Source organism: Rhodoferax ferrireducens (assembly GCF_003347515.1).
Taxonomy (GTDB): domain Bacteria; phylum Pseudomonadota; class Gammaproteobacteria; order Burkholderiales; family Burkholderiaceae_C; genus Rhodoferax.
Window position 1 is genome coordinate 1 of the sequence record NZ_QEII01000255.1, and the last position, 40888, is coordinate 40888.

The 40888-nt window shown below is 59.2% G+C and carries 43 protein-coding genes and 4 pseudogenes; 33 read left to right on the forward strand and 14 right to left on the reverse strand.

Annotated features, from left to right (window positions below):
* Positions 1-285: 285 nt before the first annotated feature.
* Both C5P05_RS08405 and C5P05_RS08410 read left to right on the forward strand, forming a co-directional pair.
* Entirely contained in the window at positions 286-2322 is a 2037-nt protein-coding gene (locus tag C5P05_RS08405; RefSeq protein ID WP_114969400.1) for a ParB/RepB/Spo0J family partition protein, read from the forward strand.
* Between the two features lie 763 nt (positions 2323-3085).
* A complete protein-coding gene (locus C5P05_RS08410; RefSeq protein ID WP_114969401.1) occupies positions 3086-3394 on the forward strand; it encodes a DUF736 domain-containing protein in 309 nt (102 codons plus the stop codon).
* A 46-nt stretch (positions 3395-3440) separates the two neighbouring features.
* Here the strand turns inward: C5P05_RS08410 and C5P05_RS08415 are convergent, their stop codons facing one another.
* Entirely contained in the window at positions 3441-3737 is a 297-nt protein-coding gene (locus C5P05_RS08415) for a helix-turn-helix domain-containing protein (protein ID WP_114969402.1), read from the reverse strand.
* 426 nt (positions 3738-4163) lie between these two features.
* On the opposite strand from C5P05_RS08415, the gene C5P05_RS08420 reads away from it, so the two are divergent.
* The 10 genes from C5P05_RS08420 (at position 4164) to C5P05_RS08470 (ending at position 13314) form a co-directional block, all read left to right on the forward strand.
* The gene (locus C5P05_RS08420) at positions 4164-4514 is read left to right on the forward strand and encodes a DUF2958 domain-containing protein (protein WP_114969403.1); all 351 of its coding nucleotides are present in this window, start codon (positions 4164-4166) and stop codon (positions 4512-4514) included.
* A 357-nt stretch (positions 4515-4871) separates the two neighbouring features.
* A complete protein-coding gene (locus C5P05_RS08425) occupies positions 4872-5669 on the forward strand; it encodes a DUF2285 domain-containing protein (protein WP_114969404.1) in 798 nt (265 codons plus the stop codon).
* A gap of 84 nt (positions 5670-5753) precedes the next feature.
* A complete protein-coding gene (locus C5P05_RS08430; RefSeq protein ID WP_114969438.1) occupies positions 5754-6056 on the forward strand; it encodes a helix-turn-helix transcriptional regulator in 303 nt (100 codons plus the stop codon).
* Positions 6057-6091: 35 nt separating this feature from the next.
* Complete coding sequence (locus C5P05_RS08435; RefSeq protein WP_114969437.1) at positions 6092-6943, forward strand: replication initiator protein A; 852 nt, start codon at positions 6092-6094, stop codon at positions 6941-6943.
* Positions 6944-7217: 274 nt separating this feature from the next.
* The gene (parA, locus tag C5P05_RS08445) at positions 7218-7856 is read left to right on the forward strand and encodes a ParA family partition ATPase (protein ID WP_114969405.1); all 639 of its coding nucleotides are present in this window, start codon (positions 7218-7220) and stop codon (positions 7854-7856) included.
* Positions 7853-8095, forward strand: a complete 243-nt coding sequence (locus tag C5P05_RS08450) for a chromosome partitioning protein ParB (RefSeq protein WP_114969406.1) — start codon at positions 7853-7855, stop codon at positions 8093-8095. The genes parA and C5P05_RS08450 overlap by 4 nt, the downstream gene beginning before the upstream one ends.
* Positions 8092-8634, forward strand: coding sequence for a DUF2840 domain-containing protein (locus C5P05_RS08455; RefSeq protein ID WP_114969407.1), 543 nt, complete (start codon positions 8092-8094; stop codon positions 8632-8634). Before C5P05_RS08450 ends, C5P05_RS08455 begins: the two co-directional genes overlap by 4 nt.
* 84 nt (positions 8635-8718) lie before the next feature.
* Positions 8719-10251, forward strand: a complete 1533-nt coding sequence (locus tag C5P05_RS08460) for a transposase (protein WP_114969408.1) — start codon at positions 8719-8721, stop codon at positions 10249-10251.
* A gap of 14 nt (positions 10252-10265) precedes the next feature.
* Positions 10266-10826, forward strand: coding sequence for a S26 family signal peptidase (locus C5P05_RS08465; RefSeq protein ID WP_114969409.1), 561 nt, complete (start codon positions 10266-10268; stop codon positions 10824-10826).
* 514 nt (positions 10827-11340) lie between these two features.
* Entirely contained in the window at positions 11341-13314 is a 1974-nt protein-coding gene (locus tag C5P05_RS08470) for a DUF3363 domain-containing protein (protein ID WP_114969410.1), read from the forward strand.
* Between the two features lie 218 nt (positions 13315-13532).
* Here C5P05_RS08470 and C5P05_RS08475 read toward each other — a convergent pair whose 3' ends face one another.
* On the reverse strand, positions 13533-14519 hold the full coding sequence (locus C5P05_RS08475) for an AraC family transcriptional regulator (RefSeq protein WP_232834399.1): 987 nt from the start codon (positions 14517-14519) through the stop codon (positions 13533-13535).
* 50 nt (positions 14520-14569) lie between these two features.
* On the opposite strand from C5P05_RS08475, the gene C5P05_RS08480 reads away from it, so the two are divergent.
* The 3 genes from C5P05_RS08480 (at position 14570) to C5P05_RS08490 (ending at position 16941) form a co-directional block, all read left to right on the forward strand.
* The gene (locus C5P05_RS08480) at positions 14570-15358 is read left to right on the forward strand and encodes an alpha/beta fold hydrolase (protein ID WP_114969412.1); all 789 of its coding nucleotides are present in this window, start codon (positions 14570-14572) and stop codon (positions 15356-15358) included.
* Positions 15359-15583: 225 nt separating this feature from the next.
* Entirely contained in the window at positions 15584-16120 is a 537-nt protein-coding gene (locus C5P05_RS08485; RefSeq protein WP_114969413.1) for a carboxymuconolactone decarboxylase family protein, read from the forward strand.
* A 362-nt stretch (positions 16121-16482) separates the two neighbouring features.
* The gene (locus C5P05_RS08490; RefSeq protein WP_198674673.1) at positions 16483-16941 is read left to right on the forward strand and encodes an alpha/beta fold hydrolase; all 459 of its coding nucleotides are present in this window, start codon (positions 16483-16485) and stop codon (positions 16939-16941) included.
* A 263-nt stretch (positions 16942-17204) separates the two neighbouring features.
* Here C5P05_RS08490 and C5P05_RS08495 read toward each other — a convergent pair whose 3' ends face one another.
* The 4 genes from C5P05_RS08495 to C5P05_RS08510 form a co-directional block, all read right to left on the reverse strand.
* The gene (locus C5P05_RS08495; RefSeq protein ID WP_232834400.1) at positions 17205-17693 is read right to left on the reverse strand and encodes a RidA family protein; all 489 of its coding nucleotides are present in this window, start codon (positions 17691-17693) and stop codon (positions 17205-17207) included.
* Entirely contained in the window at positions 17690-18598 is a 909-nt protein-coding gene (locus tag C5P05_RS08500; protein ID WP_232834401.1) for a PhzF family phenazine biosynthesis protein, read from the reverse strand. The genes C5P05_RS08495 and C5P05_RS08500 overlap by 4 nt, the downstream gene beginning before the upstream one ends.
* On the reverse strand, positions 18591-19571 hold the full coding sequence (locus C5P05_RS08505; protein WP_114969416.1) for a Bug family tripartite tricarboxylate transporter substrate binding protein: 981 nt from the start codon (positions 19569-19571) through the stop codon (positions 18591-18593). The genes C5P05_RS08500 and C5P05_RS08505 overlap by 8 nt, the downstream gene beginning before the upstream one ends.
* Before the next feature lie 116 nt (positions 19572-19687).
* Entirely contained in the window at positions 19688-20458 is a 771-nt protein-coding gene (locus C5P05_RS08510; RefSeq protein WP_114969417.1) for a helix-turn-helix domain-containing protein, read from the reverse strand.
* Between the two features lie 173 nt (positions 20459-20631).
* Here C5P05_RS08510 and C5P05_RS08515 point away from each other — a divergent pair, with 173 nt between their 5' ends.
* Entirely contained in the window at positions 20632-20973 is a 342-nt protein-coding gene (locus C5P05_RS08515) for a helix-turn-helix domain-containing protein (protein ID WP_157979262.1), read from the forward strand.
* On the forward strand, positions 20970-21923 hold the full coding sequence (locus C5P05_RS08520; protein ID WP_114969419.1) for an ISNCY family transposase: 954 nt from the start codon (positions 20970-20972) through the stop codon (positions 21921-21923). The genes C5P05_RS08515 and C5P05_RS08520 overlap by 4 nt, the downstream gene beginning before the upstream one ends.
* 349 nt (positions 21924-22272) lie before the next feature.
* Here C5P05_RS08520 and C5P05_RS08525 read toward each other — a convergent pair whose 3' ends face one another.
* Positions 22273-22788 carry a LysR substrate-binding domain-containing protein gene (locus tag C5P05_RS08525; protein WP_332871342.1) on the reverse strand — a complete coding sequence of 172 codons (516 nt, stop codon included), beginning with the start codon at positions 22786-22788 and terminating at the stop codon, positions 22273-22275.
* A gap of 135 nt (positions 22789-22923) precedes the next feature.
* Complete coding sequence (locus C5P05_RS08530) at positions 22924-23640, reverse strand: IS6 family transposase (RefSeq protein ID WP_114969421.1); 717 nt, start codon at positions 23638-23640, stop codon at positions 22924-22926.
* Here C5P05_RS08530 and C5P05_RS08535 point away from each other — a divergent pair.
* The gene (locus C5P05_RS08535; protein WP_114969422.1) at positions 23639-23935 is read left to right on the forward strand and encodes a hypothetical protein; all 297 of its coding nucleotides are present in this window, start codon (positions 23639-23641) and stop codon (positions 23933-23935) included. The genes C5P05_RS08530 and C5P05_RS08535 overlap by 2 nt on opposite strands.
* A gap of 99 nt (positions 23936-24034) precedes the next feature.
* A pseudogene (locus C5P05_RS08540) lies at positions 24035-24235 on the forward strand (transposase domain-containing protein); the annotation flags it as partial.
* A 636-nt stretch (positions 24236-24871) separates the two neighbouring features.
* Here C5P05_RS08540 and C5P05_RS08545 read toward each other — a convergent pair.
* Both C5P05_RS08545 and C5P05_RS33620 read right to left on the reverse strand, forming a co-directional pair.
* On the reverse strand, positions 24872-25951 hold the full coding sequence (locus tag C5P05_RS08545; RefSeq protein WP_157979265.1) for a porin: 1080 nt from the start codon (positions 25949-25951) through the stop codon (positions 24872-24874).
* Positions 25952-26124: 173 nt separating this feature from the next.
* A complete protein-coding gene (locus tag C5P05_RS33620) occupies positions 26125-26400 on the reverse strand; it encodes a hypothetical protein (RefSeq protein ID WP_157979266.1) in 276 nt (91 codons plus the stop codon).
* Between the two features lie 71 nt (positions 26401-26471).
* On the opposite strand from C5P05_RS33620, the gene C5P05_RS35260 reads away from it, so the two are divergent.
* On the forward strand, positions 26472-26609 hold the full coding sequence (locus C5P05_RS35260) for a hypothetical protein (RefSeq protein WP_420130730.1): 138 nt from the start codon (positions 26472-26474) through the stop codon (positions 26607-26609).
* Positions 26610-26967: 358 nt separating this feature from the next.
* Here C5P05_RS35260 and C5P05_RS08560 read toward each other — a convergent pair.
* Positions 26968-27770: pseudogene (locus C5P05_RS08560) on the reverse strand (Mu transposase domain-containing protein); the annotation flags it as partial.
* A 34-nt stretch (positions 27771-27804) separates the two neighbouring features.
* On the opposite strand from C5P05_RS08560, the pseudogene C5P05_RS08565 reads away from it, so the two are divergent.
* A pseudogene (locus C5P05_RS08565) lies at positions 27805-28020 on the forward strand (IS21 family transposase); the annotation flags it as partial.
* A gap of 114 nt (positions 28021-28134) precedes the next feature.
* Here the strand turns inward: C5P05_RS08565 and C5P05_RS08575 are convergent.
* The gene (locus tag C5P05_RS08575) at positions 28135-28650 is read right to left on the reverse strand and encodes a hypothetical protein (protein WP_232834402.1); all 516 of its coding nucleotides are present in this window, start codon (positions 28648-28650) and stop codon (positions 28135-28137) included.
* A 211-nt stretch (positions 28651-28861) separates the two neighbouring features.
* Here C5P05_RS08575 and C5P05_RS08580 point away from each other — a divergent pair, with 211 nt between their 5' ends.
* The 8 genes from C5P05_RS08580 to C5P05_RS08605 all read left to right on the forward strand — a co-directional run bounded on the left by C5P05_RS08580 (position 28862) and on the right by C5P05_RS08605 (position 35420).
* Positions 28862-29302, forward strand: a complete 441-nt coding sequence (locus C5P05_RS08580; RefSeq protein ID WP_157979267.1) for a hypothetical protein — start codon at positions 28862-28864, stop codon at positions 29300-29302.
* 494 nt (positions 29303-29796) lie between these two features.
* Positions 29797-30276, forward strand: coding sequence for a tautomerase family protein (locus C5P05_RS08585; protein WP_114969426.1), 480 nt, complete (start codon positions 29797-29799; stop codon positions 30274-30276).
* Between the two features lie 286 nt (positions 30277-30562).
* On the forward strand, positions 30563-31969 hold the full coding sequence (locus C5P05_RS08590; RefSeq protein ID WP_114969427.1) for an NAD-dependent succinate-semialdehyde dehydrogenase: 1407 nt from the start codon (positions 30563-30565) through the stop codon (positions 31967-31969).
* A 69-nt stretch (positions 31970-32038) separates the two neighbouring features.
* Complete coding sequence (locus C5P05_RS33625; RefSeq protein WP_157979268.1) at positions 32039-32233, forward strand: hypothetical protein; 195 nt, start codon at positions 32039-32041, stop codon at positions 32231-32233.
* Between the two features lie 2 nt (positions 32234-32235).
* Entirely contained in the window at positions 32236-33219 is a 984-nt protein-coding gene (locus tag C5P05_RS08595; RefSeq protein WP_157979269.1) for a Bug family tripartite tricarboxylate transporter substrate binding protein, read from the forward strand.
* 87 nt (positions 33220-33306) lie between these two features.
* The gene (locus C5P05_RS08600; protein WP_114969429.1) at positions 33307-33756 is read left to right on the forward strand and encodes a MarR family winged helix-turn-helix transcriptional regulator; all 450 of its coding nucleotides are present in this window, start codon (positions 33307-33309) and stop codon (positions 33754-33756) included.
* A 163-nt stretch (positions 33757-33919) separates the two neighbouring features.
* Positions 33920-34087, forward strand: coding sequence for a hypothetical protein (locus C5P05_RS33630; protein WP_157979270.1), 168 nt, complete (start codon positions 33920-33922; stop codon positions 34085-34087).
* Positions 34088-34235: 148 nt separating this feature from the next.
* Positions 34236-35420 carry a thiolase family protein gene (locus tag C5P05_RS08605; RefSeq protein ID WP_114969430.1) on the forward strand — a complete coding sequence of 395 codons (1185 nt, stop codon included), beginning with the start codon at positions 34236-34238 and terminating at the stop codon, positions 35418-35420.
* Between the two features lie 59 nt (positions 35421-35479).
* Here C5P05_RS08605 and C5P05_RS08610 read toward each other — a convergent pair whose 3' ends face one another.
* Both C5P05_RS08610 and C5P05_RS34395 read right to left on the reverse strand, forming a co-directional pair.
* Positions 35480-36016, reverse strand: coding sequence for a hypothetical protein (locus C5P05_RS08610; RefSeq protein ID WP_232834403.1), 537 nt, complete (start codon positions 36014-36016; stop codon positions 35480-35482).
* Positions 35982-36693: pseudogene (locus C5P05_RS34395) on the reverse strand (IS3 family transposase); the annotation flags it as partial. The gene C5P05_RS08610 and the pseudogene C5P05_RS34395, both read right to left, overlap by 35 nt.
* A gap of 329 nt (positions 36694-37022) precedes the next feature.
* Between C5P05_RS34395 and C5P05_RS08625 the strand changes: the two are divergent.
* From C5P05_RS08625 to C5P05_RS08640, 4 genes are all read left to right on the forward strand, one after another.
* A complete protein-coding gene (locus tag C5P05_RS08625) occupies positions 37023-37598 on the forward strand; it encodes a TetR/AcrR family transcriptional regulator (protein ID WP_198674674.1) in 576 nt (191 codons plus the stop codon).
* Between the two features lie 508 nt (positions 37599-38106).
* A complete protein-coding gene (locus C5P05_RS08630; RefSeq protein ID WP_114969435.1) occupies positions 38107-38748 on the forward strand; it encodes a DUF302 domain-containing protein in 642 nt (213 codons plus the stop codon).
* Positions 38749-39227: 479 nt separating this feature from the next.
* The gene (locus C5P05_RS08635) at positions 39228-39728 is read left to right on the forward strand and encodes a DUF302 domain-containing protein (protein WP_114969436.1); all 501 of its coding nucleotides are present in this window, start codon (positions 39228-39230) and stop codon (positions 39726-39728) included.
* Positions 39729-39758: 30 nt separating this feature from the next.
* Entirely contained in the window at positions 39759-40373 is a 615-nt protein-coding gene (locus C5P05_RS08640) for a DUF302 domain-containing protein (protein ID WP_114969439.1), read from the forward strand.
* Positions 40374-40888: the final 515 nt, after the last annotated feature.

A 40888-nucleotide genomic window follows, 5' to 3' on the forward strand; every position in this document is an offset into this window, starting at 1 on the left:
TGTGGGCCGCACCAACCCTGCGCTTCTTCCTTGACAGCCAGTCCCTCGCTGGCCCGGTTTTTCGCGGGCGATGAACTCAGGAAAGACGGCGGCAAACAGGGACCGGCCCAGGTCTCTGCGCCGAACCAACCAAAGCCACAACGGGCTCCGAATCTTGGAATCCGGTCAGCTTTGAAACGACAAGGAGAGCGTGCATGCAGATACCGACACCGTGAATCGACACCGAGTTTTGTTCTTCCATTTTTTTGTTTTCTTTCGTCCCGACACGGGACAGGAGCTATCACCATGAACACCGTTACCCATCAAGAAGTCCAAGCCCTTGAAGCCGCTGCACCCTCGCAAAACATGCTGCTGGTGCCGCTGTCGCAGCTTCGCCCATCCAAGCGCAATGTGCGAAAAACCTTGGGCGCTTCCATCCCCGAGCTGGCCGCCAGCATCGAACGCGTGGGCCTGCTGCAAAACCTGACCGTGACACTTGCCAGCGATGGCGAGCATTACGAAGTGGTGGCCGGTGGCCGCCGCCTTGCGGCATTGAAACTGCTGGCGAAGAAACGGCGCATTGCCAAGGATTACCCGGTGCCTTGCCTGCTGGTGGCCGATGCCTCGGCGCGTACCGCCAGCCTGACCGAGAACGTGCAGCGCGAAGCCATGCACCCCGCCGACCAGTTCGAGGCGTTCGCCGACTTGATTGCGGAAGGCCGCCCCATCGAGGACGTTGCCGCAGACTTTGGCGTGACCCCGTTGGTGGTGCAGCGCCGCTTGAAGCTGGCGAATGTCTCGCCACGCTTGATGGCCGACTATCGGGCCGATGCCGTGAACCTTGACCAGTTGATGGCATTGGCGATCACCGACGACCACGCCGCACAGGAAGCCGCGTTCTACGATGCGCCGAACTGGCAGCGTAACCCGACCGCCTTGCGCGAACGACTGACTGAGCGGGAAATTGATGCCCACCGTCATCCGCTGGTGCGCTTTGTCGGGCTGGAAGCCTACGAGGCCGCAGGCGGTGGCATTCGCCGTGACCTGTTCGCGGATGCTGACCAAGGTATCTATCTGACCGATGCGGCATTGATAGACCGACTGGCACAGGACAAGTTGGCAGGCATTGCCGACGAAGTGCGCCGCGAGGGCTGGGCGTGGGTGGAGGCCGTGCCCGCCGCCACCTATGCCGACCTGCAAGCCTTCCAGCGCGCCCCGAAGGAACGGCGCAAGCCCAATGCCCGCGAGGCCAAGCGCATCGCCAAGCTGCAAGCGAAGGTGCTCGAAATCGGCGGAGCCTTGGATGCCGTTGAGTCCGAGGACGAAGAGAAGGCCGAGGCCTTGCAGGAAGAAGGCGAACGCCTGGGTGAGCAACTGGAAGCACTGGAAGCCGAATTGCTGGCCTATGGCTCAACCGTTCGCGCTGCTGCCGGTGTTGTCGTCACGCTCGACCGCCAAGGCGAACCCGTCATCCATCGCGGATTGCTGCGCGAGGCCGAAGCCAAGGCGCTGCGCACGCTGGCGAGGGTGCAAGGCGGCATCGACCCGGAAGACACCGAGGACGAGGACAGCCCAGCGCCGAAGAAGGCCGGAATCTCCGAGAAACTGGCACGCCGTTTGAGCGCCCACCGCACGGCGGCACTGCAAATCGAACTGGCGCGGAATCCGCAGGCATCCCTTGCCGCGCTGGTGCATTGCATGGTGCAGCGGGTCTTGCAGAACGCCCATGCGGTAGCGCTGCCCATCGGCATCAGCGTCCGCCTACAGGACAAGTTGGAAGGCTACGCCCCGGACTGGCCGCAATCGCCTGCCGCTTTCGCCTTGCTGGAACTACAGCAGGCATGGGGTGAGAAGTTGCCGCAGGACGATGCCGAATTGTTCGCGGTGCTGCTGGCACTGCCGCAGGATGAACTGGTGCGGTTGCTGGCGGTATGCATGGCTTCGACCGTCGATGTCGTTTCTTCGCGGGAACACGATGCACCGGGCAAGGTGTTGGCTCAGGCAGTCGGGTTGAACATGGCGGCATGGTGGAAGCCGACTGCCGAGGGGTATTTCTCCCACGTCTCCAAGGCGGTGATTCTGGAAGCTGTGCAGCAGTTCGCGCCGGAACACGTTGCCCGGTTGGCGAAACTCAAGAAGGCCGATATTGCCAGCGAGGCCGAACGGCTGGCAGTGGGGACGGGCTGGATGCCCGCCATATTCCAGAGCGAGGACATTGCCAGCGCGGCGCAGGACGACGCGCAGCAGGAAAGTTCGCAGGACACGACGAACGACACGCCAAAGGAAGCCCAGCAGGATGCTGCCATCGAGGTGGAGGAAGTGGCCGAGGCGCTGGCCGCGTGAGGTAGCAATGACAAATGGCCCCGGCACAGAAATGCGCCGGGGTATCTTTTTTTAAAAATCGGGCGCGGCAAGTTTGCCGCGCCCGGTCTAACAGCCGACGAGCCACCCCAAAAACCAAAACCGCGCCCCGCCTTCGTGGCGGGGCGTCGAAACCGAAGGCACTCCGGCCCGTGCCGGGCCTGCGCGTGCGATGCACTTGCCCAAGCAGAGCCCCCGCCACGGTAGGCGGATGCTGGGGTGCGCTGCACCTTGCTGCGGCAGGTTGTACAAATGCGTGCCGCCCACGATGCTGACGGTTGGCCGCCAGTTACATCACGAAGGACGGTTCACCGACGCGCCACACAGCCTTGCCATGAAGACTCCACGCCACGCTTCAATCCGTTGCCGTCAGGTACAGGGAGCGTTACCGCCAGTCGTTCCGGACCAGACCTTGTCAGCATCAAGGCCCATGCCGGCGCTGCCTTCCTGCGGGGATGCCGAGTTGGCCATCGCTCCATTCGGGCCAGTTCGCCCCCTGCGTCCTTGGCTTGTCGTGAATCCTGGCAAGGGCACGGCTTGCGCCTCGGGCTTCATGGCTGCAACCGTCCGGCCCAAACAATTTCCCCGGCGCTGTGCGCCTTCCTCGCGCAGCAAATTCTTTGGGCCTCCCGGTCCTCCACGCTGTTGCGGCCGCTGCGCGGTGCAGCCCGCCCGACCCTCACCCTTGGATCACCGACAAGGACGCGATGGACGCGATCTTGCAACCCCGAAAGGAAACTTCATCATGGCTAACATCGGCACCTTCACCGCAGACAAAGACGGCTTCACCGGCACGCTTCGCACCCTGACGCTCAACGTCAAGGTCAAATTCATCCCGAACGACAAGACCAGCGAGAACGCTCCCGACTACCGCATCCAGGCCAACAACGGGCTGGAAGTCGGCGCGGCGTGGAAGAAAGTCAGCCAGGCTGAGAGGCCTTACGTGTCTTGCAGTTTGGATGATCCTTCGTTTCCGGCCACGGTCTACGCCCGCCTGATCGAAGGCGAGGACGGCACGCACAACCTCATCTGGTCGCGCAGCAAGGGCGACTGACGCCGCCCCAGCGCCCCACCCACCGTGGCGGGGCGTTCCCTGACGGTCAGTGCTCCGGCTCGGAAGCCGTCAGGCGGCTTTCCGTCGCCGTCATCAAGTCAGCCGAGCTGCAACCCAGCGCCCGTGCGATCTTAAGAATGATCGCCAGCGTGGGCATGTGTTCGCCGCGCTCAATCTTGCCCATGTGCGAGCGTTCGATGCCCGCCAGGTGGGCCAGCGTCTCCTGGGCGACCCCTTGTTCCGTTCTCAGCGCGCGCACTGCCGCGCCGAAGGCTTGTGCCGGTTCGGCCTCGAAAGTGGTGGCGCCGACCGGGCGGCCACGCTGGATTGATCGCTTCTGCATGCACAGAAGCGTCGATTAACAGCACAATTAAAACCACGTTATCTTTAACTCATTGGCTATTTCGGCCTACCATATTGGGTAACGGTATCTCGCTCGTCATCGTGCTTTTACGCATCTGCGTAAAGCCGGATTCGTGTTTCTTTGCTTCCGTGGATTCGTTGACTTCCATCTGTACGCTTTTACGATCTTCCGTAAATCCTTAATGGCACATCTGAGGCTTTCCGTGCATCCAGCAATACGGCATTGTGGGCATCCTGGCCGCTCTCGGGTTCACTCCACAGCGGACAAGTACGCGAGTCTGGCGCACGCCGCTTGCCGTCAACCCCGGCCCGCACCGGACCGTGTTGGGGTATGACGGCTGCGCTCTACGCGCACGCCCCAGTCGCCTCGCTCCGCCGTGGAGTGAACCCTTCAAAGGAAGCGACCATGACCCAAGCTCTCATCACCGACGAACAACGCGCCCAACTGCTTGCCAATGGACAAGCCACTGCCGAAGGCCAGGACATTGACCCGCCGCCCGTCGTCAAGCTGTTCACCCCGGACGCGCACGCGACCTGGCTGCTCACCGAACTCGATCCCGAGGACGGCGATACGGCCTTTGGCCTGTGTGATGTCGGAATCGGCATGCCCGAGCTGGGCACCGTGCGGATATCCGAGCTGGCATCCATCGTCGGGCCGTTGAAGCTGCCGGTTGCGCGCGATCTGTATTTCGTCGCGCAGCGCACGCTGTCAGACTATGTGCGGCTCGCCCGCATCAACGGTTCGATCATCGACTGATGCGAACCGCATGGCCCGCTGCGGCGGGCCATCCAGGTGCTGCCGCCTACGGCGTACTGAGTCTATTTCGGTCTCAGTTAAGACCCTGATCGCATCAATCCAGACTATGCACCGTAGCGGTGCAAATGCGACCCAAACAGTCACGATGCGTGGCTGGCCTTGCGGCACTGTGTTCGGATACTGCGCACCATTTCCGGTTGCGCGGCCGTCGCATTCGGACACCACCTACAACGCTTCAGAGCCCGTCAGTCTTGACATAGCCAGTTTACAGAAACTCACACATTTTTTGACGACTCCCTAGTTTTTAATTCTGGTGCCCGTGGCGACTGTTCCTGCTATTCGACAGGAGGTTGCGCCATGGCAGAGCTGAGTTCCGATCATTGGCATCCGAGCGCCGCGTATCTCTACGTCCTGCACCTGGACGGCCTGGCCTTGGCCTGGGAATACCTGCGGCGTGACCCGGACTACCAGCATGACTGGTTGCATCGGCACCGCCACCCCGAGGTGGCGCAGCACTGGGGTCTGCGCCAGTTGGAAGACCCCGGCCAGGATGCGCGGGACGCGCACCCGGCCTGGTTCCCCGACCACGAGTCCGTGGTGCAGCTCTATCCCGATGCCGATCCGCCGCCCGATGCAGTGGCGTTCGATTTCTGGCGCATTCCCGGCCACAAACAACTGATCCATGACGGTAGACGTTTGGTGCTGGTCGCCCGGCAGCCAGGTTGCTGTCTGCGTTTGACACTCTCGCCAGCGCTGGAGGACGGCATGGCCTACGTCTACGCCATCCGCGCCTGCCAAACGTCTTGCGCCAGCTATCGCTCGCTGGCGGGCGAACTGGACAAGCTGCAGGCGGCCAGCGACACCATGCCTGCGGGGGTGGTCAAGCCGCGTCCATCCTCCTCGTCACTGCTGGAGCTGCACACCCTACAGGCGCTCGACGGCACCTTGGCAGGTGCGTCCTTGCGCACGGTGGCCGACGTGCTGTTCGGCTCCGATGCGGTGGCCGAGGGCTGGCACGCCGACGGCGATCTGCGCGCCCGTGTGCGCCGCCTGGTGCAACGCGGCAAAAAGCTGATGTTGGGCGGCTATCGCCGCCTCGCACAGCTTCCACCGCTTGGGCAGGGACGTTCTGTATCAGACGCAGAACGTCCCTGAGCAGAACGCCGTGCTTTCTTGAGACTGGCCTCCATCCGGTCGCGCTGTTGTGGCCGGTGACCCTGAACGATGGAGGTTCACACCATGAGACCAGTCCCCTTGCGGCCCGCTGCCGCACCCGCTGCCACGCAGCAACCCTTGCCGCCAGCCCGCTACCTGACCAACGACGAGGCTGCCGAGTTCCTGCGGCTGTCGCCGCGCACGCTGGAGAAGCAGCGCGTCATCGGCGGTGGGCCGCGCTTTCGCAAGTTTGGCCGACGTGTCATGTACGCGGTGGCCGACCTCGAAAGCTGGGCCGACGCCCGCAGCTTCGAGGCCACCTCCGACCCCGAATACGCCGAGCGCCATTCCGGCGATAGCCGGGATGGTCAGCATGGCCGCCGCTGAGGTCAGGCAAGCCAGGCGTGCCGATGGCCTTCGCCATGTCCAGCCCATCGCTGCCGCCAGCGCAGACTATGCAGCAGCACGAACAGCTCGACCTGTTTCGCGCGCTGCCGGGCGATATTGCACCACGCGACGCTCAGGACTTGATGGCCTATCCGTTCTTCTCACTGGCCAAGTCGCGGCGTATTGCGCCGATCGATTTTCGCTCCGGTGGCGTGACGGTGCGCGTGGAGGGAACACAAGAGCACGGCATCGCCACGATCTGGGATGCCGACATCCTGATCTGGGCTGCCAGCCAGATCGTGGAAGCGCGGGATGCGGGCATCCGCAGCTCCCGCCGGATGCAGGCCACCCCCTACGAGATCCTGCGCTTCATTGGGCGCGGCACGTCGCTGCACGACTACCAGCGCCTGAAGGCGGCGCTGGACCGCTTGCAATCCACCAGTGTGGCGACCTCGATCCGGGAAACGACAGGCCGACGCCTGCACCGCTTCTCGTGGATCAACGAGTGGAAGGAGCGGGCCGACAGCAAGGGGGTTCCGCTGGGCCTCGAATTGATTCTGCCGGACTGGTTCTATGCGGGCGTGCTGGACGAAGCCCTAGTGCTGACCATCGACCCGGCGTATTTCAAGCTCACGGGCGGGATCGAGCGTTGGCTGTACCGGCTGGTGCGCAAACACGGTGGCAAACAGCCCGGTGGCTGGCAGTTCGACTTCCCGCATCTGCACCGCAAATCGGGCAGCTCCGCACGCATCTCGGACTTCGCCTTCGACCTGCGTTCCTTGGTGGCACGGCAGTCTTTGCCCGGCTACACCCTGAGCATCGAGAGATTGCCGGGCGAGCCAGAAATCCTGGCTTTTCGGCCCGTGCCGCAAACGGCACGGGGATAACTCCGGGAATGCCTGTGGATGGGCTCGTGCTATCAGGCGCAAGGTGGCTCGTGCTATCGGGAGTACGTCCCTCGTGCTATCAGGAGTACGAATCGGCCGCAAAGCCAATAACGGCGCGGGTTCCGGCCTCCCTTAACTTCCCTAACTTAAAACCTCTAACTTTTAGTAAGAGCGCGCCGGTTCGGTGGACAAGTGCTGAAACCAGCGTTGACGGCGGCTTTGACCACGGCTTTGAACCCCGCTTTCCAAGCCGTTCGCCAGCAGGAGCAAGGCCATGATCATCGCCTTGCTTAACCAGAAAGGCGGGGTCGGCAAAACCACGCTCGCCACCCACATCGCCGGTGAACTGGCGATGCAGGGCAAGCAAGTCATCCTGCTGGATGCCGATCCGCAAGGGTCATCCCTGGATTGGACACAACGGCGCAGCCAGCAAGGACTGTCCCGGTTGTTCAGCGCGGTCGGCTTGGCAAGGGAAACCCTGCACCAGGAAGCGCCAGAACTGGCCAGGCGCTGCGATCACATCGTTATCGATGGCCCACCCAGAATCGCCGCACTCGCGCGCTCCGCGTTGCTGGCGGCCGACTGCGTGCTGATCCCGGTGCAACCCAGCCCTTACGACGTTTGGGCCAGCGCCGAGATGGTGGCGTTGATCCGCGAGGCCCAGGTCTTCAGGCCAACGCTGCGCGCGGCCTTCGTCATCAACCGGCGGGTCAGTACCACGGTCATCGGGCGCGAGGCGCGCAACTCGCTGGCCGATCAACCATTACCCGCACTGCGTGCGGAGGTTCGCCAGCGCATCGTCTTTGCTGACAGCGTGGCCGCTGGCCGGCTTGCACGCGAACTGGTGCCGGACAGCGCTGCCGCGCGCGAAATCACTGCGCTGGTGGATGAGCTGCTGCGGTGGTCGCCATGAGCAGCAAGCGCATCGCCATCGGCGCACGTCCACCGGCGAATCCGCAAGCCGAAGCCTGGATTCGCCAGGGTGAAGGTACGGACATCAATAAGGGCGATCTGTACACCGCACGCCTGACCCTCGACGTGACGCCCGCGCTGCGCGCTCGCATCAAGGTCTCTGCTTTCACCCAAGGCACCACGGTGGCCGAACTGCTGCGCGCCATGTTGGAGCGGGAGTTCCCGGAGAAGACACCATGACCACAAATATTCATAGCCAGACACCAGCGAAAGCGGCGGCGGCGCCTTCGTTACACGCGATGGCCGGCCGCGCGAGCAACACGCCGTTGACCCGCGCGGCGCTCGCCTATGTGGACAAACGCATCAATCTCTATCTGCGCTTCGGCAACCCGGCGCGCACCATCCAGCTCGACCGCTGGCGGCGCAGCGCGGTGTTCCTGCCGGCATCCATCTTCTGCCGCATCCGCTGGGAGTCCAACGACTACGGTACGACCCGCTGGCAGCTCATGGTGATGCAGGTCTGCACGCCGCTGGACGCGGTGCAGCGCATTCCCGGCATACAACCCGGCGCGCGCATCCTGCTGCACGCCGAAGGTGAGCGACAGGTGCAGGCCGTGCTGCCGTTGATCGACGCCATCGAGGCGCTGGGCATCGACCCCATCGATGTGTCGCCCGCGTACTGGCGCACGTTGGGCAATCGTCTCTCCGCACGCCTGGCGTTGCCGCAATACACCGCCGAGCGACATGCCGCCTGGCTCGCCGGGAGGGCATTGCAATGACCCTATTTTCGGCAGTTAGCGCGACGTAAACGGGCTGCAAGCTAGACTGGAAGCCAGTTTCAACAGATTTGCGGAGGTCACCAAATGGGTGAAGCCAAACGGCGTCAACTTCTTGTTCAAACGCATGCGCTTGGGGCCATGGCGGTGGATACACCGGGAGGTCGCATCCACGTACAGTGGGACCACGCTGCCAGCGCCACACCGAATGCACAGCTGACGTTCTTTGCCGAGTTTTTGGCCACCACCGGGGTCTACGAATCCTGGGTGAACAGCTGCCCCTTGAGTTACAGCAGTCCGAACGCGCACAGCAAACGCGATGTGTTGGGCACATGGCTGCTGGCCATACTGGCAGGTCACAAGCGCTATGCCCACATCACTGGCCTGCGAGGTGATGCGGTGAGTCCTCAGATTCTGGGAATGGAGAAAATCATCAGCGAAGACGCGCTGCGTCGCTCGTTGTCCCGCATGAGCGCCGAGCAAAGCAAAACTTGGCTGGTGCCCCAACTCCTGAGCAGCGTGCAAGCCGCATTGAGCACCCCCTGGATACTGGATATCGACACCACCATCAAACCTTTGTACGGCAAACAAAGTGGAGCCGAGGTGAGCTACAACCCGCACAAGCCAGGTCGTCCCAGCCACGCACTGCACACCTACTGGGTCGGCAACCTGCGTCTGGTGCTCGATGTTGTTGTATCGCCCGGCAAAGAGCACAGTGCGGCCAAAGCGCGACCTGGCTTGATCGGCGTACTGGACAAACTTGAGCCCCAGCAGCGCCCAGCCTTAGTTCGAGGAGACTGCGGCTTTGGCAACGAGCCCTTTATCGCCGAGTTGGAGGGGCGCGCCCAGCCCTACCTGTTCAAACTGCGCCAGACGGTAGGCGTCAAGCGCTTGCTGGCGCGCCAATTTGCGCGTGATGACTGGAGCACACCCGGACCCAGCGACCAGGGCTGGAGCGCCGTCGAAGACACCCTCAAACTGTCGGGCTGGGACAAATCACGCCGTGTGGTGGTCTTGCGTCGCGCCGTCAAAGCCGATTTGGCGCTGAGTCGAAAAACCAAGGACGAGCAGATTGAACTGCTGATGCCCGACAAGGATGTGCAGGCCTGGGAGTACGCCGTGCTGGTGACCAACAGCACCTACGCCCTGGAGGTATTTGGCCAACTCTACCGGGACCGGGCCGATTGTGAGAATGGCTTTGATGAGCTGAAAAATCAGTGGGGTTGGGGAGGATTCACGACCCAGGACATTGAGCGCTGCCAGACGAGTGCCAGAGCCGTGGCGCTCCTTTACAACTGGTGGAGCTGGTATTGCCGAGCAGCCAAACCGGGCGTGAGAATGGAGGCCATCACCAGCCGCGCACTATTACTCGCCGGTGTGGGCCGTGCGGTCAAACATGCAGGACAGACGACGCTGTATCTCACGCCAATGCACGCCGCAAAAGACAAGCTGATCGAGCTCATCACCCATATCCGTGCGGCCTTGAGTCATGTCAGGGCTGTTGCGGAGCAGTTGCCGCTGACAGACCGATGGAGGACTTTCTTGGACTATGTGGTGGCGAAAATCACCCGCCCATTGCCGCCGTGGCACCCGTCGGAGCGAATCGCATTGGTCGGCTAACTGCCGTTTCTAGGATGACTGCGGCAACGATCAAACCTCGCTCGCGCATGCGCGCTCACTTCGTGCTGGCAGCGCTGTCCGCTTGCGGCCTTTCCGCGCTGGCCTGGGCATCCTTCGCGATGCCTTCGGCACACGTCGTCTACAACCCCTCCAACAGCGTGCCGGTCGGCTGGTATCGCATCGAATCGGTCAATGTGCCAGCTGACTCACTGCATGTCGGCAGCATCGTACTGGCCCAACTTCCGGCAGAAGCCGCGACACTGGCCGCGCAGCGTGGCTACCTTCCGCCGCACATCCCGTTGCTCAAACGTGTCGGTGCGGTTGCACCTCAACACGTCTGCATCGTGGGCGGTGTCGTGCGCATTGACGGCGTGCCCGCGGCCGCCGTGTTGCGCGCCGACCGGATGGGTCGCCCTCTACCTTCCTGGCCGCAGTGTCGGGCGCTTGTTGAAGGTGAATTGTTTCTGCTCAGTGCGACCAATCCGGCATCGTTCGACAGCCGGTATTTCGGGCCGATTGCTGCATCCACCGTGATCGGTACGGCACAGCCGATTTACCTGGAGAAGCAACCATGAAATCGACTAACTGCATGCAGACTGACCGGGGGCATTTGTGGTCTCGTTTTTGCGTTGACGTGCTATTGGACTTGTCATTGCCAATGCTAGCGCAACGTCATTGTGCGTGCAGCTTGAATGCATTTGCACCGCGCTTTGCCTTGCATCCGTTGCCGCGTTTGAGGAACAGTTCTTCGCACGCTTTCGCGCACGTTTGCGTGCGCCCCAACGTGCAGATGGCTTGCCCTGAGCGCGGCATGCCACAGGTATGGTTGGCGCTCGTCGGCTGGCAGGCTGCGCGGGACGCAGCGCCGCCGGGGCACCGCAGACCCGTGCCGTCAGGCAGGGGGAAGGTGCAGGGCAAGATTGAAGGGTCCGGCACGCTGCCGGCCCATAAGCGAGTCTGCACGTTGGGTTGGCGCGGCACGCGCCATTTGGCGGCACCGTGCCGCGATGTCGGCCAAAGCCTTGTGGGCACTGGCGAAACCGCGTGCATGGCACGCCCGGGTCGGATGGTCTTGGCTGGAGTATCCGCATGAGCCGGCGCGGCAACTCGGACGATGAAGACCGTTTTAGCGTCCGGCCCGGCGCACCCAAGCAGCGCGGCCAGGCCTTCGTCTCGCAGGTGCTGCGGCAGGCCAGCAAGGGCGCCAACTCGACCGGTCGCAAGCCCGGAAAGACACCCGGATCGCGCTTGGGGCGTGGTCATGTGGCTGCGCGCTTCACCGGGCAGTCGCTGTCTGCGACTTCCCGGCGCGCCACCGTCAAGGTGCGGCTGGTCTACCTCAAGCAGGCAGGTGCGCGCTCGACCATCACCCACCTGCGCTACATCGAGCGCGAAGGCGTCGGCCGCGAGCAGGACACCGGCAAGGCCTATGGGCCAACGACCGATGAAGTGGATCTACCGGGTTTCGAGGAACGTGGTCGGGAGGATCGGCACCAGTTCCGCTTGATCGTTTCGCCCGAGGATGCCGAACAGCTCGAAGACCTGCGCACCTACACGCGCCACCTGATGGGGCGCATGGAAGCCGACCTGGGCAGTCGGCTGGACTGGGTGGCAGTGAACCACTGGAACACCGACAACCCGCATACGCATATCGTCTTGCGGGGCAAGGACGACACGGGTAAAGACCTCATCATTTCGCAGGCCTATATCACCCGAGGCATGCGCGAGCGCGCTGGGGAACTGTCCACCGAATGGTTGGGGCCACGCACCGAGCTGGAAATCCAGCGTACCTTGTTGCGCGAGGTGGATCAGGAGCGCTGGACCAGCCTGGACCGCATGCTGCAACGCGAAGCGCGGGATGGGCTGAACCATGTGGATCAGCCGGCCAGCGACCCGAAGCTGCGGCAGCAGCGCGTGCTGCAGGTGGGCCGCTTGCAGCGGCTGCAACGTATGGGGTTGGCCACCGAGGAACGCCCCAGCGTCTGGGCGGTTCACGCCGATGCTGAACGCGTGTTGCGGGCGATGGGGGAACGCGGCGACATCATTCGCACGATGCAGCGGGCAATGGGAAGCCAACAGCGCGACCTGACCGTGTTTCAGCCAGGAGAAGAAAGCCGTTCCGTTGTCGGCCGGGTAGCCGGTAAAGGGCCCGCGGACGAGCTGTACGACAAGGGCTATCTGGTGGTCGATGGCATCGACGGCAAGGCGCACTACGTGGCGTTGCCGGCCAAGACGGAGCTGGCGCAGTACCCGGTTGGGGCCGTGGTCGAAGCGCGCGGTTCGTCCGAATTCCGAATGGCTGACAAGAACATCGTCACGCTGGCGGTCGATGGCCTCTACCGTACCGATAAACACCTCGCTATTGCCAAGGCGCAGACCCAATCTCCGCCTACAGCCGAACGCGATCCACACGAGGTGGTCAATGCCCATGTTCGGCGGCTGGAGGCGCTGCGTCGGGCTGGCATTGTTGAGCGCATCTCCGAGGGAGTCTGGCGCGTGCCAGCGGACCTGCCTGAGCAAGGTCGGCAATACGACATGCATCGGCGGGGTGGTGTGGCAGTGGAACTGCGCTCGCACTTGCCTATCGAGCGGCAGACGCGCGTGATCGGCGTAACCTGGTTGGATCAGCAATTGATCGGCGGCACCAGCGGGATCGCCGACAACGGTTTCGGCGGCGAGGTGCGAGAAGCACTGCGGCAGCGCTCGGATTTCCTGATCGAACAGGGGTTGGGAGAGCGACGTGGGCAACGCGTGATCCTGGCGCGCAATCTGTTGGGGACGTTGCGCGAGCGCGAGATAAATGGCGCGGCCAAAACCATCGCGGCGGAAACTGGCTTGACGTATCGACCGATAGCAGACGGTGAACGAGTCAGCGGCATCTACCGCTGTAATGTGCAACTCGCGAGCGGGCGTTTTGCGATGCTCGACAACGGCATGGGCTTCAGCTTGGTGCCATGGAAACCAGTGATCGAACAACGGATCGGGCAGGCCCTGACGGCGGTGATACGCGATAGCGGTGTGTCATGGGAAATAGGCCAACGGCTGCGTCCTTCAATCAATTAATTGGACCAGGCTGCTTTCAGCGAGCGATGAACAGGTGCCGGCGCGGCGATGATGCTGTTCGATGCGAGGCCGTAGGGCTGACCGGATACATCGGTAGCCTCCCCAGCCTCGGTTACCCGTTTGTGAGTTTGCATGACGGCATCGGTGAGGCCGAATTTACGGGGCGAGAAGGAAACCTTTGCTCGATTTCGGTGCCGGCTAAATACAGCTGGGGGTATTTAGCGTTTGGCTTCACTTGGAGCATGACCAAAATGGGCTTTGAAGGCACGGCTGAAAGCCGCATCGGAAGCGTAGCCAACGCGTTGCGCCGCCTCTGTCACCTTCAGCCCTCCACTGCGAATCAGATCGGCAGCTATTGTCATGCGCCAGCGCGTCACGTAATGCAAAGGAGGCTCACCAACGGTACTCACAAATCGCTCGGCAAAAATGGAGCGCGACATCAGAGCAATGTCGGCCAACGCTTGTACAGTCCAGCGCCGAAACGGGTCGCCATGGATGGCGCTCAAAGCACGCCCAATCCGCTGTTCGCCTAGGCCACCAAGCCAGCCTCCGCGCTGCGCGTGACCTGCAGCCCAACTGCGCAACGCCCGGATGACAAGCAGATCAATCAAACGAGAAATCATCAAGGACGAACCCGGATAGGGCTGGTGCGCCTCCTCCACCAAGAAATGGGAAATTGCCGCCAGCCAGGGCTGAGCGCCACCCGGCACGCGCGGAATATGGATGACGGTTGGCAAAGCCGACATGATGGCCGGCAGGGGACTGCCTTCAAAGCTGAAGAAACCACCCACAAGTTTCGTTTGCATGCCGACTCCGCCAAAACGAAAACTCAGGTCATCTCGATTGAAATGCTGTGTGGTGAGCCAATCTATGTTAGTTGGAGAGGTCCCGGGGTCATCCGCGATTACATGCCCATTTCCGTGCGGTAGCAGCACCAGATCGCCGGCGTCCAAGCACATCGGTTCGGTACCGGCGGCCAACACCCAAAGCGTGCCTTGCTCGACGAAATGAAAGTGCGCTGGCCCCGGCGCATAGCGTATGCCCCATGGGGCACCCAGTTCTGCCGTGTAGACCAATTCTCCTCGCAGGCGGATCAAAGTCAGAACTTCGGACAGCACATCGGTACGAGCTGCAGTCATTCCATAACTTGCAACCGAATCGGACGATGGAGCATGAAATTCGGGGTAAGTGAAATGGCTTTTCATAGAGCCAAATTCTACAATTTCCTTGCAATCTTGCACTTAAAGGACTCATTATGAAACTTATTTCGACTATTTTGGCTGCATCTGCTCTTTTACTGGGCGGAAATACAATGGCTGCAGAAAAGCCTGAAATTGTGCTCGTTCATGGCGCATTCGCTGATGCAAGCGTATGGCAGGGCGTCACGGCAAAATTGAAGGCCGATGGCTACCAAGTGACGACAATCAACATGCCAGGACGTCCCAGTGCACCGCAGGCTCCTGATCAGGTCAGCTTGGACTTGTATAAAACCACAGTTCTGAAGGCCCTGGAGAAGTCGACCAAACCAGTGGTGCTGGTGGGCCACAGCTTTGCCGGCATCACGATCTCGGCAGTCGCCGAGGCTGCGCCGGAAAAGGTCAAGACCCTGGTTTACGTCGCCGCCTACTTGCCACGCAATGGTGAGTCACTGCTGTCGCTGGCTCAGCAAGATCCAGACGCGAAGATTGGCCCGCATCTGCAAATCAACAAGGAAAAGGGCATGGCCGTAGTCGAATACGCAGCACGCGCCGACCTGTTCGCCAACGACGGTCCGGCACAGCTGCGCGCAGTCCTGCCCGATCTGATCGTGGACGAGCCTCTGGCACCGCTGGCAACCCCAGTGCCATTGAGCGCCGACCGCTTTGGAAAAGTGGACAAGGCCTATGTGCACACCACACTTGACCAAGTCATCAGCCCCGCGCTGCAGACCACGATGGTGACGGCAACGCCGGTGCGCTTTGAAGCAACCCTGAAAACCGGCCACCTGCCATTTCTGATCAATCCGAACGGCCTGGCAGAAGCCATAGAGCAAGCGTCGAAGTAATCATTGACAAAGGGACGGATGATTGAGCGCAATGGTGCGCATCTTCCCTCCCCGAATCACAAATTCTTCTGCTACACCGTCTATGCATAACTCAAGGACAAGCGCCCACCAGATGTTTGGGACTATCCAGCGGTATTAACCGTACAGAACACACATTCCACTTCCGTCGGCGCGCCACATCACCGTTCGCGCTTAGTCAAATCACAAACTGAGAAACTTTTAATCATGAATCGCCTTCACACCCAACCCATCAGCGAAGCCACAAGCCCTGCTGCTCAGATTTATTCAGCCATTAAAGGCTCTATCGGCATGGTTCCCAATGCTTATGTCGGCATTGGCAGCAACAGCCCGTTTGCCTTGGAAGCCGGACTAAACCTGGATGCGGCATTGAAGAAAGGCACGCTGAGCGGCCAAGAACAAGAAGCCATCAAGTTGGTGCTCAGCCAAGCCTCAGAGTGTGAGTATTGCTTGGCCGCGCACACCACAATCAGCAAGCTTCATGGCTTAAGCGAAGATGCGATTAAGGCATTGCGATATGGTCAACCGTCCGGCAACGCAAAGCACGATGCGCTTGCCAAGTTCACCCGGCGTTTGGTAGGCAGCAAAGGCAGTTTGCCGGAAGATGCTTTACACGCCGTGCGACAGGCCGGTTTCACGGACGCCCAGATTGTCGACACAATTCTGGCCATCACCAGCATCACGTTTACGAATCTGTTCAATCGCGTCAACAACACTGTGCTGGATTTTCCGCCTGCGCAGTAACGCACGATTTAAAGCCTGACCAGGTGATTCTTGCGATTTGCGGCGTGAACACGCCGCAAATCGCAACTTCGCTTTCGACCAAAAAACTCCCCGATGACGAGTTGACTCTGCGATTGATAGGCCGACTAAGCATGTGTTGATTTGAGACGACCAAGACTGGCCAACTCAGCCTAAATCGCCAAGGAGAACACCATGTCCGCAATGGACAGTACCCGCCAACGTCGAACAGATGTCCAATGACGCACTCGCGTTCATCAACGCCCTGGGCTTTCGGCAGGTCGACCTCCTGGGGGCTATTCCCTTGGTGGCATGATCGCGCAGAACCTCGCACGCAGCATCCTGAGCTTGTCCGGAAAGTCATCTTGGCAAACACCGCGCACCAGGGCGGCGGCAACGACCTCATGAAGGTGCTCAACGATGCCATGTCTCAGAAGACATATCCGGATCCGCGCGTGGTGCTGTTCTTCACGGAGTCGAAGAGTAGCATCGAGGCAGGTCAGGCATTCCTGAAGCGTACCAGTGCTCGGCAAAAAGATCGTGATCCCGAGGCAGGTCCGGATGTGGCGAACGCCCAGGCCAAAGCGCTCATCGTGTTCTCGACGACACAGGATTCCTCGAACAAGCTATTGAGTGCCATCACCCAGCCCGTGCTGATCGTCACTGGCAGTAACGACACTATGTTGCCCACAGACAGCTCCTACGCGATGTTCCGGATTCTCAAGAACGCGCAGCTCATGATGTACCCCGATTCGAACCACGAGGCGATCTTCCAGTATCACGACCAGTTCGTGACCGAAATGAACAACTTTCTGAAGCGCTAAAGCACGGCGGTGCGATCGCGCTAGGCCGTTGAGAGCTGCTCCCAAAAGACGCGACTTCTCAGGCACGATCGTGGCACCCGATTAAGACGACGAGTGAACGGCTTGGCCTAGTGGTGTTGGTATGAGAGGCTGCTTCAAACATCCGCTATGCAAGTAGACTAGTGGTCTCGCCGGACGGGAAGTGGTTTTACTTTGCCGAGAGCGTCGTGAACAGAAATATACCTTTCGTCTATGAAAATTATCCTGTGGGGCTAAGATTTTGGTCACGCAGGCAGCGCGATAACTGCATCCAGCTCAATCTCGATCCATGCTGAATCCGGCAGACTGCTAACCCCGACGGCGGTGCGCGCAGGAAGGGGATGCCCTGGAAAGACAATTTGCAATAGTTCTGATGCCGCATCCAAAACCGCCGTATGCCCTGTGAAATTTGAACCCGATCGAATGAATCCACGAAGGCGGACCACTTGGCACGAAGGTGACAGCACGCCGCCCGCAGCCATGCGAAGAGCCGCAAGGCAGTTCAGCATTGCCACCCGCGCTGCGTTTCGTGCCTCCTCCAGATTCTCCACGCCTTCGCTAATCCCCTGAAGAGCCTTACCGCCAATGCGACAAGTTTGACCGCTGACGAACACAACATGTTTGGTTCCTAGCGCTACTTCACAGAAAGGGGCATAGGCTCCGCGGGCGTGAGGCGCTGGCGGAAGCTCCAAGCCGTGTTGCACTAAAAACTCTTCCAGCGAAAGCGCGTTCACAAGACACTCCATTCCACACGACCACTGAGCCAGCATCCTTGAATGTGTCCGTCTGGATTGAATCGGCCGCGGATCACGATAGCAGACGGGCACCCCATGGCATCGCCCTGTCGCACAGTGCAGGCCGCCGGAGCGTCGGGGCTGCCTGCGGGCACCACGCCGACATTAACCAGATATCCCCAAAGCGCAGCGGCGGCAATACCGGTGGCAGCGTCTTCGGCGTATCCGGACGCTCGTGGAAACTGCCGAGCGAAGACAGTAGTACCTGTAACACGCGTTTCATCCAAATAAAACGGATAAAGCCCTGTGGATCCGATTTCCTTGCAAAGCCCCTCCATAGCCGAAAAATCGGGCTGAAGGCCATGCAAAAAATCTGCTGTCGGCAGTTCCACCAGGGTCTTGATCCGGCTGGTAGCTGCGTTGATCATGGTTACGTAGTTCATGTTCGGCGGTAACCGGAGCACGTCGGCGACGCGCTGTCGATGATGGTCCGACAGCTCATGAACCTGCACTGGGGGCTGCGACACCCATACCTGCTGTGCGGGTTCATCCCACAGCGCATCTACCGGGCCGCTCAACGTTTCTATCCGAGCCGTTGGATTTTCCCAGAGACCCAATTGACGCATGGCCCACAATGTGCCCACCGTCGCATGTCCACACATCTCCATTTCATGACAGGGCACGAAAAATCTGAAGCGCCAGTCTGCCGATTCTGACGACGGTGGAACCACGAAAGCCGATTCGTGCCCAAACTGGCGGGCAATGTCGAGCATTTGGGATGACGTCATTTGGGAGGCATCCACCACCAATGGCACAGGATTTCCTCCGGACGGCCCATTGACAAAAACCCGAATGCCCATCACCGATGGTGGCGGTTCACTCTGCACATCATGAGAATCAGTCAACTTTAGCTCCCACAGACGTGGCGATCTTTCCCCAATACGCAATATCCTTGACGACAGCAGCCCGCATGGTTTCCGGCGATGCAGGATTAGCATTGATACCCTTGCTTGCAAGGTCGGCCGCGACGGCTCGGTCTGACAACACTTTGTTCAATGCACTATTGAATTTATTCACGATAGCTTTTGGTGTGCCTTTCGGGAAGGCGATGCCGTACCACAAGGTCTGATCGAAGTTGGGAACGCCCTGCTGCGCAAAAGTCGGAATGCCCGGCAAAAGTGCGTTGGACGCGGTAGCGGCGACAGCGACCAACTGTCCGGATCGAATGAAAGGCGACAGACCCAGGGGATTGTCAAAAAGTATTTGCACCTGGCCACCTACGAGATCGGCATACGCGGGCGCCGCTCCCCGGTACGGAACATGGACCAGTGGGACTCCGGCAACCTCCTTGAACTTTTCACCCATAAGCTGGGAAACGGTGCCCGCTCCCACAGAGCCAAAACTGTACTGCCGGGGATTCTTCCTCAGTGTCGCAATGAGTGTCTTGATATCCGGCGCTTTCAGCGAAGGATGCACCGCAAGCACGTAGGGCGAGGTGCCGATAAACCCGACATATTCAAAATCCTTTGTCGGATCGTAGGGTACTTGCCTGAATACGCTCACGCTTACGGCGTGGGTGCTGGTGGTGGCAACTCCCATGGTGTAGCCGTCCGGTGCAGCCTTCGCGACCATCGCCGAGCCAATGGTGCCGCCTGCTCCGCTTCGGTTGTCGATGATGATCGGCTGCCCCAGTTCTTTCTGCAACAAAGACTGTATGGCGCGAATGACCAAGTCGGTCCCTCCGCCGGCGGGAAAAGGAACAATGACCGTTAAGGGTCGAGTCGGCCAACTTTGGGGGAATGCGCCAGTGGCGACGCTTGCGAGGGCCAGCGCAAGGAATACACGCTTTAAAGGGATCGTATAAGAAAGGAAGGACATGGCAACTCCTGAGGGAATGGAGAAGGCATGCTAAGAGTCTTAACGCGACCAGTAAAACCTGGACGCGACATCGTGCGATCCATTTTGCGACGGCGCATGTTGGCAGTCGCCTTACTTCATGATCCCACGTCGTGCAAGAGTCGGGTTAAATGTCCGCTTGTGGAAAAACCGAGGCGCTCACTGGCGTCAGCCAATGACAGCCCTTCCTCGGTCATCAACCTACGAGCCTGCGAGGCCAGTAGGCGTCGCCGCACCGTAACAGGGCTTTCTAACATTTCCTGCTTGCATGCGCGCTGTAGCTGGCGTATGGAGACGCCCAACTCAGAGGCGACGGCGTTCACCGACGGAAGAAGCACTTCGAGCTGCAGAGCCTTCGCAAAACACCGTACCATCTTTTGAGCCAGAGACGGGCCTCCGGCGGCGGGTGCCAGGGGCCTCGCAGACGCAAGTTGCGTGATGATCGCGCTCACCAAAAACGTAGTGCTTTTTCTGGAGAGCGATGGCGCAACCAGTGCATCCAGCATGGCCACAGCGGCGCCATCGAGCAATACCGCGCCGGAGTGTCGGCAATTCCGCAGTAGCTCAGGTGCCAGATAGAGTTCCGCATGATGCTGTCGGCCAGTGACAGATGTTGTCCGATGCGCTGTGTTGGGGGGGAGCAGGATGGCTGCATTTCGCACTAATTTGACTGTATGAGCTTCTGACAGCTGCTCGCCAGTTTGATCAAGCCAAGAGGTGCTGAGGCCGCCAAACTGAGGCCATAACAGCATGGCGCAGTCGTGGGTGTGCCATTTGAATTGGTAGCCGGCCTGGCGGTTTTGCCGCAAGGCGAAACCCTCTTGCTCGACCAACCCTAGCTTGGAAGAAAGAGATGTGGCTACTGGCATGAAAACCCCCTTTCATCAATTGGTGACCTTCAGGTCGAAATGTACCGACTTGTAGAGCAAAGAGTCAAGTCCGAACTAAATAATGACAGCGCAAAGTCGTAATGTCCCCTTTTGACCAGATTCAAATGTCCCCTTTCTTGTTAAGGGGCGATTCAATGGCAGAGGTGGTACAGATGAGTTTGAAAGAAGCGGATCGATACGCGGTGATTCTGCAGGTCATTGAACGCACCATGGCCCAGTCAGACGCTGCGTTGTGGCTGAACATCTCGGTACGCCAAGTCAAACGTCTGGTACGCGCAATACGCCAGGACGGAGCGCAGGGCGCTGTTTCCAAGCGCTGGGGTGTTCCCAGCAACCGCCGAATATCGCTGTCCGTTCGGGACCGGTTTGTGGGCCTGGTGCGCGAGCATTACGCTGACTTTGGCCCCACTCTGGCGTGCGTGGGGCGCGACAATCATTCTGACCGGTCCAGCACGGCTACACGGGCAGCGCCGAGACACTGCGCGGCTGGATGATGGAGGCCGGGTTATGGAAGGCCAAGCGCTCGCGGGTCAGGCACATTCACAGCCCCCGTGAGCGGCGCAGCCGCTTGGGCGAGCTGGTGCAAATTGACGGCAGTCCCCACGCCTGGTTTGAAGACCGTGCAGGCAAATGCTGCCTGATCGCCTTCATTGACGATGCCACCGGGGAACTGATGCAGGCGTGCTTCTACCCGGTGGAGAGCACCAACGCCTACCTGCACAGCTTGCAGTGCTACGTGGGCACCCATGGCCGCCCGCTGGCGCTGTACAGCGACCGCCACAGCATCTTCACCAAACACGACCCCGAGGATCCTGTGCCCACGCAGTTCGAGCGGGCTGTGGGAGATCTCAACATCGAGTCCATCCTGGCCTACTCACCCCAGGCCAAGGGGCGTGTGGAGCGTGCGTTTCAGACGCTGCAAGATCGTTTGGTCAAGGCCATACGACTGGCCAGGATCAGCACCATTGAGGCTGCCAACGCCTGGCTACCCCAGTATCTGGCGCAGCACAATGCCCGTTTTAAGCGAGTGGCCGCAGACGGCGCCAATGCGCACCGGATCTATGAGGGCGATGCACAGGCGCTGGCTCGCATCTGTGCCCATCACTACGAGCGCAGGCTGTCCAAGACACTGACCTGCCAGTTCATGGGCCGGCTTCTGGTGCTCATCACACGCCCAGAGCAGCCGCGCTACGCGCTGCGCGCGCAAACCATCAAGGTCGTTGAGCATTTGGACGGCAAACTCGAACTGCTGTGGGGCTCTGAGGCCTTGCCCTTCAAGACGTTTGAGCGCCATCAGCATCTGAGCGCGACTCGCGTGGCTGACGACAAGCTGCTCAATGCACGAGTCGATGATGTGCTGGCCAAAGAGGCGGTGAGGCTGCGCAAACTGCAAGCCAAAGTCGCCTCGCAGAATGCATCAAGGCAATCCCGCTCCACAGCCTGATCGGGCTTGAGCGAAGAAACGCCAGTTCACGCGCATCAGGTGCACGCGCCCGCCGTGGATAACTGACCTGCCCACACCACAAGGGCGTGGACAGCCGGCGAGTACGCCGGTGCGTCAGTTACCCACCGCTCCTCGATCCTTCGCCTTCGGCCTGACGCGCTCGCGCTTGCCAACAGCCATTGAAATAAAAGTCAGACCGCAATATCCGAACTTCGATCCGCCAACTCAAAAGGGGACATTTCTACTTTGCGCAAAAGGGGACATTTCAATTTTGGGTTGACAGTCCGAACAAAATAATCTGCCAGTACCTAGCGATTAGCGGCTAACCTGACGCTGAAACCTGACTAGACTATTTCCGGCTAGTTTCCAAAATTCTGTCCCAAACCTGGGTCACCGCGCGCCGTGTATTGTTCTTGGCCCGATACGCGACGATGGATACTTCGATGTCCCAGTCGCCATCGCCAACAGCAACAAGATTTTTCAGGCGGCCACCTTGAAATGAACTGGTGGGCAACCAGGCGATACCAAAGCCTTGTTCGGCGAGGTCTCCAAGCACGTCAGACATTGCGACCTCTAATACCCTGAAACCGAATAGTTTCCGTGGAGCACTTTCAATTGCCGTCTCCACGACACGGGCGAAATATACGCTAGGCGAGTACATGAGCAAGGGTACTAGCTGGACAGCAGTCCCTGGCATCAAGGTTCCTTCACCATCGCTCAGGGTGCGAGATACGTAAGGTCGAATGGTTTCGGAGCCTATCTCGTAACGCTCGAAACGAGTCGGATCAAGCTGCACCGGATGAGTGGCCATGTGTTGATTTGCCGCCAGCGCATCATCAACTATTGCGAACGCGCTGGCGTGCATTACATCGTGGGCCTGGCGCGCAATGCGCGGCTGCAGCAAATCACAGAGTTCCTGGAACTCGCCATGAAGGACGAATTCGGGTTTTGTTGCGATAGTGGAGTCGAGACGAAAATAGCTGCACGGTTAAACTTGTGATCAGGCCGCAAGGCTGTAGAACTGGTTAGCCGCAGACACGGGTTGACCACCGGGACAATCCAACTGTCCCTTGTGGATCATGTGCATCGTTTCGATTCCCGCAATGATGATCCTGGCGCTCCAGAACGACTTGAATCCAAGCATCGGTCGGGTGATCCGCTTGATGGCCCGGTGGTCCTGTTCGACGATGTTGTTGAGGTACTTGTTTTGGCGCATCAAGATATCAACACAGGCGTCGGCCTTGACGCTTTCAATGGCGGCCGTGTTGGCGCCGCTCTTGTCGATGGTGATCTTTTCTGGTACGTCGTGCAGGTTGATGGCCCGTTCCAGAAATCGCCGGGCCGCAGCCAAATCGCGTTTGGCAGTGAGCCGAAAATCCACCGTGTCGCCGGCACGATCAACGGCGCGGTAGAGATATTTCCACTGGCCTGAAACCTTGATGTAGGTCTCGTCCATGCGCCAGCTTCGACCCACGGGGTGCTTGCGCCGACGGAAAACGGCGGCCAACACCGGCAACATCTTGATTGCCCAGCGATGGACCGTGACGTGATCCACGAAAACACCGCGTTCCTGCATCATCTCCTCGATGTTACGCAAGCTCAGCGGGTAGGCCACATACCAGCGCACGCAGGTCAACATCACCTCAAGCGGATAGTGCAACCGTTTGAGGACCTTGCGCAGCGTGCTGTTGATCAGACTTTGGCGGAAATCGAGCATGGCTCAGATTGTCGTTTATGCTTGCTGCAACAGAGCCGCTGGCGTGGCCCTGTCCCACGGCATCAACACCAACATCGTGCACCGATGGCTGCGAGAGCGCATCCCGTCTGCGCTGGTGGTTCCGTCGCAGGCATTCGTGCCCGTCACACTCGATGAGTCGGCGCCAGCGCCCACACCACAAGTAGCGCCAGACATCCGGGTAGAGGTGCACCGCGCCAATGCAACCATCGTCGTGAAGTGGCCGCTGCAGCCAGGCGGCGCTTGCGCCGCCTGGCTGCGCGAGTGGTTACGATGATCCGCATTGATGCCGTGTGGCTGGCAACCGTTCTCATGGACATGCGCGCCGCGGCCGTCAGGCTAAAGACTCTCTGCATTATGGAGGGCCTTCCATAAGCGGCGCAACTGGTTGTTTGCCGACACGGTGGCCGGCGCCAACGCGAGCGCCAACCTGTACTCGTTGCTGCAGACCTGCAAGGTCAACAGCATCAACGGATACGACTACCTCCAGGCGCTGTTCGTCGCGCTGCCGAACGCGCAGACCGCCGATGATTACGAGGCGCTGCTGCCCTGGCGCATCAAGTTGCCGGCGGCGTGAGCCCGCGCTCGTTGGCGCGGTATCGCATGTGCATCCATCACATTTGATATTTCGGCGCAAGGGGCGGGGTTAAAAGACCGCTTACGGTCATTTGTTCATTCTGGACTACGCGCATCGTCATCTTCTCTCATCAAAACATCACCATTTCCGAACCTCCCATATCAACGTTTGAGAGGGAAAAGGGTGGACTGATTGCAGGATTTTTGATGCGTATTTTCAACTCAAATTGGGCGCCAGTTCACACGCGAAAATTCTGGCCAAAACCCGGCATTGGGACATGATTTGGCAGAAAAATGGCTCAAACTGCAGGTTTTAGAAAATCTTCACTTCGACATAAGCAATGGGAACCCGCGTCGTTACGGGGGTTGAAGGGTTTTCGGTCAAGTACTATCTTGCGCGCACATCGGAACTATGGCGGCAATCGGGCAGCGGGCTCACTGCCTGTTGTTGGTCGAACGCAGATGTAGATGTCGTTGAAATCTTCGATATTGTCGACAGACAAGTTGCAAGGGTGAATGGCCGGTTTGGAGCAGCCAGTTTAGAGCCTCCTGTAGCCGCCTTCAATCGTATGACGTGCGACGCCCACGAACGCTGCGGTTATGGCCACGGCACCGGGCGTGCCGTGGCGCTGCACGATCAGAAGCGGTGGCGAATGCCCATGGCCAGCGTGTTACCACTGCTGTTGTTGGTGAGCTTGTCGTTCATCACCACGGAATAGAGGTCGGTGCGTTTGGAGAAGACGTAGTCGTAGCCCACCGAGGTCGTCAGTCGGGTACTGGAGACGCCACCGGTTTGGCGGCTACGGGCAGTTTGCCACAGCACGTTACCGGCGCCCAGCGGTACCGAAGCGCCCACGTGGATGGTGGTGAACTTGTCGTCGCTGAGGGTGGCGTAGTCCCGTTTCGTGCTGAGGAAACCTGCGCTCAGGCGGCCAAAACCGAAGGTATAGGCGGCGTTGCCCGACCAGTTCGTCATCTTGTTCAGTGCTGTGGCAGGTGTAGTGGCGGGCGCATTGCCTTTGCCAAACTGTTCTCTTGCCATGGCAAGCACCAAGGGGCCGCTGACGTAGTACACGCCTGCGTCGGCACGGTTGCCCACACCGTTGCTTTCGCTCGGGGCCCACTGCGCTGTGAAGGTCACACCGCCCAAGTTGGGCGAGAGGTAGGTAACGGCATTGTTCCAGGCGTTGTCGGTTCCAGCTAGCGGGGCGGTCAGCGAGCGTCCGGTTGCGGCTGCCGGGGTCAGGAACTGCGTGCCTTGGCCCACAGGGTTGACCCAGGTGTGCAGGAAGGCGGGACCGAACGCTGGAGAGTCGCCAAAGGCGTTGGTGCGTACGTAGTTCAAGAAGGCGGCCGTAGGATGGCGCCCCAGACGCACTGAGCCGACGTTCCCGCTCAAGCCCATCCACGAGGCGCGGGCGAACAGCGGGTCGGCTGCGAAGCGGCCTTGTTCACCGGTGTCAGCCCGCAAGAACATGCTCAGCGTGAAGTCTGCCTTGAGCCCACCACCCAAGTCTTCGGAACCGTCAAAGGTGAGTTGCGAGGTAGTCATGCCGCCCGAATCGAGCTTGGTCAGCCGGGTCAGCGCGCCGCTGAGCTGACGCGATGTGACGTACTCGTCGAGTACGCCGCTGAGGCGAACGCTGGATTGCGCCGACGCAGCGGCTGAGGCTACGGCCAGCGCGCCGAGCAGGGTGTGTTGTAGTGTTTTTTTCATTGTGTCTCCTGGGTTGAGGTAAAGCGAAGCTCGTAGCGCAACCTCGTGGCGCTGAAAGCGGGGGAAATTTGCCATTTAGTAAAGAGCCAGATCGCGTTGCCCGCACACGCGCTTTGTCGGAGCCCATGCAGCACACGCAGCTTGCCGAATAATAAGTGTATATGCGCGTAGTGTCAAGCGACATCAGGAACCCCGGCGCCCTGCAAGAAGTCCTGAGCATCGTTGAGGCCAGAAAGCACGAGAGAAGGATCACTATGCGCAAGATCAAAGACGTTCTGCGTTTCAAACTCGAGGCCCATCTCTCGCATGAGCGCATCGCCGCAGTCCTGAACATCTCCAAAGTGAGTATTCCGGTCCAACGTGACCGGTGATTCCGACGAACGTGACCGATGCTTTTTGGTCACGCCTGTCGGCACGGCGGTATACGCCAGCGGAATGGTGTTGCGCATAAACGAAATCCGGCGTGGCGTGTAGCTTCGATGCTTTTGCAAAGAACTACATGCCCGCCTCAAGGATCAACATGCGCAAACTCAAAGACGCCCTGCGTCTCAAATTCGACAGTGGGCTTTCCCACCAACAAATCGCTGGTGCCCTGGGCATCTCCAAAGGTGTTGTCACCAAATACGTGGGACTGGCTGTCGCCGCTGGGCTGGATTGAGTGGCCATTTCAGCCATGGACGAAGCAGCGCTGGAGCGACGCCTGCTGGCGTCCCCTCGCCCCGGCCAGCGACACTTACGCCCAAGCCGACTACGGGCGCATTCACCAGGAGCTGGGCCGCAAGGGCGTGACCCTCATGCTGCTGTGGGAGGAATACTGCGCCCAGGTCGGCGACGAGCACAGTGCAGACAACCCTGTCAAACCTTGGCGCTACTCGCAGTTCTGCGAGAACTACCGCCAGTTTTCCAAACGTCTCAAGCGCTCCATGCGGCAGGTTCACCGCGCTGGCGAGAAGTTGTTCATTGACTTTGCCGGCCCCACCATTGCGCTCATGGTGCATGGCCAAGAGGTGGGACCCGCCAACATCTTCGTGGCTGCCATGCTCGGGGTGGCGTTGGCGCTCCAGCATTTTTCGCACCGTGGCGGCGCAGGCCACGCCGATGCGTTCGCCCCAGGTCACCAGCCGCTCGGGCGTCCACTGGGCCTGGTGTTGGTGGCGCTCGGGCAGGTGCTCAGTCACGGTGGTGAAACCGCCTTTGTGGGCACAGCGCATGTGGCTGGCAACACGGTTGCCACGGTGCAAGGCCTCTACCGCATGGGCGGTAACTCGCAGCTCCAGCGCCAGGCCAACCAGGGCGTTGGGCACGCTGTAGCGGTGGCCCTCGAATTCGACGTGGCTGTCGATGTGCACGCGCACGGTTTTGAAGACCGCCCATTCCCAGGGCTGCACCGGCAAGGCCATCCATCAGGGCCGGGGCGTCGATTTGCGCAAACACGCTGGCGCGACTTCCTGGCAGCTTTTAAAAGGCACGCTGGTTGAGCCATTGCAGCAAGGGGGCAATGGCGTCGTTAACTTCCTCCACACTGGTGAATTGAAACTTGCGCAATCGCGCCAGTATCCAGCGCTCCATAAGCAGCACGCTGATCTCTATCCTTGGGCTTGTCCTGCGGGTGGTAGGCGCGTGCGGGCAAGACCGAGCAGCCGTAGTGGCGGGCGAAGTCTCGCACGCTGTCTGTCAGCAGCGGCTCGTAGCGGTCGGCCTTGCTCACCAGGGCGCGTGGGTTGTCGGGAATGACGAGCTGGGGCACACCTCCACAAAAGCTCAAGGCTTGCGCTGTTGCGCCCAACCAGTCGCGGCCAGTTTGCGCCGGCGTGGCACAGCAGGCCTAAGCAGTAGCCCGAAACGCCCATGCCTACCGTGCCTGCTTAGGCCTGCTGTCCCTCTCCAAGCGCTACGGCGACGCCAGGCTGGAGGCGGCGTGCACCTTGGCGTTGAGCTTGGGCACCAGCAAATACACCCACGTCCGCGACATCGTGCTCAACCGGCGCGACCTGCTCCAAACCAGCACTGCCCCTGAGTGGACCAGCCCGACTCACGCCCATGTGCGTGGCGCAAATTACTACCAATGAATCCCAACACGGACGACCCCAAAATGATGATGAACACCACCTTGAACCAACTGCGCGGCCTGCGCCTTGAGACCATGGCCCAGGCGCTGGAGCAGCAACTCACACAAAGCGGCATCAGCGCCATGAGCTTTGAAGAACGATTGACCGCCGTGCCAGTTCGCGGTGCGTGCGCCGTGCGTCCTCATCCTCGGCTGATGGCTCGTGCAGCACCGACCACACACGCTCGCCGGCACGGTGGCGCAGCAGCATCGAGAGCAGTTTGTCACCGTCGAGCCGGTCGGTCTTGGCACGCCTGGCGTGCCGGTTCACTTCGATGCTGGGAGAGTCGATCACGATGTTGTCAATGCCCTGCTCAACTAACCAGCGGTGCAGCCACCAGCCGTCGCGTCCGGCTTCGTAGCAGGAATGCACCTTGGCCTGTGGCTGGAGCTTGCAGCGCTCCTTGGCTTTGGCTATGCACTGTGCAACTTCGGCCGTGTCACCAGCCTCCACGCTGTATCGGCCGGGGCCACGACGGCCATCGCTCAACGTCAGCTGCCATTTCTTGTCACTTAGCTCGATGCTCATGTACAGGTCGGCTTGGATCGCCGCCTCCTGGTCCTGTATAACCGTCTGGCGGGAAATAGACATTTCAGTTCTCCTTCGCAACAAAGTTTGAAATCCTCTTTTTTTAGCTCAACCCGTCTTGATTGAGTAGTCCCACATAGCATCTTGTGACTGCATTTCGGCGGACTCCGTTCCGAGGTATTTCATCGGCCTGCTAGGGAATACCCCATGCAGACTGCTAATAAATGGCGTATATACTCCCATAAAATTGAGAATGAAAGACCGGAGATACACCGTGGACAAACACCCCTTGCGCCGCGCTCGCGAGTCTCAAGCCGCAGCCCCCGAGCTCGCGGTCTTGCTGGCTCCCAATGTGGTCTTCCACAGCCCCATCCTCGCCAAGACGGTTCGAGGTCGGGAGCTTGTATCGCAGGTGATGGCAGTCGCTGCCGAGATCCGCAGTGGCGAGTACATCCAGGAGATGCGTGAGGGGTGCAGCACCTTTCTGGTCTGGCGGGGATTGATCGACGGAGAGTTGATTGAGACTCTTGAGTTGATCGTGGACGACGAAGCTGGACTGATCCTTGAACGAATCGTCGCAATGCGGCCTCTGTCGGCGGCATCGAAGTTTCGGCAGATATTTGTCGAGAAGACGCGCGGTAGGCTGCCCGATGAATATTTCGGAGTAACTCCGGAACTTGCACGAGAGGCTAATTTAACCAAGGAGTTGCCGTGACAGTCACATCGACTTTTCTTCCGGGGCGGCCGACAATAGTCGGCAGCTCGCGAAACGCCGAATCTGGAGGCAGAACAGGGCCCCCAACGCAGGCTGAGGCCAACGACGTGTACGTGGTTGCCGTAGGCTGCTGTGCTGTAGTCCTCGAGGGCCGAGAGGAGATGCATCAGTACTTTGCTGCCTACCTGATCAGCGGCCTGGGTTTATGTGGAATTGCAGCGGCGCTCGCCTATGCCTTCAGCGTACTTGGATAAAACGGATCAGCGCAGTGAAAAATTGCATCAAATAGGTGTATATGCGCGTAATAGAGAAATCTGTTCTAGATGAGCAAGAGATGAACGTTCTTCAAGCAGAAAATTTCTGTTATTGAGGTGACGCTATCTATTGGTGTGCATAACGTTGACCGGTACCCGGTAAAGGAGGATGAGCGGATGAACTAGAAAGCATTGAAAAACAACTGTTATTGGTATTACATTTTTTATTGGAGAGAGACAATGCCTTTGTGGAAAATTTATCATCCTGCCGGTGCGTACACTGCTGAAGACAAAAAGAATCTGTCCGAGCAGATTACGAATGTTTATGCGGGAGTCCCCATCCCTAAATTCTATGTGGTGACCATTTTTGAGGAGATGGCCAAGGACTCCTGTTTTGTAGGTGGCGTGCCGAATCCCAAATTCGTCCGGTTCAAAGTCGACCATATTGCCAGGACGCTACCTGGTCCGATCATCAGAGAATGGTGGATTAGGGCAATTGATGAGGTCATTGCTCCTTACGTAAAGGACAGGGGGTATGACTGGGAAGTTTCCATTGACGAGACGCCTTTCGATCTTTGGTCTCTTCAAGGCGAACTCCCTCCGCCTTTTGAATCTGTGGCCGAGAAGAGGTGGGTTAAGGAAAATAAGGCAAGTCCCTATACCTTAGCGGAAAAGCTTCCTGTTAGCCTCCTCCTCGCTCCGGGAATAGCCGACCGTTAGATTTCAGTTTGGCTGGCTCCGATGGGAGTCAGCTAATTGCCCAATCCGGCAAGGTATTCCGCCAGGATCAGACCGAGGCGCATTTTTCTGGAATTCCTATGCATATAAGTGCAGATACGCCTAAAACAAAGGTTGGCACCGGCAGCCGTAACGTGTCAACGCGCAGCGGGAGCAACCGGCCTTTGCCACAGAGGCAGTCGAAAGGGAGGCGGTCGGTCACGGGCTTTCTTTTTGATCTTACCCGCTGGAAGGCGGGCTCCATTAACCCAAATCCGTGGAAAACAATATGGCCTATCAAACGATTAACCCAACAACGGGCGAGCTGATTAAAACCTATGCAGACATCTCCGACCAAGATCTGGAGGTCGCACTTGCGAATGCACACAAAACATTCGAGACCGACTGGCGCCATCGCGCGGTAGCTGAACGAGCCAAGATCGTTTCGACCGCAGCCGCCATCCTTCGCAGGAAAGGCGAAGAGTACGCCCACTACTTGACGTTGGAGATGGGAAAGCTTATCAACGAGGCGCGTGCAGAGATTGGCCTTGCCGCCGATATTCTCGACTACTACGCGAGGAACGCTGAGGCCTACCTACAACGGCGGCTCCTTCCCGAGTCCCCTGGAGCGGAACTGCACATCGAGCCGATTGGCGTCTTGCTCGGTATTGAACCCTGGAATTTCCCGTACTACCAGGTCGCGAGAGTTGCCGGGCCGCAGTTGATGGTGGGCAATGTGTTGCTGCTGAAACACGCTGAGAACGTACCACAGTCAGCCCTAGCATTTGCCCGGCTCTTCGAGGAGGCAGGCGCGCCAGCCGGCGTCTACACCAATCTCTTCGCCAGCATTGAGCAGATTGGGCACGTGATCGATGATCCGCGCGTTCGCGGTGTCACGGTGACCGGCAGCGAGCGCGCGGGTGCGGCCGTCGCCGAGCGCGCGGGCCGCAATCTCAAGAAGTCGGTGATGGAGATGGGGGGAAGTGACCCGCTCATCGTGCTCGAAGACGCACCGCTCGAATCCACGCTCGATAGTGCCCTGTTCGGGCGGATGTTCAACACCGGTCAATGCTGCGTCGGATCGAAGCGGATTATCGTCATTGGAGAGACGCGCGGCAAGGCCTTCCTCGACGGCTTCGTCCAGCGCATGGCTTCGCTGAAGACTGGGGATCCCCAGGACCCGTGCACCACCCTGGGACCGCTTTCCTCCGAGAAGGCACTGAACCTTCTGCTCGATCAGATCGAACTGGCCAAGAGGAACGGTGGGAGGGTTGCACTCGGTGGCGGAAGAATTGACCGTCCTGGCTTCTACTTAGAGCCGACCGTACTCACCGACATCAGTAGGGACAACCCGATCTACACGCAGGAATTGTTTGGTCCGGTCGCCTCTTTCTATGTCGTCGAGAACGAAGAGGAGGCCATCCGCCTGGCGAACGCGACGCCATACGGTCTCGGTGCCTCGGTCTTTACGGCCGATGTCGAGCGTGGTCGTAAGGTCGCAGCAAAAATCGACAGCGGCATGGTCTTCATCAATCAGCCGGCATGGACGGCCGCCGAACTTCCGTTTGGCGGCATCAAGAATTCGGGTTTCGGCCGCGAATTGTCAGAACTGGGGTTCGGCGAATTTGTCAACGAGAAGTTGATCAACGTTGCGCCCGCCGGCTCGCCGCCGTGGGGCCCCGTCGCCCGCGGCTGACACTGTGTCGTCTTATGGGCACATTCCCTGCATGAGGTCGGCTAGCGCGCCTCGCGCTAGCCGGCGTTTATGAACCTGCCGTTTGGCAGGCAATCGCACTATGGCGGCTCAAATATGCCTGATCACGACCCTAACCGCTTCCGCTCGAGCCTGGCCGCAGCCGCGCTGTCTCCCATGCTGGTGGTGCTTCAGAAGCAGTGGTCGTTCTCGGGGCCACTGCTGAAGGTCGACGCTGAGTATGTTTTAAACTATCTAAGGAGATGAATATGAAAAAGGTTCTTCATAAAGCCGCCTGTATCGCCGTTGCCCTAGGCGGTCTGGCGATCGCTGTGCTGGGTCATGCGCAGACATACCCCACCAAGCTGGTAACGCTCAGGGTTGCCTATCCCGCTGGCGGGCCTGCTGATGTTGCGACCCGCAAGATTCAGTCTCAGATTCAGGCTGGACTGGGGCAAACTGTAATCATTGAGAATCTACCTGGCGCAGGGGGATCGATCGCTGCCCGGAGCGTCTTGTCTGCACCGCCTGATGGTCACGTGGTGTTGGTGACGACGGGCAACGATGCGATCCTCGCACCCTTGGCGATGACCAACGCCAAGTACAGATCGGATGCACTTCGCCTGGTGGCCAATATTTTTCCGACCGATCTGGCCTTGGTGACAGCCGCACGGCACTCATTTAAAGGGGTAGACGATTTCGTCAACGCGGCCCGCACGAAGAAGGACTACTCCATTGGAAGCTGGGGCTACGGATCCATCACATATCTCGCAGGCGCAGACTTCCAGGCTCGCGCGGACATCAAGTTGCTCGACGTTCCCTACAAAGGGGCGGCACCGGTGGTTCAAGCCTTGCTGACCCAGGAGATCGACGCCGCGTTCGTTCCGATGGCTGCAAGCGTGATTGCCTTGATAAATTCCGGTCAGATCAAGCTCATCGGAACAGCGAGCGCCAAGCGAAACCCGTACCTTCCGAAGGCTCCCACATTGAATGAGGGGAAATATGTTCGAGACTTCTTCTATAGTGCGTGGGCTGGTGTGTTCGTGTCAACCCAGGTCCCGGAGAGCGCTGCGCTGAAGCTCAACGCCCAGATCAATGAAGCTGTCAAAACCGCCACGTTCCAGGAGTTCATCAAGGAGTCGGCGGGCCTGCCGGTGGATGAGATGAGTCTGGCGCAGGCAGACGGGTTCTACAAGAGTGAACGCGAGAAGTATGAAAAGGTCGCAAAATCGATCAATCTGACACCTAAATGACCGGACACCAACCGATGCTCTGCGTTGGCGAGCTATCCTTGATATTGAGCCTGCAATCGTAGAGAAGTCCAACAGGGTGGAGTTTAAATGGAAGCTTTGACCTGCAACTGCAGCTCGCTGAGAAGTGCTGCTCGTACCCTTACGCAAGCCTATGATGAGGTACTCCGCCCGAGTGGCCTACGAGTGACCCAGTTTTCGATCCTTGCGCGACTTGCTGCTGTGGGCGAAGTGAACATTGCGGAGTTCTCTCACATGCTGGCGATGGATCGAACGACGCTTGCGCGCAATCTTCGTCCGCTGGAGCGTGAGAACCTCGTTTTGATCCGCGTTGGGCAAGATCGCCGGGAGCGGCTCATTGGCTTGTCGCGGGCTGGCGAGGCAGTGCTGAATCAAGCATTGCCGCTATGGAAAAGTGTGCACGAGCGTTTTGAGAGCATGTTTGGACAGGAGCGGGCCAGAAACCTGCGCAAGCAACTCGGGGACGTAACACAAGCGGGACGGGCACTGTACGAGCAGGATCGTCCTGCAACTATCTGAGCCAGAGAGGCGCAACAACCACTCGGATGGGCAAACCCATAAACAGTTCGTAAATTACATAGGAGTATATACTCCTATTGAGATGAATTGATTTCAGAGGAAAGGCTCAATCCATCGCGATGCAGGTCAGCCTTCAATCGACAGATTCAGAGAAGGAAATAGCATGTCAAGCAATACACAAGTGGTTCAATTTCAACGCATCGAGAATGTTGCTGTTCTGACCATGAAGTTTGCACCGCATAACCAGGTTGGTAAGGAGCTTACGGGGGCACTTATCGAGGCGCTCGGTCGCGCGCAGTGTGATGGCGCTAGTGCTCCGGCCGGTGAATGAACCGCGTGTGACTGCGCGCACCTGTCACTCGATACGGTACTGATAAGCCAAGCGTGGCGCGTTCGCGGCGTCAATCCGTTCTGCGAGCCAGGCTGAGCGCAATCGCGGTGAGGCCTAGCTGGCACAAATTTAACTCTTGGATATTGAAATGAGCGAAAAGCAAATTGTTATCTGTCACCCAGTCCGTACGGCAATCGGTGCCTACAACGGATCACTCAAAGGGACGGCTGCGACTGATCTCGGGGCGGCCGTAGTGCGAGAGACCGTTCAACGGGCTAGGCTACGACCTGAACTGATTGGTCAAGTGGTGTTCGGAAATGTTATTCAGGCCGGGCTCAGAATGAATTCAGCACGACAAGCTGCCGTTTACGGGGGCCTTCCGACCTCGGTTCCCGCTTTCACCGTCAATCGTGTCTGCGGTTCTGGTGCACAAGCAATTGCATCTGCCGCACAGGAGGTGCTGCTTGGCTACGCTGGAGCGGCTGTCGCGGGGGGTATGGAAAACATGGATCAAGCTCCCTATCTTCTTGCCCAAGCGCGATGGGGGAATCGAATGGGAGATGCGGTGGCGTCCGACAGCATGTTGCGAGACGGCTTGAATGACGCATTCTCGGGAGAACACTCGGGGTGGCATACCGAAGACTTGGTGCGTGAGTTCTCAATCTCGCGAGAGAAGCAGGATGCATGGGCGGAACGTTCTCAGAAGCGCTTTTCCGCTGCCCAAGCGGCCGGCAGTTTCGTGTCCCAGATCGTTGGGATCGAGGTGGGTTCTGGGCGCAACAAGAAGCTTTTTGATAGCGACGAAGCCAACAGACCTGACACTTCGCTGGCAAGCCTCGCCAAGTTGAAGCCAGCATTTCGACCAGAGGGCACCATCACGGCGGGCAACGCACCGGGGCTCAATTCCGGCGCGTCGGCCATGATTGTGGCGGAACGCTCATTCGCGGAGCGCAACAACATAGAACCCATCGCGCGGCTCGTTGCTGTGGGAGTTGGGGCTGTCGATCCGGGAATGTTCGGGCTCGGGCCAGTGCCAGCGGTACGTCAAGTGCTCGAGAGAGCAGGCTGGAGGCTGCAAGATGTGGAGCGCTTTGAAATCAACGAAGCATTCGCCGCAGTCCCCTTGGCCGTGATGCAGGTTCTGGGTATTCCTGAGGATATTGTGAACGTGGATGGTGGTGCGATCGCACACGGACATGCTATCGGGGCCACGGGCGCTGTCCTTACGACGAGGCTGGTGCATGCGATGCGACAAAGTGGCGTCAAGCGCGGCATTGTCACCTTGTGCATTGGCGGTGGTCAAGGTATTGCTCTGGCGCTTGAAGCAGTCTAGGACGTGTTAGGACAAATTGCAACAGCCCTGCGTGAGGCGAGATACATCATGCGTGGAGATCACTCAAGCCCAGTTCTGCGCGCCGCTTTGATGATGGCGGCGCGCTCGTCGGCGGTGAATGGGTCCACGACGTACTCGCTGGATTTCGCCGTCTGCTTCAGCAGCTTTGACAGGTCCAGCTCGCTGAAGGGATCGGTCTTGATCAGGCCGGCATTCAGCGCGTCTTCGAAGACGCTCCGCAGCGGTGTGAGCAGGTTTCGCGTGAACTTGGCAGTGACCCCCAGACTGGCGATCCAGTCGCGCAGGGCGGGTTGGGTGGCTGCTCCGAGCGTCTTCTCTTCCCAGTGCTTCATCCGCTCGGACTTGCTCGCCTTCTTGTACCCGGCCAGGGTCGAGGGCGACAGCGTCTCGTCCGCCGCTTGCTTCTCATAGATCGCAAGCTGGGCTGTGAGCAACGTGCCGATCAGCACCCGATCGCCGGCCGGGCCGAACTGCTTGGCCCTCGCGCTGTCGGGGAAGTAATCGCTGTAGAGAAACGTGCCGGCGGCGATCGTCCGCTGGACCTTCAGCCGTCCAGATGTAGGTGAAATCGGCAAGCCACTTCTGGTTAGGCGCGTCAGCATGGAACTGACGGTTCAACACGTTGTCGGCGATGGCGCTTCGCGCACCACGGTCTTGCGGCAGTCCTCGGCGTCGCGGCCTCGCCCGCAGGGCCTGCTCGCGCATGAGTCGCTCCACACGATGCAAGCCACATTGCGCACCCAATGCCAGGGCGTCACGCCAAACGCGCCGGGCGCCATAGGTGCGGTCGCTGCCCAAGAAGCTCTGACGCACCTGGCCGCCGAGCACTTCGTCATCCAGGCGCGTTGGCTTCTGGGTCTGCCGAGCCATGCGTAGAACCCGCTTCGCGAGACACCGAGCGCCTCGCACATCATCGACACCGGCCAGGCCCCTCGGTGTTTCGCCATGAAGCCGAATCTCACGTCGACTCCCGCGCGAAGTAGGCCGCCGCTTTTTTCAGCAGGTCGCGCTCTATCCTGAGCTTGGCGTTCTCTTTCCTCAAGCGTTCCAGTTCTGCCTGCTCAGGCTTCATCACGCCCTGGCCAGGGAACGCCTGCTGCAGGTCGAGCGCCGCCTCGCGTACCCACTTGCGCAACACGTCCTCGTGCACATCAAGGTCGCGGGCAGCCTGCGCCACCGACACGCCCCGTTCTTTCACCAACTTGACAGCCTCAAGCTTGAACTCTCGGCTGAATTGCCTTCTCGTTCCCATGAACCACCTCCGGTATCATTTCACACTCTAACAAGGTGTCTTTGCAACCGGCAGCAGCCCAGTTGCGGCAATAACCATGGTTAACGATGTTAATATTCGTTGTTATCGGCGTTAACACCTAGTGGCTGGATCATCTCACTGGGAGGAGGGCTTGTAAGATGGAGCGCCTGAAAGAGATACCTCCACTCATGTCTGATAGAACGCACGCGCCTACTGTTCGGCCTCGAAGCCGATCAGCGAAATCGTCAATAACCAAGTCAACACTTCCCCGTGAACCGGCCTACGAGCCGGGTGACCTACGCAATGCGTTGGTCATGGAGGGTCGTCGCATGTTCGAGGAAAGCGGCGCGACAGAGTTGAGTCTTCGTGCATTGGCGCGCAGGCTCGGGGTCTCCGAGGCTGCGCCTTCGCGTCACTTCTCTGGCAAGGATGAGCTGCTTGCCGCGATTGCACGCTCGGGCTTCGAGGAGCTTGCGGCGCAACGTAAGCAGATTGCTGCCCAGCACTTGGCAGCGCTTCCCAAGGCGAGAAGGATGATGCTCAGCTATGTGCAGTACGCGCAGGATCATGTTGGGCTTTTCGACCTCATGACGGGGCCCAGGTTGATGCAGGTCTTTCGCAGGGGCGACATGGAGCAGAGCAGCAATGTCTCCTATGATTTCTTTGCGACTTCGGTCTTCGAGCTTGCACTTGAGAATGGTTGGTCGCGCAAGCAGCTTGAGCTGCTTTCGCATGCCGCGTGGTCAATGGAACACGGCGTTGCCTCCCTGATTCTGGCCGGACGAACGCCTCGTACTGATAGTGGTCTAGAAACGCAGGGGATGGTTGAGTTCTCCATCGACCTCTTTCTTGCGTCCGTCGCCGCTGGCCCTGCCGAGTTCGAGAGGTTACGAAGTTTGGTTTGAGGCCTCACGGCAAACGCAAAGGGTTAGCGGTCTACATAGGCGCTAGAGTCGTAAGCAATGGGATGAACGCCCTCACCCATAACGGCATCGAGGTGCCTGGTCGCAGAGCAGGTTGGGCCAACTCACACAGATCGTGGTGCCGGCGCGCTGCAGTTCGGCGCAAGCTGCAACGCGACGAAGTCTTCGACTCCCGGTCCCACCACATTCATTGCGACTTCAGCAGGCGGCGGCAGCACTTCAGGCAAGTCATGCATTGCGTTCGTGCGCCGCGGCCCCTCCGGAGAGCAACCTTGCCCTGAGCCTATCGTCAAGCAATCCTGCGCCATAAGCACCTGCCACGATCTAGCAGTCCCGCGCGCTCGGTCCAGATAGTAGGGTTAACACTGTTATCACGAATTGTTAACAATGTTATCTTTGGGCTCCAGGGACTAGGAGACCAGCGTGGTACCGAGGCCTCCCTCTCCCTGAAGGGTTACATAGTAAATAGCATTCCATTCGAAAGGCTCACATGAAAACATCATTGAAGCAGCGGTCGAACCTCTCGATACGCGTTCTAGCACCCGTCGCGCTCATCGTGGCCGCATTTTCTGCAACGCCTCAAGCGTGGGCGGCCGAAGGCTCGACAGCTGCAACCGGGAAACCTCGGCCGGTTGTCGCAACGACGACTGTTCAGATCCAGCACCGGACGGTTGACCTCGCGATTGACTTCGATACCTTCAGCAGGAACCTGATCGGCCTCCTCGGGCACTACAATCCCGCCGACCCGGTGATTGGCGGCTCCGACTTGAAGCGAGGTCTGGAGCGCCTGAAGGCATCGCAGGGCGAGCAAGGATTGATGCTTTTTGACAGCCCGCTTGATCATGGCGTACTGTTCCCGCTAATTGGTCAACCCGCGCGCAAGTCCTTCCGATTCCATATCGGAAATCCACTCATCGCAATCCAGATGGAGCGCAAGAACATGGGCATCGCCTTGTACGCGCCTCTGACAATCCTGGCATACGAGCGGGCACCGGGCTCGATCCGTGTTGAATACGACATGCCATCCTCGTCTTTTGGACAGTTCCAGGATGCAGATATAAACAAGGTCGCGGCAGTCCTCGACACTAAGCTCCACTTACTCCTGCTCAAAGCTGCTGAAGTACCCGAGTGACGTAAAGTCGCTCGCCGGCCGGAACTTGGTGCAAGGAGATGCTAGTCAAGTGCTCACAAAGGGCTGATCACAGCCGGCATTTTCCGAAGTCGTGCCAAGCAAGCTCTTGTCGCAGGCGAGCACTGATAGACCAGACTCGACATCGGTTGGCGGCCATATTACGGCAGGCGGGACGGGTTGTCTGCAAACCATCTCTGTGCGTTGAATCTACGACTCTCAATGAACCGCCATACCGACGTGTCGACTTCCTTCGCGTTGCCGTTTTTCAGAAGGAATGCCGTCAACACCGAGTATTCAGATTTCTCCAACAGGACGCCCTGCGCACCCGGTACCCGGGCTAGGTCGTTTATCCGACTCGGCCAATCGCTCCAGCGCTCCTTTGCGCCTAGTAGAAGTACCGGTGTTGGTAGTGAGACGAATGTCCGAACGACGTCTCCTTTTTTAGTCAGTTGTATGTATCAATTTTCAAAGCCTTAATTATGAATCAATCAATCATCAAATCCTTGTCCATTCAGCATGTGACGATTCCTTCGCGCCGGAGCTTTGCCGAGGTTCGAAATGCGTTCGAGGAGGTCGTCCCACAACTGGATCCGACCCTCATCCCGGCACTGCACAAAGGCGACCAAGAGCGAGCTAAGGAACACGAGGAAAGAGGCCCGAAGCTATCGATATTCAGCCAACGAGACCACGGAGCGCTGCTCGCAATCGCTGGTCGCCGTGGCAACGCTATTCAATATGAGATCGGGAACCCTTTGACGGCATCCAAAATGACGCGACACCAACTTGGCGCAGCGCTGTATGCGCCGCTGCGCGTACTTCTTCGCGAGGATGACGAAGGCCGGGGCGTTTTCGAGTACGACCTGCCCTCCAATCTGTTCGGACAGTTCGGCGACGAACGAGCTACATCTGTCGGGCTACAACTCGACTCCCTTTTGAGCGCGGCGCTCGCCGAAGCCGCAGGTCTGGCAGAATCGTTGTAAGAGAGCGAGTTCAACATGCAGAACATTAGGATGCGCAATCTCATTACCTCACTCGGCTTATGCGTCGTTGCCGTTGCCGTACCCTCACTCGTGAGCGCGCAGCAAGCGACCGTCGCTGCCGCTAAGACCGGCGGGAATGAGGAATCGACTGTCAAGTCGAGTCCAAGGGTCATCAAGCCGCTATTCGTTAAACACGTGACGATCTTTTCGAAGCGGAGCTTTTCGGAAGTTCAAGAATCCTTGGAAAAGTCTGTTCCCCAGCTCGATCCGACTCTCATTCCCGCGCTCTACAATGGTGATATGGAACGAGCGAGAGAGCATGAAGAGAAGGGCCCCAAGCTAGCAATCTTCAGCCATCGCAACCACGGTGCGCTTCTCGCTATCACCGGTCGCAAGCGAAATACAATTCACTACGAGATCGGAAATCCGGTCACGGCATCCAAGATGACTCGCCACAATCTCGGCGCGGCGCTCTACGCACCGCTGCGCGTGATCCTGCGGGAAGATGAAGAAGGGCGAGGCGTGTTTGAGTACGATTTGCCGTCATCGTTTTTCGGACAGTTTGGCGATGAGCGCATCACCACTATTGGTCTACAGTTGGACGCCGACCTAAACGCAGTTCTCAGCAACGCCGCTGGCATCTAGCCGCCTGCTCGGTCTTCACCTGGGGAAGGGCTGGGGTCAGTTCATTGTCAGAGACTCAGAAGGTTCTGACAGAACACAGAGCTCGACTGGCGCACCTGAAGATTGGGCAGGGGGGCGCCTTTGCGAACGAAAACTCAACAGTGCGCGCGAGCGCGCCGACTGCTCCTGTCGGCGCAACGCTGGAGTGCGAATATTGCCCTGCCGCACGTCGAGTTAGCGCCCCAAGAAGCGAATAATTCCTGGTATTACTGCTCGCGGCATTCATCGACGCCGCCCCATCGCATCTACGCCTGCCCAAGCAATCAGTTTCTCTATGGCGACGCTGCGGTGTCGCTATCTGCGAGTACGTCCGGTCTTGCGCGCCGACATGGCCTATACGCTGAAGGTCGGTAAGCAACTGGGGAACACACATTGACGCGATGAGCGCGTCAATGCATTAGTCGTCAACGAATGGTTTGAGGTTGCCAGCGATGGGGCAGCAAGTCGCCCACCTGACTGGCGCGTTGGGTCGGCAG

Excerpts from the sequence above, each read along its gene's own strand:
- C5P05_RS08405 (WP_114969400.1), top strand. The coding sequence starts at position 286 with ATGAACACCGTTACCCATCAAGAAGTCCAAGCCCTTGAAGCCGCTGCA.
- C5P05_RS08410 (WP_114969401.1), top strand. The coding sequence starts at position 3,086 with ATGGCTAACATCGGCACCTTCACCGCAGACAAAGACGGCTTCACCGGC.
- C5P05_RS08415 (WP_114969402.1), bottom strand. The coding sequence starts at position 3,737 with ATGCAGAAGCGATCAATCCAGCGTGGCCGCCCGGTCGGCGCCACCACT.
- C5P05_RS08420 (WP_114969403.1), top strand. The coding sequence starts at position 4,164 with ATGACCCAAGCTCTCATCACCGACGAACAACGCGCCCAACTGCTTGCC.
- C5P05_RS08425 (WP_114969404.1), top strand. The coding sequence starts at position 4,872 with ATGGCAGAGCTGAGTTCCGATCATTGGCATCCGAGCGCCGCGTATCTC.
- C5P05_RS08430 (WP_114969438.1), top strand. The coding sequence starts at position 5,754 with ATGAGACCAGTCCCCTTGCGGCCCGCTGCCGCACCCGCTGCCACGCAG.
- C5P05_RS08435 (WP_114969437.1), top strand. The coding sequence starts at position 6,092 with ATGTCCAGCCCATCGCTGCCGCCAGCGCAGACTATGCAGCAGCACGAA.
- parA (WP_114969405.1), top strand. The coding sequence starts at position 7,218 with ATGATCATCGCCTTGCTTAACCAGAAAGGCGGGGTCGGCAAAACCACG.
- C5P05_RS08450 (WP_114969406.1), top strand. The coding sequence starts at position 7,853 with ATGAGCAGCAAGCGCATCGCCATCGGCGCACGTCCACCGGCGAATCCG.
- C5P05_RS08455 (WP_114969407.1), top strand. The coding sequence starts at position 8,092 with ATGACCACAAATATTCATAGCCAGACACCAGCGAAAGCGGCGGCGGCG.
- C5P05_RS08460 (WP_114969408.1), top strand. The coding sequence starts at position 8,719 with ATGGGTGAAGCCAAACGGCGTCAACTTCTTGTTCAAACGCATGCGCTT.
- C5P05_RS08465 (WP_114969409.1), top strand. The coding sequence starts at position 10,266 with ATGACTGCGGCAACGATCAAACCTCGCTCGCGCATGCGCGCTCACTTC.
- C5P05_RS08470 (WP_114969410.1), top strand. The coding sequence starts at position 11,341 with ATGAGCCGGCGCGGCAACTCGGACGATGAAGACCGTTTTAGCGTCCGG.
- C5P05_RS08475 (WP_232834399.1), bottom strand. The coding sequence starts at position 14,519 with ATGAAAAGCCATTTCACTTACCCCGAATTTCATGCTCCATCGTCCGAT.
- C5P05_RS08480 (WP_114969412.1), top strand. The coding sequence starts at position 14,570 with ATGAAACTTATTTCGACTATTTTGGCTGCATCTGCTCTTTTACTGGGC.
- C5P05_RS08485 (WP_114969413.1), top strand. The coding sequence starts at position 15,584 with ATGAATCGCCTTCACACCCAACCCATCAGCGAAGCCACAAGCCCTGCT.
- C5P05_RS08505 (WP_114969416.1), bottom strand. The coding sequence starts at position 19,571 with ATGTCCTTCCTTTCTTATACGATCCCTTTAAAGCGTGTATTCCTTGCG.
- C5P05_RS08510 (WP_114969417.1), bottom strand. The coding sequence starts at position 20,458 with ATGCCAGTAGCCACATCTCTTTCTTCCAAGCTAGGGTTGGTCGAGCAA.
- C5P05_RS08515 (WP_157979262.1), top strand. The coding sequence starts at position 20,632 with ATGAGTTTGAAAGAAGCGGATCGATACGCGGTGATTCTGCAGGTCATT.
- C5P05_RS08520 (WP_114969419.1), top strand. The coding sequence starts at position 20,970 with ATGATGGAGGCCGGGTTATGGAAGGCCAAGCGCTCGCGGGTCAGGCAC.
- C5P05_RS08525 (WP_332871342.1), bottom strand. The coding sequence starts at position 22,788 with ATGCACGCCAGCGCGTTCGCAATAGTTGATGATGCGCTGGCGGCAAAT.
- C5P05_RS08535 (WP_114969422.1), top strand. The coding sequence starts at position 23,639 with ATGGCTCAGATTGTCGTTTATGCTTGCTGCAACAGAGCCGCTGGCGTG.
- C5P05_RS08530 (WP_114969421.1), bottom strand. The coding sequence starts at position 23,640 with ATGCTCGATTTCCGCCAAAGTCTGATCAACAGCACGCTGCGCAAGGTC.
- C5P05_RS08545 (WP_157979265.1), bottom strand. The coding sequence starts at position 25,951 with ATGAAAAAAACACTACAACACACCCTGCTCGGCGCGCTGGCCGTAGCC.
- C5P05_RS33620 (WP_157979266.1), bottom strand. The coding sequence starts at position 26,400 with ATGCGCAACACCATTCCGCTGGCGTATACCGCCGTGCCGACAGGCGTG.
- C5P05_RS35260 (WP_420130730.1), top strand. The coding sequence starts at position 26,472 with ATGCGCAAACTCAAAGACGCCCTGCGTCTCAAATTCGACAGTGGGCTT.
- C5P05_RS08575 (WP_232834402.1), bottom strand. The coding sequence starts at position 28,650 with ATGTCTATTTCCCGCCAGACGGTTATACAGGACCAGGAGGCGGCGATC.
- C5P05_RS08585 (WP_114969426.1), top strand. The coding sequence starts at position 29,797 with ATGCCTTTGTGGAAAATTTATCATCCTGCCGGTGCGTACACTGCTGAA.
- C5P05_RS08590 (WP_114969427.1), top strand. The coding sequence starts at position 30,563 with ATGGCCTATCAAACGATTAACCCAACAACGGGCGAGCTGATTAAAACC.
- C5P05_RS33625 (WP_157979268.1), top strand. The coding sequence starts at position 32,039 with ATGAACCTGCCGTTTGGCAGGCAATCGCACTATGGCGGCTCAAATATG.
- C5P05_RS08595 (WP_157979269.1), top strand. The coding sequence starts at position 32,236 with ATGAAAAAGGTTCTTCATAAAGCCGCCTGTATCGCCGTTGCCCTAGGC.
- C5P05_RS08600 (WP_114969429.1), top strand. The coding sequence starts at position 33,307 with ATGGAAGCTTTGACCTGCAACTGCAGCTCGCTGAGAAGTGCTGCTCGT.
- C5P05_RS33630 (WP_157979270.1), top strand. The coding sequence starts at position 33,920 with ATGTCAAGCAATACACAAGTGGTTCAATTTCAACGCATCGAGAATGTT.
- C5P05_RS08605 (WP_114969430.1), top strand. The coding sequence starts at position 34,236 with ATGAGCGAAAAGCAAATTGTTATCTGTCACCCAGTCCGTACGGCAATC.
- C5P05_RS08625 (WP_198674674.1), top strand. The coding sequence starts at position 37,023 with ATGTTCGAGGAAAGCGGCGCGACAGAGTTGAGTCTTCGTGCATTGGCG.
- C5P05_RS08630 (WP_114969435.1), top strand. The coding sequence starts at position 38,107 with ATGAAAACATCATTGAAGCAGCGGTCGAACCTCTCGATACGCGTTCTA.
- C5P05_RS08635 (WP_114969436.1), top strand. The coding sequence starts at position 39,228 with ATGAATCAATCAATCATCAAATCCTTGTCCATTCAGCATGTGACGATT.
- C5P05_RS08640 (WP_114969439.1), top strand. The coding sequence starts at position 39,759 with ATGCGCAATCTCATTACCTCACTCGGCTTATGCGTCGTTGCCGTTGCC.